Raw genomic sequence first — 57,671 nt, forward strand, 5'->3', positions numbered from 1 at the left:
GGCGAATTCTACAGCGTTACAACTTGCTGTCAACCACCTTTTTCACCGCTGTCGATTCGAACACCAGAACCGAAGCACTTCCACGCTACCCTGAACCTGTAACTCGTTGATCTTCAAGGAGTTTTCGGTTCCGACTGCGCCGGAAGTGGGGCGAATTATAGACACATCCGAAGGGGCGTCAACACTTAATTTCAAATTTATGTCAAAAAACCAAAACATGAGCAAAATCAGCGTGTTCCTTCTGTTTATATAGGGCAGCACTCCTGACGCCCTATATAGAAGGGTCGCTAAAGCACGCCAGCCTCACGCAAGGCCATAACTGTCTCGTCCGACAGCCCCAATAGATGGGTTAGAACCTCCGACGTATGCTCCCCCAACAACGGTGGCGCTCGGCGATACTCCACCGGCGTACCCGACAACCGAATAGGGCTGGCCACCTGAGGCACCGTTCCACCCAAGGCATGGGGCAGCTCAATCCTCAAACCTCGCGCCTCAACCTGTGGGTCGGCAAACACTTGGGCCACATCATTGATGGGGCCACACGGAACACCCGCCCCTTCAAGTGCAGCCACCCACTCAGCCGTTGTCTTGAAGACCGTCGCCTGGCGAATCAGGGGAATCAGCTCAGCCCGATGCGCCACACGCTGCTTGTTGGTGGCGAAGCGCGGATCGTCAGCCCATTGCGCCTGACCAGCAACTTCCGCGAACTTACGGAACTGACTGTCGTTTCCTACGGTAAGAATGAAGTCGCCATCGGCAGTGGGAAAATCCTGGTACGGCACGATGTTCGGATGCGCATTGCCCAGACGGCGAGGTGGTGTGCCCGTTGTCAGGTAATTCATGGCCTGATTCGCCAGGCACGCGACTTGAACATCCAGCAGCGCCATGTCGATATGCTGGCCAACGCCACCCTGATCCCGATGGGCGAGGGCGGCCAGAATGGCTGACGTCGAATACAACCCAGTCAAAATGTCGGTCAGAGCGACCCCGACCTTCACGGGCCCGGCACCGTCCTCGCCCTCAGGCCGACCGGTCAGGCTCATCAATCCACCGAGCCCCTGGATCATGAAGTCATAGCCCGCGCGCTTTGCGTAAGGGCCGGTCTGCCCAAACCCTGTGATCGAGCAATAGATAAGCCGCGGGTTCTCGACTTGCAGCGACGCGTAGTCCAAGCCATACGCCTTGAGCCCACCGACCTTGAAGTTCTCAATGACGATGTCGGACTTTGCCGCCAGCTCACGCACCAGCTTCTGACCTTCCGGCCGTGTGAAGTCGATCGTGACGGACTGCTTGTTCCGATTGGCCGCCAGGTAATAGGCAGCCTCGGACGTGTTATCGCCCCTTGGGTCCTTCAGAAAAGGAGGCCCCCAAGCGCGCGTATCGTCGCCATTGCCAGGGCGCTCGATCTTAATCACGTCGGCACCCAGATCTGCGAGTATCTGGCCCGCCCACGGACCAGCTAAAACGCGAGATAGGTCCAGCACCCGCAAATGCGATAGCGCGCCCATGACTGGCTCCTTAATAGAAAGCCTGAATGCCAGTCTGCGCACGCCCGAGAATCAGCGCATGCACGTCGTGCGTTCCTTCATAGGTGTTCACGACTTCCAGGTTCACCAGATGACGGGCAATACCGAACTCGTCAGAGATCCCATTGCCGCCAAGCATGTCCCGAGCCATGCGTGCGATGTCCAGCGACTTGCCGCAGGAGTTGCGCTTCATGATCGACGTGATTTCCACCGCCGCAGTGCCTTCGTCCTTCATACGTCCCAAACGCAGGCAGCCTTGCAGGGCGAGCGTGATTTCAGTCTGCATGTCGGCGAGTTTTTTCTGGATCAGCTGATTGGCTGCCAGAGGACGCCCGAACTGTTGACGATCCAGCGTGTACTGGCGAGCGGTGTGCCAGCAGAACTCCGCTGCGCCCAGCGCTCCCCAAGAGATGCCATAACGCGCAGAGTTCAGGCAGGTGAACGGGCCTTTCAGACCTCGGACGTCCGGGAAGATGTTTTCTTCCGGGACGAACACGTTATCCATGACGATCTCGCCTGTGATAGACGCCCGCAAACCGACCTTCCCGTGGATAGCCGGAGCGCTCAGGCCTTGCCAGCCTTTTTCGAGCACGAAGCCACGGATATCACCGGCATCGTCTTTGCCCCAAACCACGAACACGTCAGCAATCGGGCTGTTGGTGATCCACATCTTGGTGCCGGTCAGACGATAACCGCCGTCTACCTTGCGGGCACGGGTGATCATCGCACCCGGATCGGAACCATGGTTCGGCTCGGTCAGGCCGAAGCACCCAATCCACTCGCCAGACGCCAGCTTGGGCAGATACTTCTGCTTTTGCGCTTCGGTACCGAATTCGTTGATCGGCACCATCACCAGCGATGACTGCACACTCATCATTGAGCGATAGCCAGAATCCACGCGCTCGACTTCGCGAGCGATCAGGCCGTAGCAGACGTAGTTCAGGCCACTGCCACCGTATTGCTCAGGAATAGTCGCGCCCAACAGGCCGACCTCACCCATTTCCCGAAAGATCGCAGGGTCGGTTTGCTCATGACGAAACGCTTCAAGGACGCGGGGGGCGAGTTTGTCTTGGGCGAACTGCTCGGCGCTGTCGCGAACCATGCGCTCTTCTTCAGTGAGCTGCTGGTCCAGCAACAGGGGATCAATCCAGTTGAAGCTTGCCTTACCGCCCATGACGTTCTCCTCGCTAAATGATGTTCCCGGACATTGCCGGGAAAAGTCGTGAGTTGATGCTAGGCGCGGATAGGCCCATGGGCAAACGACGATTTCGCATAGTCTTGTGCTAATTTCTCACTCCGAGAATGTGCAAAGCGCCATATCTCAGGCCAATGAGTGAGGTTCAGGTACATGCGCCGCAAAATCCCCAGCACTGCCGCACTGGTCAGCTTCGAGGCTGCAGCGCGTCATGAAAGCTTCACCAAGGCTGCGGATGAGCTTTCGCTCACCCAAAGTGCAATTTGCCGACAGATTGGCGGCCTCGAAGAATTCTTGAATGTGGAACTGTTCCGACGCTCCCGAAGGGGCGTGAAGCTGACAGAAGCGGGCCTTTCCTACAGCCGCCGTGTCGCTACCCAACTCGATGCAGTTGAACGGGACACGCTCTCCGTCATGGGCCATCAAGGCGCGAACGTGATTGAACTGGCCGTGGTTCCAACCTTCGGAACTCAATGGCTGCTGCCTCGCCTCAAGGACTTTCAGCAACAGAACCCTGACGTCACGATCAATCTGACCAACCGGACGCGGCCGTTCCTGTTCGCGGACACCGACTTTGATGCCGCCATCTATTTCGGCGATGCCGACTGGTCAGGTACGGAATCTCATCGCTTGATGAGCGAAAACCCCATGCCGGTTTGTAGTCCTGCTTTGCTGGGCAACAAACCCCGACTCAGCGCGCGTGAATTATCGGAAATGCCGTTGCTGCAGCAGACCACCAGGCCCTATGCATGGCGACAGTGGTTCGGCTCGATGGACATGAATGTGGCCCGCGACATGACAGGCGCGCGATACGAGCTATTCTCCATGCTCGCTCAAGCGGCTATGCATGACATGGGAGTCGCGCTGATTCCACCTTTTCTGATCCAGCGAGAACTGGCCGAAAAGCGACTGGTGATTGCCAACCCGCATGCGCTGTCGAGCGTAAAAGCCTATTACCTGATGATTCCGGAGCGAAAAGTCGAATCCGCATCATTGAAAGCCTTTCGGGACTGGCTGGTGCATCAGGCTGAAACCTACGCTCTGCCTTGATTTGCGCCTGATTCTATTCAAATGCTGACTTTGTAGTTAGTAAACCCAAAGCGCTACAGATATCTCGTAATGTCGCATTTAAGAAACACCCCTGTTCTTTATACAAAACACGCTGAAGGCTACGATGTGCGCGGCTTACAGCCTGATTACCCCTCACTTTCATCAGGGGCTTTAAAAAAAGTCAAAATGTCACCGGTATCGCTACAGGCCTTTAAACATATGGCCTGTGGCGTTTTATTGCGTCAAACGGTCACAGGGTGACTTGTAGTTAAGTACACGTCGCGTTACAGAATTCCTTGAAGCCCCCGAATTCCGCCTGCAAAATGCCGCGCCCCCGTCTTGTCTAGCGGGGACGTGGTGATCGCTGCCCCAGACGCGCCATCCGCAGCGCGCTGGCCTATTTTCAAAGATAAAAAGATCACGCAGGAGATTTGACGTGCACATTGGAGTCCCTCTAGAAACCCAGTCCGGTGAAACTCGGGTTGCTGCAACTCCGGAAACCATCAAGAAGCTCATTGGCCAGGGTCATAAGGTCACCGTCCAGTCGGGTGCCGGCATCACCGCCAGCGTCACGGACAGTGCCTATGAAACCGCCGGGGCTTCGATTGGCAGCGCTGCCGATGCCTTCGGCGCCGAGCTGATCCTCAAGGTCGTCGCGCCCAGCGACAGCGAGCTGGCTCTGATCAAGAGCGGGACCGTTGTCATCGGGATGCTCAACCCCTTCAACAACGAGATCATCGCCAAGATGGCCGAGCGCGGGATTACCGCCTTTGCCCTTGAAGCAGCGCCGCGCACCTCGCGCGCGCAAAGCCTCGACGTGCTGTCCTCGCAAGCCAACATTGCCGGTTACAAATCGGTTCTGCTGGCCGCGCATCACTACCCGCGCTTCATGCCGATGCTGATGACCGCTGCCGGTACGGTGAAGGCTGCCCGTGTGTTGATCCTCGGTGCAGGCGTTGCCGGTTTGCAGGCCATCGCCACCGCCAAACGCCTGGGTGCAGTGATCGAGGCCTCTGACGTGCGCCCTGCGGTGAAGGAGCAGATCGAGTCCCTCGGCGCCAAGTTCGTCGACGTGCCTTATGAGACTGACGAAGAGCGCGAAGCCGCGGTCGGCGTGGGCGGTTACGCACGTCCGATGCCTGCCAGCTGGATGCAGCGTCAAGCCGTGGCCGTTCACGAGCGTGCCAAGCAGGCGGACATCGTGATCACTACCGCACTGATTCCCGGTCGCAAGGCGCCGGTGCTGCTAAGCGCAGAAACGGTCTCGCAGATGAAGCCAGGCTCGGTGGTCATCGACCTCGCGGCAGCCCAGGGCGGCAACTGCCCGCTGACCGTGGCGGACCAGGTGGTAATCGAGCACGGCGTGACTATCGTCGGCCACACCAACCTGCCTGCGATGGTTGCGGCTGACGCGTCCGCTCTTTATGCACGCAACCTGCTGGATTTCCTGAAGCTGGTCTTCACCAAGGAAGGCCAGTTCGAGATCAACCTTGAAGACGACATCGTCGCCGCGTGCCTGATGTGCCGCGACGGCCAGATTGTCCGCAAGAACGGCTGAGGATAAAAACAATGGAAGACATGCTGATCTCTCACGGCGTCTACAACCTGATCATCTTCGTGCTGGCGATCTACGTCGGCTACCACGTGGTCTGGAACGTCACCCCTGCGTTGCACACCCCACTGATGGCCGTGACCAACGCCATTTCGGCGATCGTCATCGTGGGCGCCATGCTGGCCGCTGCGTTGACCGTCACCCCACTGGGCAAAACCATGGGCACCCTGGCGGTCGCGCTGGCAGCCGTCAACGTGTTCGGTGGTTTTCTGGTCACCCGCCGGATGCTTGAAATGTTCAAAAAAAAGGCTGCTCCTAATAAGAGCCCAGCCAAAACTGAGGTGCCGAAGCAATGAGCATGAACCTCGTCACCCTGTTGTACCTCGTTTCAGCGATCTGCTTTATTCAGGCGCTTAAAGGACTGTCGCACCCGACCACATCGCGTCGCGGCAACCTGTTCGGCATGCTCGGCATGGGACTGGCGGTGCTGACCACGATCAGCTTGGTGTTCAAACTGGCAGCGCTGTCCACCGACGGCGCTAGCGCAGGCATCGGCTACATCATCGTGGGCTTGCTGGTCGGCGGCACCGCCGGCTCGATCATGGCCAAGCGCGTTGAAATGACCAAGATGCCGGAGCTGGTGGCCTTCATGCATAGCATGATCGGTCTGGCGGCGGTGTTCATTGCCATCGCGGCCGTGGTCGAACCTCAATCCCTGGGCATCGTTGCGCACCTGGGCGAGTCGATCCCGACCGGTAACCGTCTGGAGCTGTTCCTCGGTGCCGCCATCGGCGCGATCACCTTCTCCGGTTCAGTCATCGCCTTTGGCAAGCTGTCGGGCAAGTACAAGTTCCGCCTGTTTCAGGGCGCTCCTGTGCAGTTCGCAGGTCAGCACAAGTTGAACCTGATTCTGGGTCTGGCCACGTTGTTCTTCGGCCTGACATTCATGTTCACCGGCAGCCTGTTCGCCTTCAGCGTCATGCTGATCCTGGCGTTCGTGATTGGGGTGTTGCTGATCATCCCGATTGGCGGCGCCGACATGCCTGTGGTCGTGTCGATGCTCAACAGCTACTCGGGCTGGGCTGCGGCCGGTATCGGCTTCTCGCTGAACAACTCGATGCTGATCATCGCAGGCTCCCTGGTGGGTTCGTCCGGTGCGATCCTGTCCTACATCATGTGCAAGGCCATGAACCGCTCGTTCTTCAACGTGATCGGCGGCGGCTTCGGTGGCGCAGCGGATGCAGGCGCGGCAGATGGCGCGAAAGAAGCACGTCCGGTGAAATCCGGCTCGGCTGACGACGCGACCTTCCTGCTGACCAACGCAGACACCGTGATCATCGTTCCAGGCTACGGTCTGGCGGTGGCACGTGCCCAGCACGCCCTGAAAGAGCTGACCGAGAAGCTGACCCACGCTGGCGTGACCGTGAAGTATGCAATCCACCCGGTGGCCGGTCGGATGCCGGGCCACATGAACGTCCTGCTCGCCGAGGCCGAAGTGCCTTACGACCAGGTGTTCGAGATGGAAGACATCAACTCCGAGTTCGGTCAGGCCGACGTGGTGCTGGTGCTTGGCGCCAACGACGTGGTCAACCCGGCAGCGAAGAACGATCCCAAGTCGCCGATTGCGGGCATGCCGATCCTCGAAGCCTTCAAGGCCAAAACCATCATCGTCAACAAGCGCTCGATGGCCAGCGGCTATGCCGGTCTGGACAACGAACTGTTCTACCTCGACAAAACCATGATGGTGTTCGGTGACGCGAAGAAGGTCATTGAAGACATGGTGAAAGCCGTCGAATAAGGCTCTGTCCTGCGGCTGAACGAACCCTCGACGCGTCTATCGGTCGAGGGTTTTTTACATCTTCTGTAACAGTGTTTTACGCTGAGAGCCGCCGTTTAGAGCCTCCAATACGACCTAAGTCATGGGACGCGCCATACCCAACTCTCTAGACTTTGCTGCTCGCATCCTTGTCTTGAGATAAGAACACCATGCACCGTGAACGTATTCGCCTGCCGTCTTTGATGAGTAAGGTAATGAGCGCGGCCGACGCCGCTTCCCTGATCAAAGACGGCATGACCGTCGGCATGAGCGGCTTTACCCGCGCAGGCGAAGCCAAGGCCGTACCCAAGGCGCTGGCTGAGCGCGCCAAGGTGTCGCCACTGAAAATCAGCCTGATGACCGGCGCCAGCCTGGGCAACGATCTCGACAAGCAGTTGACCGAAGCGGGCGTGCTGTCCCGCCGTATGCCATTTCAAGTCGACAGCACGTTGCGTAAGGCGATCAACGATGGCTCGGTGATGTTCATCGACCAGCACCTCTCGGATACCGTCGAGCAACTGCGCAACCGCCAGATCAAGCCGGTGGACATTGCCGTTATCGAATGCGTGGCGATCACCGAAGAAGGTCATCTGGTGCTGAGCTCGTCCGTGGGCAACTCGGCCAGCTTCGCAATCCTCGCCGAGCAAGTGATCATTGAGATCAACATCGCACAGCCTCTGGCGCTCGAAGGCTTGCACGACATCTATATACCGACTTACCGCCCGACACGCCTGCCGATTCCGGTGCTCAAGGCTGACAGCCGAATTGGCAGCCACGCCGTGAAAATCGACCCGGCGAAGATCGTAGGCATCGTGTTCAGTGATCAGGCTGACTCACCTTCAACTGTACTGCCTGCTGACGAAGAAACTCAGGCCATCGCCGGGCATCTGGTGGAGTTCTTCAAGAACGAAGTGCGCCAGAACCGTCTGACCAATCAATTGATGCCGCTGCAAGCGGGCGTCGGCACCATCGCCAACGCGGTGATGACCGGGCTGATCGACTCGCCGTTCCACGGCATGGCGATGTATTCGGAGGTATTGCAGGACTCCACGTTCGATCTGTTCGAAGCCGGGAAGCTGGATTTCGCTTCGGGCTGCTCAATGACCCTGTCCGAACGCAAGCACAATGCGGTCTACGACAACCTTGAGCAGTACAGACCGAAACTGTTATTGCGCCCTCAGGAAATCTCCAACCACCCCGAGGTCGTTCGGCGCCTCGGGATCATCGGCATCAACACTGCGCTGGAGTTCGACCTGTACGGCAACGTGAACTCCACCCACGTTGGCGGCACACGAATGATGAACGGGATCGGTGGCTCCGGCGACTTTGCCCGCAACGCGCATTTGGCGATCTTCGTTACCAAGTCGATCGCCAAGGGCGGTGCGATTTCCAGCGTGGTGCCGATGGTCAGCCACGTCGATCACACCGAGCACGACGTTGACATTCTGGTCACCGAACAAGGACTCGCCGACCTGCGCGGTCTGGCACCCCGCGAGCGCGCCCGCGTGATCATCGATAACTGCGTGCACCCCGCATACCGCGAGGCGTTGAACGACTACTTCCTCCGTGCTTGCGCCATGGGTGGACACACCCCTCACGTGCTGCGCGATGCACTCAGTTGGCACCTCAACCTCGAAGAAACCGGCCGCATGCTGGCGGTGTGAGAAAACAGTTTGGAATTGGCGATGACCTTTCGTCGCCGCTTCTGGCGGGCTGAACACCATTCTGGCAAAAACTGTACTGCTGTACCGGTTGTTTTCAGGGTCGAAAACACAGATTTCACCATTTCAACGCACAAAATGCCCCATTTCGGTGCTTACCGGTACAGTTGCCCCATATATGAACAAAACAGTGCCCCTTCACAGTTAACTGGAGCAGCACAATACAAGTGAACTGTGTCTGGAGAGAGCAGGGCAACGAGAGGAAGATGGGCACCAATCAAGTCACTATCTAATCCCGCCACAAGCGGAAGGAAGAAGCACCATGGAACGCACCGTAAGTTCCGAACTGTTCTACGAAGAAACCGCAAAATCCGCTCAAGGCTCGCTGCCGCTGCGCATGTTCGCCAACCTGATGCTCTGGCAGCGCCGTCTGTCCAGCCGCCACCAGCTGGCACGTCTGGATGCTCGTCTGCTGGCTGACGCCGGTATCAGCGAATCCCAGCGTTACGAAGAGCTGAGCAAGCCGTTCTGGCGCTAAGTTAGCGTCTGCTGGTCCCAGGCTACGAGCCTCTCACCAGCAACCCGAATTGTTCAAACGAAACCCGTCGCAGGTGACTGCTGACGGGTTTCGTCGTTTCTGGGTCTTGATATCCGGGAAAGGGGGCTATGGCAATTCGACCTGCCAGTAACAGTCCTTCGGATGATACCGCCGTAGAGAAACCTTGCTGCTGAACACGAAAAACCGCGAATAGGTACAGTTTTCAAAATACCGATTCTTACAGGCACAGTGCCACAACTGTGCGGCTTCCAGCGGTGCAGGAGGACCACTCGTTGCGAGCTGGCAAAGAGCCGTTCTGGTCCTCACGATCCCGCATACGCTAGTCTTGCACCACTTTTTATGCCCCATCGCTGTCAGACGGTTTCGCTCGGTCGCCGATGTGGTTTTAGATTCACCCTTCCTTGGAGTTCACACATGTCTCGTCTTCGCCTGCTGAGCGCTGCAGCCCTTTTGATTGCGGCCACTGGCGCTCAGGCGTCCAGCTTCGTGGTCACTACCGATACCCTCGTGCGTGCACTGGACGCTTCGTCCAACGCCACGTCGAAAATTTCGTCGTCTTTCCATGACGACAAAATCGTTTTGGCCGCACGTGACGATGCCGCCAGCTTCGTGGCAAGCAATGGCGATATTCGTGGCGTGCATCTGGAAGGCGCGTTTCAACACATTCGCGAAGTCAGCCCCGGCCTGAACGCCACTGACGCACAACTGGCTCAAGCCATTCTGGCGATCTGATTCAGCCCCGCGACAGCTTTCATACCGCTTGCCCCGACACCTTCACTGGCTCTGGCCGGGGCATTTGCGCTAGCCTTGCGACTCGTTTTCCGAATACCGAAGACTCATGCGTTCATTGTCTCGCCTGTTGTTTGCAGCGACTGTCAGCCTGATGGGTAGCACCCAGGCTCATGCGTTCGACACAACCACACAAAGCTTGATCAAAAGCGGGTACGCCACCAGCCAGGTGACGACCGGGCCTTTCGAGAACAAACTGATACTTGCCGCCCAGGATGATGCAGCAGCGTTCATTGCCACTGATGGCCAACTGCGAGGAGCACAACTGGAGTCGGCATTGATATACCTACGTCAAACCTCTCCAAAACTTCATGCAAGCGACCTTGAACTGGCGCAAGCAATCCTCGTCCAATAGTCACTTTTTGCACCCCCGAATTTTTGGAGACGTTCCATGCGTACCCCGCTGATCGCCGCTGCCCTTGGTTTGCTGCTGCTGACCGATATGGCACAGGCTCAAACCCTCAAGGCCACCAGTAACATTGTTGTCCGCGCCTTGGGCCGCAGTGTCGATTTCACTTCCGACACCACATCCTCCGTTCGCAACTGGAAACTGATCGTCGAAGCTCAAGACGACGCCGCCAGCTACGTCGCCAGCAACGGCAACATCCATGGCGCTCGTCTGGACGCTGCGTTTGTTACGTTGCGCGAGCGTCTGCCTGAAGCCCGCAATGCCTCCGATCAGGACCTCGCCGAGGCCATCCTCGCACTGTGAGGCGTCTGGCCGCCTGGCTGCTGGCGTCGGCGCTTTCGCTGATCTGCCCAAGCGCCTTCGCCGATCTGAGCCTGTCGCTGCACACCGACGGGCTTGATGCCACGCAACAGAAGGCCAGCCAGACGCTGCTCGACGAAGCCATGGCGCACCTGCCGCCAATGTTCATCAGCAAGCTGGACCGCAAGGTCGAAGTCCACTGGACGGATGACATGCCGTCCAATGCCTATGGCCGCGCTGACGGGCCTTACAGACTCGATCTGAATCAACACCTGCTGGCGGGGCTGGCTGACGGCACTGCTGCCACCACCCGGACCAATCGCCCCCACGGCACCGTGCGCGAAGAAATGCTGGCGACTGTGCTACACGAGCTCACCCACATTTATGACCATGCCCAATTGTGGTCACCGGAAGAGCGCAAGCTGATCATCGCCTGCACCCGCCAAGCCAACAGCATGGGCAAAGTCGGCCTGCGCGACAGTTGTCGCGGCCAGACGGATCGGCATTTCACCTTCAGCGACGACCCGCGTCTGCTGGACCTCGCAGGCTGGCCGCAATATGTGGGCCGGCGAGGGGAGCGCGAAGAGCGCAACGGCCAGGTCGCGCGCAGCCCGGACATTTACGAAATCAGCAGCCCGCTTGAATTCGTTGCAGTGAACATGGAGTACTTCCTGCTCGACCCCGCGTATGCCTGCCGTCGGCCTTCGCTGTATGACTACTACAAGAAACTGTTCGACTGGGCGCCTGCGTCCAAGGACGAATGCCCGACGTCTTACCCATACCTCAACGCAGGCAACGACTTCGCCCGTGAACCCCTCGGTAAACTCGACCCCGAACGCGTGTACGAGGTCGACTACCTGCTCGCCGAAGCCAACCAGAATCTGGTGAGTCGCTGGGGCCACAGCATGTTGCGGCTGGTGATCTGCAAACCGGGTCGCCCCCGCGGGCCGGATTGCCGACTGGATCTGGATCAGCATCTGGTGCTGTCGTACCGCGCCTTCGTTAATGACCTGCAGCTGTCCAGTTGGAGCGGCCTGACCGGGGCCTATCCGTCGCGTCTGTTCGTGCTGCCGCTAGGGCAGGTCATCGATGAGTACACCAAGACCGAACTGCGCAGCCTGGCGTCGGTGCCGCTGAAACTCTCCCGCGAGCAAATCAACGGCTTGGTGCAGCACGCTGCCGAAATGCACTGGGCCTACGACGGCAACTATTGGTTCATTTCCAACAACTGTGCGGTTGAAAACCTCAAGTTGCTGCGCAGCGGTACTGACGATCCAAGGCTCGTCGGGTTGGACAGCATTTTGCCTAACGGCTTGCTGGAGGTGCTGAAGGGCAGGGGACTGGCGGACACCAGCGTGCTGGACGATCCGAAGAAGGCCTTGCGGATGGGCTACCGATTCGACTCCTATCGCGACCGCTATCAAGCGATGTTCGACGTGTTGCGCAAGACCACTGACGTGAAGGAAACAACGGTGGAGGATTGGCTAGGCTTGCCCGCGAAAGAACGCCAACCGTATTTCGCCAAGGCGGATTTACGCACCAGCGCGGCGATGTTGCTGCTGGAACAGGCGAGCATGCGTCGGCAGTTGCTGCTCGCGCAGGATGAGGTGAAGCAGCGTTACCTCAGCGCGGTGGAACAGAAGGACAAAGGCGTTTCCAAGGCGACTGGCACGTTGCAGGACATTCTCGCGAACAGCGGCTTCCTCAGTCGCCCGGCTGAATTGCTCGGCAGTGGCGGTTATGGGCTGCCGCAAGAAGGCGAGTGGGGACGTCTGGAAGCGGAAAGCACCCAGCGTCAGCAGCAGTTGCAACGGCTGACGGGTGATCTGGACAAAGAGGTGAGGGCGCTGCTGGAGCCGGACCGAGCGGCCGAGATTGCAGCGACCGAGGAAAACCTCAAGCAGGTCGGCGAGCACCTGCGGGCGCTGCACAAAGCGGCGGGTGGGTTGGAATTGCCGTGATGGTCACGTTGTAACAGCGGGCTTGGCCGCGGCGGGTTCCTCAAAATCGCTGTCGACGGCGAGCCTGACCACCACAAAGGTCGGCGAGCTTATACAGACTCGCCCCGTTCCCCCGGCAAATGCTCATCCAGATGCAGCCAAGGTAGGCGAGTGTCGGTCCAGATATGCCGTTCGGCAGCGGCCAGTTCGGGTTGGTCGAGAGTGGCGATGGTGACGTCCATGGTCCCGGGGCTGTTTCGGGTGAACAGCGCGACCTGTGCCCCACAGTTAATGCAGAAATAACGCACGCACGTTGGACTTGAGTCGTACGCCGCCGGGCTGCCTGCCGTCCACGTGAACACCTCCATCGGCACGGTGATCCAGGTCACCACGATCCCGCCCGACGTCCGCCGACAGATCGAGCAGTGACAATGAGCGATGTCCCGCAAAGGCGCGGCGAGTTGATAGCGCAGGTTCCCGCAATGGCATCCGCCTGTGTGCCTTTCACTCATGTCGCATCTCCCGTTCGTGTTTAACGTCTGACTCTCGCAGGGGCGTTTTACTTCATCTTTTCCTACAGCGATCAGCGGAAAGGCGTCGAAAGCTGGCTGAAAGCTAAGCCCTTTAGCATCCCCCCACCGCCGGCGACAGACCGGCCAAGCCAGGGCAGCACGTTTAAAAGCGGCCCGGCCCATCTACAACAACAATTCGGTGATTCTGATGCTCGCTTTCGCTCCGCAGTACCCCTTGCACGCTCTCCAACGCCACGCGCAGCTCGTCTTGAACTGATCGCTTCATCACGTCCGTTCCCACGTCGCGTCACGTCCGGAGTATTTCTATGTTGACCTTCCTCGGCTTCGCCATGGTCGTTGCCTTCATGTACCTGATCATGAGCAAACGCCTGTCCGCGCTCATTGCCCTGATCATCGTACCTATCGTATTTGCGCTGTTCGGCGGTTTTGCGGCGGGTATCGGCCCGATGATGCTCGCCGGCATTACCAAACTCGCGCCGACCGGCGTGATGCTGATGTTCGCCATTCTCTACTTCGCGCTGATGATCGACTCAGGCCTGTTCGACCCGGCCGTGCGCAAGATCCTCAAGCTCGTCAAAGGTGACCCGGTCAAAGTGTCGGTCGGCACCGCCGTGTTGGCGTTGGTCGTCTCGCTGGACGGCGACGGTGCAACCACCTACATGATCTGCGTTGCAGCGATGCTCCCGCTGTACAGCCGCCTGGGCATGAGCCCGCGCATCATGGCGGGCCTGATCATCCTGGCGGGTGGCGTGATGAACATGACGCCGTGGGGTGGTCCGACCGCTCGCGCCGCCAGCGCTCTGCATGTCGACCCCTCCGATATTTTCGTGCCGATGATTCCGGCCATGCTTGCCGGTGTGATCGCGATTCTGGCGATCGCCTATTTCTACGGCAAACGCGAGCGCGCACGTCTGGGCGAACTGCATCTCCCAGGCGATGAAGTCGATCACAGCGAAATCAGTGTCTCGCAATTTCCCGACGCTCGCCGTCCCAAACTGATCTGGTTCAACGGTGCGTTGACCCTGGCGCTGATGGTCGCGCTGATCATGGGCCTGTTGCCACTGCCGGTGCTGTTCATGATCGCGTTCAGTATTGCGATGATCGTCAACTATCCCTGCCTGCAAGCGCAGAAGGATCGTGTCGCCGCCCATGCGGGTAGCGTGCTGGCAGTGGTCGGGTTGATTTTCGCGGCGGGGATTTTCACCGGTATCCTGACCGGCACCGGTATGGTCGATGCGATGTCCAAAAGTTTGCTGGCGGTGATTCCGGACGCGATGGGGCCGTATCTGGCCGTCATTACCGCCATCGTCAGCATGCCGTTCACCTTTTTCATGTCCAACGATGCGTTTTACTATGGCGTCTTGCCGGTGCTGTCCGAGGCCGCGTCGCATTACGGCATCACCCCGGTGGAAATGGCACGTGCCTCGATCGTCGGCCAACCCGTCCACCTGTTGAGCCCGCTCGTGCCATCGACTTATCTCTTGGTGGCCCTGGCGGGTATCGAATTTGGCGATCACCAGCGCTTTACCCTCAAGTGGGCCGTGCTGGTGTGCGTATGCATAATGGTCGCAGCGCTGCTGATGGGGATATTCCCGGTCTTCAGCAGTCTATAAGGCACATTACTCCCCCGCTGCCGCGCGAGTGACAGCGGGGATCTGACAAGCTCAAAGGAAAACCTAATGGAATGGCTGACCAACCCTGAGATCTGGGTTGCTTTCTTCACCCTGACTGCCCTGGAGATCGTTCTGGGGATCGACAACATCATCATGATCTCGATTCTGGTCAGCCGCATGCCCAAGGCGATGCAACCGCGCACCCGGATTTTCGGCCTCGCGCTGGCGATGGTCACGCGCATCCTGCTGTTGCTGTCGATCACTTGGGTCATGCGCCTGACGGACGACCTGTTCGTGGTGCTCGGCCAAGGCATCTCGGGCCGCGATCTGATCCTGTTCTTCGGTGGCCTGTTCCTGCTGTGGAAAAGCTCGCAAGAGATCTACCACGGCATGGAAGGCGAAGAGGAGGAGATCGACGAGCCGAAAGGCAAGGGCGGCATGTTCCTGTACACCATCATCCAGATCGCCATCATCGACATCGTGTTCTCGCTGGACTCGGTGATCACGGCGGTCGGCATGGTGTCTCATGTGCCGGTCATGGTCGCTGCGATCATCGTCGCCGTGCTGATCATGATGCTGTGCGCAGGGGTCATCAGCGACTTCATCGAGAAGCACCCTTCACTGAAGATGCTGGCGCTGTCGTTCCTGATCGTGGTGGGTACGGTGCTGATCGCCGAGTCGTTCGACGTGCACGTGCCTAAAGGCTATGTGTACTTCGCCATGGCGTTCTCGCTGGCGGTGGAAGCGATCAACATCAAGATGCGCACCTCGATGGCCAAGAAGAAGGCGATGAAAGAGCCGGTGAAACTTCGCAAGGACGTTCCGGGTCAATAACATCCCTGTGGGAGCGAACTCATTCGCGATGCGGACGTACAGCCGATACAAATGTGTCGGATGTCATAACCCATCGCGAATGAAGTCGCTCCTACAGTTTGTTTCGGCGACGACTTGCCAAACGGCTGATTTGTGACAGATTTGTTTCAAGAAATAATCGTCTGTGCCATGCTGGCATTAAGGCTCCAAGCCGACTAAAAGCTTTAGTTGAGTGTGCTGACCACGTCAGATGGGCACGCGCTTTCGCTCGCTACACGCTGCACTTTCAATCTTTTGCCCATGAGTGCCGGCCAGTCTGGCCCGCCGGGCAACCAACAGGGGGCTTTCCGTATGCTGACCCTGCTCGATTTGCTTTCCGCCGTCGCGCTGTTGATCTGGGGCACGCACATCGTTCGGACTGGCATTCTGCGCGTCTATGGCACGCAGCTGCGCCGCGTGCTGAGCCAGAACATGTCCAAACGCCCACTGGCCTTCGTCGCCGGGATTCTCGTCACCGCCTTGGTGCAAAGCAGTAACGCCACCGCCATGCTGGTGACGTCCTTCGTCGGCCAAAGCCTGATGGGGCTGACGCCTGCCTTGGCGATCATGCTCGGCGCCGACGTCGGCACGGCGGTGATGTCGCGAATCCTGACGTTCGACCTGTCGTGGCTCTCGCCGCTGCTGATCTTTCTCGGCGTTATCCTCTTCCTGTCGCGCAAACAGACCCGCGTCGGTCAGCTCGGCCGCGTCGGAATCGGCCTGGGGCTGATCATTCTGGCATTGCAGCTGATCGTCACTGCCGCCGCGCCGATCACCCAAGCGGCTGGTGTGAAAGTGCTGTTCGCCTCGCTGACCGGCGACTTGCTGCTCGACGCCTTGGTTGGCGCGATGTTCGCGCTGATTTCCTACTCCAGCCTCGCCGCTGTCCTGCTGACCGCCACGCTCGCAGGCGCTGAAATCATCGGCTTGCCGGTGGCGATTGGTCTGGTGATTGGCGCCAACATCGGCAGCGGTTTGCTGGCCTTCCTCAGCACCAGCATGCAGAACGTCGCCGGGCGTCAGGTCGCGCTGGGCAGCCTGCTGTACAAGCTGATCGGCCTGCTGCTGATCTTCCCCGTGCTGACACCACTGGTGCACTGGATGGAAACGCTGGACGCCAGCCCGTCGAGCCTGGTCATCAGTTTTCACGTGATTTACAACTCGCTGCGTTGCCTGATCATGCTGCCCACGGTTGGCCCGATGGGGCGACTGTGCGCGTCGCTCCTCCCTCAAGCGGCCGAGGTCAACGGTCAAAACAAGCCTCGTCATCTGGACCTGACCGCGCTGGCAACGCCGAGCCTGGCGCTGGCCAACGCCGTGCGAGAAACCCTGCGCATGGGCGATCTGATCGACAGCATGCTCAATGCGATGCAAGAAGTGCTGCGCGGCAACCAGACAGCGGTCACCCAGGAAGTCCGCCGACTTAACGATGAAGTCGAGGTGCTGTACAACGCCATCAAACTGTACCTGGCGCAAATGCCCCGCGAAGACTTGAGTGATCAGGACAACCGCCGTTGGGCCGAAATCATCGAGCTGGCGATCAACCTCGAACTGGCCAGCGGCCTGATCGAGCGTATGCTGCGCAAGGTGCAGCAGCAGAAGACGTCACAACGCCGGTCGTTTTCCGACGTGGGACTGGAAGAACTCTCCGGCCTGCACGAGCAATTGATGGCTAACCTGCGTCTGGGCTTATCGGTGTTCCTCAGCGGCGACCCGGAAAGTGCTCGTCAATTGCTGCGCGAGAAACGTCGTTTCCGGGCACAGGAGCGACGCCTGGCCCATGCCCATGTCAGCAGACTGCAACGTAAAATCGTGCAGAGTATCGAGACCAGTTCGTTACACCTTGAGCTGATCGCCGACATGAAACGACTCAATTCACTGTTCTGCAGCAGCGCCTATGTCGTCCTCGAAACCTCAGACACTGGCGCCTTGTCCAGCGAAAGCCAGCCAGAGTAATCGCGGTGAACGCCGGGGCCGGTCAGCAGTCTGTTACTCATACCGGCCCGCAAGGAAGCCCGTTTTTATGCGTTGCCTGCTGTTCGCTGTCTTGTTTCTGATATCCCTTCCATCCATGGCGATAGACCGCTTTCAAGTGGAAGGCTATGTGTTGCCGAACGGTTTGCAACTGGTGCTCAAGCCTGCTGAGAAGGGGCATGTGTCGATTCGCTTGGTCGTGGGCATTGGCTTCGATGATTTCCCCTGCGCCGACAAGGAATTGCCGCATTTGCTGGAGCACTTGCTGTTTAGCGGCGTCGACGATTCCGGCGAAGGCGGGCTCGAACAGCAGATGCAGGCACTGGGCGGCGAGTGGAACGCGTTCACCAGCAACACCGACACCACCTTCGTGATCGAGGCGCCCGCGCAAAACCAGCGCAAGGTGCTTGACCTGCTGATCAGTGTGCTGACGCACACGCAGATCACCCAAGCCAATCTGGACACGGTCAAACGCATCGTCGAGCGCGAAGACGGCGGGCATTACTCGCATTTGCAGCGCTGGCTGGACAAGCGCGACCTCGGCCACGGCGCCAGCAGTCAATTGGCGGTGGAGCTGGGCCTCAAATGCGCTGAGCGTCCGGAAGTCGATCACATCACGCTGGATCAGATCGAGTCCATCCACGACAACTGGTATGCGGCCAACAACATGACGCTGATCATCGTCGGTGACCTCGACAAGCTGCTGCCCGCCTATCTGGAGCGCACCTTCGGCCAGCTGAATGCCGTGGACCCGACCGAGCATCCGCCGCTGGCGACCATCACCGAAAAAGCCGACGCGGAGCGCACATTGGTTCGCGGGGCATTGGGCGACGGCGCGAAGCTGCACTTGCTGTTTACCGAGCCGGACCTGGGCGACCAGCATGATGAGACCCTGGACTTGGTGAAGGCCTACCTGGACTGGGCGCTCTACAGCGAACTGCGTCTGAAGCAGGGGTATTCGTATGGCCCATGGGCTGACCGCGAAGCCTTCGGCGATACGGGGTTTCTCAGCCTGAACGCCGATTTGGATCGGGATGACGTCGACGCGGCCGTCAGTGCTGTGCGCGGGATGCTGGAGCGGCTGCGAAAGGATGGCATGGACCCGGCGACGTTTGCCCGGTTGCAGCAGGCGGCGATTGCCAAGGAGGCGTGGGCCGCTCAAGGCAACAGCGCGTTGGCGGACTATTACTGGGGCGCGATCAACGATTACGACGACGGCCACTTCGACGACCCGACCAAACGCCTGCGCGGCGTGAGCCTGGATTTGGCGAACAGGGCCATGCGCCAGCTGTTGGCACAGCCGGGGTATCTGCGCATCGAGGAACCGCTGGTCAGTTATGACGAGTTGTACGAGATCGGCGTCGCATTAGCGGTATTGGCCGCGCTGCTGATCGCGTGGCGCTGGCGGGTGTATAAAAAACGCCCGCTGTGAGGAAGATCGTTTCTGGCCGGACGCCTAGGTGCGTTCGGCAGAATCAAAAGCAGTCAACGCTACGTCTCAGCATTGGTATCCTGCCAAGGATTTTTTTCCTACAGCCGAAGTGATCACCGAAATGCCGGACCTCAACGCTCTGATGCAGAACTCCCTCGTACAGCGTGTGCTGGAGTTCATCAAACGCTATCCGGGCCTGATCGCGCTGTTCGGGTTTTGTTCTGGGGTTGGCAGTTTCATCCTCGTTGATCGCCAGGCACGGCCCGCTAGCTGGATCGCGATCATCCTGCTGATCAGTTGGCTTTGGTTGATGGTGGAAAACAGCGCTGTCAGGCTCATCGCCAAACTCCTCAAACGCGAAATCCCTCAGCCGCTGTTGCGCTACGCCACGCAGATGATCCATCAGGAAAGTCTGTTTTTTGTCCTGCCGTTCTTTTCCATCACCACGACCTGGAATAGCGGCCAGCTCGCGTTCACCGGGTTGCTAGCCGTGGCAGGGCTGATTTCGATCATCGATCCGCTGTATTACAAATGGCTGGCGCCCCGGCGGTGGCTGTTTCTGGCGCTGCACACCCTGACGCTGTTCGCGGCGATGCTCACCGCGCTGCCGATCATCCTGCACCTGACCACCGCCGAGAGTTACAAACTGGCGTTGGCGACCGCCATGCTGCTGTCCATTCCGAGTCTCGCGTCGAGCTTCCCCGTCACCAACTGGAAGCGCGGTGTCGGCCTGGTGATCCTGACGCTGGCCATCGGCGGCGCGGGCTGGTTGCTGCGATCGTGGGTGCCACCGGCGACGCTGTGGATGACCGAAGTGGCCGTGAGCACTCAGTTCGACAACCAGAACCGCACCCCCGGCGAAAGCATTCAGGAAATCGGCGTCAACCAACTGCGCAGCAGCGGCCTTTACGCTTACACCTCGATCAACGCGCCTCGCGGTCTGGACGAGCGGATTTATCACGTTTGGCGCCACAACGGCGAAGAAGTGGACCGAATCGCTCTAGACATTCACGGCGGACGTAAGGAAGGCTATCGGGCGTGGACACACAAACAGAATTTCCCGCCGGACGTGCTCGGCAAATGGCAGGTGAGAGTGCTGACAGAGGATGGCCAGATGATCGGCGTATTGCGCTTCCAGGTGACCGACACCGATCAGCCTGCGGTGACTCGCAAAAAGATCAAACCAGCAGGTTTGAAGCCCAATGCAGATACGTTGGGTTCGTCTGATTCGGATGACGACAAGGGAGATGACGATAAGCCATCATCGAGCTCGCCCGCACCGGCCAAAACCAACTAAGCTCGTGCATGACCCCAACGACCGACCTGGTTACCCACACGCCCAAGGCACCGGGCAGCGCCGTACTGGATACTTCGACTCAACCCACGCAGCTGTGGATAGTCGGGGACTGGACGCTTGCCCACTACCACGATCTGAAGCGGCAGACCGATGCCTTGAGCGACGGTTTCAGTTCTGCGACGCACGTGGACATGAGCCGATTGGGCGCCCTCGACACAGCCGGGGCGTCGCTGCTGGTCGAGTTGCTGGGCGCGCAACGCTTGCGGCTTCTGGCGGTTCAGGCTCCCAATCTTCCAGAGTCCAGCCGCGCCCTGATGCAGACCATCCAGAGCGCCCTTCACGATTATTGCCAGCCACTGAAAGACCCGGAAGTCGCCGTCGGCACCCAACTGTTGGCACGAGTTGGTTCGGCGGTAGAGGTGCTCTGGCGCGACACGCTGCAACTGCTCGGCTTCATCGGGCTGATCCTGCAAACCTTCGTCGCGACGATGTTCCGCCCTCGACGCTGGCGCACCACCTCGGTGATCGCCCACATCGAACAAATCGGCCTGGACGCGGCGCCCATTGTCGCGCTGCTAACGTTCATGGTCGGTGCTGTGGTGGCGTTCCTCGGTGCTACCGTTCTCAAGGCCTTCGGCGCGACGATCTTCACCGTCGATCTCATCGGCTTCTCGTTCCTGCGGGAGTTCGCGGTGCTGCTGACGGCGATTCTGTTGGCAGGCCGCACCGCCAGCGCCTTCACGGCCCAGATCGGCTCGATGAAAGCCAACGAAGAGCTGGACGCCTTACAGACGCTGGGGCTGAGTCCTACGGAAATGCTGGTCTTGCCCCGCGTGCTTGCCTTGCTCATCTCACTGCCAATACTGACCTTTCTGGCGATGATCTGCGGCATCGTCGGCGGTGGTGTGGTGTGCGCGCTCTCGCTGGGGATTTCGCCCGCGATGTTTCTGTCGCTGATGCAGGCGGATATCGGCGTGCAGCATTTTCTGGTGGGGATCGTCAAAGCGCCGATCTTCGCTTTCTTCATTGCCGCGATTGGGTGCCTGGAAGGCTTCAAGGTCGAGGGCAGCGCGGAGTCGGTGGGCGCTCACACGACGTCAAGCGTGGTGCAGTCGATTTTCGTCGTCATCGTGCTGGACGCATTGGCGGCGATGTTCTTCATGGAGATTGGCTGGTGACCCGACGTTGCGTTCAACCCACCGAAGCCGTGATTCAGGTACGCGGCCTGTGCAACCGCTTCGGCCCGCAGGTGGTGCACGAAAACCTCGATCTGGACCTGTATCGCGGGGAAATCCTCGCCGTGGTGGGCGGCTCCGGCAGTGGCAAATCGGTATTGCTGCGCAGCATCGTCGGCTTGCAGCGACCGGCTGAGGGAAATGTCCGAGTATTGGGTCAGGACTTGCTGAATCTCCCGGATAAGGCGCGCTCGCAGGTTGAACGACGTTTCGGCGTGCTGTTTCAGAAAGGCGCGTTGTTTTCTTCGTTGACCATTACTGAGAACGTTGCTCTGCCGCTGATCGAGCATGCGGGGCTGAGCCGTGAAGAAGCCGAACATCTCGCCGGAATTAAAATGGCCCTGTCCGGCTTGCCGTTGTCTGCGGCGCATAAGTACCCGGCGTCGCTGTCCGGCGGGATGATCAAGCGTGCCGCGCTGGCCCGGGCGTTGGCGCTGGACCCGGACATTCTGTTTCTCGATGAACCTACCGCCGGGCTCGATCCGATTGGCGCAGGCGCCTTCGATCAACTGATCCTGACCCTGCGTGATGCGCTGGGCTTGAGCGTGTTCATGGTCACGCACGATCTGGACACTCTCTACACCATCACCGACCGGGTCGCCGTGCTAGCCCAGAAACGGGTGCTGGTGGCCGACAACATCGACAAGGTGTCGGCCTACAAAGACGATTGGATTCACGAATACTTCCACGGCCCGCGCGGCCGCTCGGCCTATGCAGCGGCCACCCACCCACACGAGGTCTCATGATGGAAACCCGCGCCCATCACGTTTTGATCGGCCTGTTCACGGTGATCGTGGTCGCCGCTGCGTTGCTGTTCGGCCTGTGGCTGGCCAAGTCCAGCGTAGACACGGCGTTCAAGGATTATCAGGTGGTGTTTAACGAGGCCGTCACCGGTCTGTCTCGGGGCAGCCCCGTGCAGTACAGCGGGATCAAGGTGGGTGACGTGGTCAATCTGCGGCTGGACCCGCAAGACCCGCGCCGCGTGCTGGCGCAGATTCGCGTCGCCGGAGAAACCCCGATCAAACGCGACACCTTCGCCAAACTGGCCCTCGCCGGGATCACCGGCACGTCGATCATTCAGCTCAGCGGCGGCACGCCCCAGAGCGAACCGCTCAAGGGCGAAGACGGCAATTTGCCGGAAATCATTGCCTCGCCTTCGCCCATCTCGCGGCTGCTCAATGACAGCAACGACCTGCTCACCGGAATCAACACGCTGCTGCACAACGCCAACGAGCTCTTGTCGTCCAAGAACGTTCAGGCGCTGACCAAGACCATGGATCATCTGGAGCAGACCACGGCAGTGATTGCTGACCAGCGCGACGACATTCGTCAGACCCTCAAGCAATTGCTGGCGCTGAGTAAGCAGGCCAGCAGCACGCTGGATCAGACATCCACTGCAATGCGCAACGCCAACATTCTGTTCACGGTCGATGGCAAACAGGCCATCGCCACCGGGCAGGCGGCGATGGTGTCGTTGCAGCAGAGCACCGATACCATCAATCAGTTGATCAAGGCGAATAAAGGGTCGGTGGATGGCGGGCTCCAGGGGCTGGGTGAACTGGGTCCGGCGATTCGCGAGCTGCGTGAAACGCTGGCCTCGCTCAAGACCATTTCCCGCAGCCTGAACGCCAACCCCAGCGGCTACCTGCTCGGTAGCGACAAGAACAAGGAGTTCGAGCCATGAGGCTTGCCCGTCATTCCTTTACCCGGCTGTTGCTCGCGAGTGCGCTGATGTCCTCGGCCTTGTCGATGACGGCCTGTTCGATCCTGCCCAAACAGGAACCATCAGACGTATACCGCTTGCCCACGGCCTCGACCGCCAGCAAGGTTACGGCCCCTGTCGATTGGTCATTGCGCGTGGCGAGACCCAAAGCCAGCGAAACGCTCGACAGTCCACGCATCGCGGTTATTCCCCAGGGCGACGTGATCAGCAGCTATAAAGGCGCGCGCTGGAGCGATCCGGCCCCTGTGCTGCTGCGCAACCGGCTGACTGATGCGTTCTATCGCGACGGCCGCGTGCAATCGATCAGCACTGACGACAGCAACCTGCAGGCGGATTTCGAGCTGGGCGGGGAGTTGCAGGCGTTTCAGAGCGAATACCGGGGCACCGCCGTCGACGTGGTGATTCGTCTGGACGCGCGGCTTGTCGATGATCATCAGCGCATCATCGCCAGCCGCCGCTTCGAGGTGCATCAGCCGGTGACCGACAAGCCCGTCTCAGCCGTGGTAGCGGGCTTCGGGCAGGCCAGCGATGCCCTAACCGCCCAAGTGCTGCAATGGACCGTGGAGCAGGGCCAGCGGCGTTACGCTGCCGAGCCGAAGAACCAATAGCAGACCGCGATGGCCGCGATCACACCGGACAGTTCCGCCAGCAAGGCGCAACCCACGGCGTGACGGGCGCGCTGGATACCGACCGCGCCGAAGTACACGGCCAGCACGTAGAAGGTGGTTTCCGTGCTGCCCTGAATGGTTGCGGCCACCAGCGCCGGGAAGCTGTCCACACCTTGGGTTTTCATGGTCTCGATGAGCATGGCCCGCGCCGCGCTGCCTGAGAACGGCTTGACCAGCGCGGTGGGCAGGGCATCGACGAAACGGGTGTCCAGGCCCATCCACTGGATGGCGTGGCGGATGCCTTCCAGAATCAAGTCCAACGCTCCGGACGCACGCAACACGCCCACTGCACAGAGCATCGCCACCAGATACGGCAGCAGGTTTTTCGCCACGTCGAAGCCTTCTTTTGCGCCCTCGACGAACGTTTCGTACACCTTGACCTTGCGCAGCGCGCCGACCACCAGAAACAGCATGATGATGCCGAACAGCGTGACGTTGCCCAGGATCGACGACAGGCTCGACAGCGCCGTGGCCGACAAACCGGCGAGGATCGCCATGAAACCGCCCAACAGCAGCGCGCCGGGAATCAGATAAGCCAGCACCACCGGGTCCCACAGACGCAGTCGCTGCATGAACGCCACCGAGAGCAGGCCGACGAGGGTCGAAGCGCTGGTGGCCAGCAGGATCGGCAGGAAAACCATGGTCGGATCGAGCGCGCCTTGTTGGGCGCGGTACATGAAGATGGTGACGGGGAGCAGGGTCAGGGAAGAGGCGTTGAGCACCAGAAACAGGATCTGCGCATTGCTGGCGACGGTCTGGCTGGGGTTCAGTTCCTGCAACGAGCGCATGGCCTTGAGCCCGATGGGCGTTGCCGCGTTGTCCAGACCGAGCGCATTGGCCGCAAAGTTGAGGGTGATCAGGCCCAATGCCGGATGGCCGCGAGGGACTTCGGGCATCAGACGATGAAACAGCGGCGCGAGAACTTTACCGAGCCAATCGACGATTCCCGCCTTTTCAGCGATGTTGAGAAAGCCGAGCCAGAGGGTGAGGGTGCCGAACAGCAGAACCATGACCTCGACCGAGAGCTTGGCCATCGCGAAGATGCTTTCGACCATCGCGGCGAAGATCCCGGCGTTCCCTCCCACCAGCCATTGCGCCAGCGCGGAAATGGCCGCGACCACAAAAAAACCAAGCCATAGGCCGTTCAGCATCAGTCAATCCCCTCGCAAGATGCGAGGGATGATAGCGGCGGGGGCGCAAACAACAAACCTCTGGTTGTTTACGGATTCCTCTGGCTGCCGAGATTGCGCTTCTGCAGTGTTATCCGTTACGCGGCGTTATCGGGATTTGAGAAACGCCTGGTGCAGAGCCTTCAACGATTCGAAATGATACGTCGGCGCTTCGGCCGCCAGTTCTTCCCGACTGCCAAACCCATACCCCACCGCCGCCACATCCAGCCCGTTGCGCTTGCCACCGATCAAATCATGCTTGCGGTCGCCGATCATCAAGGTCTGCTTGGGATCGAGCTTTTCCTCGTCCAGCACATGCCGGATCAACTCGACCTTGTCAGTCCTAGTGCCGTCCAGCTCGCTGCCGTAGATCAGCTTGAAGTGCCGGGCGAAGTCAAAATGGCGAGCGATCTCATGGGCGAACACCCACGGCTTGGACGTCGCGATGAACAGCGTGCGGCCTTGATCCGACAGCAGGTCGAGCAGTTCGAACACGCCATCGAACACAAGGTTTTCGTACAGCCCGGTGACCTTGAAGCGCTCGCGGTAGAAGCCCACCGCCTCCCAGGCCTTCGCCTCGTCAAAGTCATAGGCGCGCATGAATTGCTGCAGCAGCGGCGGGCCGATGAAGTGTTCAAGCTGTGTGATGTCGGGTTCGTCGATGCCCAGTTTGCTCAAGGCGAACTGAATCGAGCGGGTAATGCCTTCGCGCGGATCGGTCAGAGTGCCGTCCAGGTCGAACAGAATATTCTGGTAATGCATGTCGTCTCTCAGAAGCGTGAGGTGAATCGCTTGGTGGCGCACGAACCCTGTGGGACCACACAACCCTGTGGGAGCGAATTTATTCGCCAGAGGCCGTTACATCCGATAGATATTTTTTTGGCTGTACCGACGTATCGCGAATGAATTCGCTCCCACAGGTTAATCAGTGTTCAGGGACATTGACGTTGTCAATCAAGGCTTGTCGAAACCCTCAGCCAAATGCTGATCCTTGAGCTTCACATAATTGGTCGCGCTGTAAGGGAAGAAGGCGATTTCCTTTTCCGTCAGCGGGCGAACCTGTTTCACCGGACGGCCCACGTACAGAAAGCCGCTTTCCAGACGCTTGCCTGGCGGCACCAGACTGCCCGCACCGATGATCACCTCATCCTCCACGACAGCACCGTCCATGATGGTCGTGCCCATGCCGATCAGAATGCGGTTACCCACCGTGCAACCATGCAACATCGCCTTGTGGCCAATGGTCACTTCATCGCCGATCAGCAGCGGAAACCCGTCCGGGTTGAACGGCCCGGCGTGGGTGATGTGCAGCACGCTGCCGTCCTGAACGCTGGTACGTGCGCCGATGCGGATGCGGTGCATGTCGCCTCGAACCACCGTCAGCGGCCAGACCGAACTGTCGGCGCCGATTTCGACATCGCCGATGACAACCGCCGAATGATCGACAAAGGCCCGTTCGCCAAGGGCTGGCGTGTGATTCTGGAACGTGCGAATGGCCACGATAGGCTCCTTCTCTGGCATTGATAGCAAGGCTATCCCTGTTAGATAGCTGCGGTCAGCGCCGATTGTAATTAAGATGCTCGGGTGTTTCTTCCAGCCAAGGTGCCAAACCGTGAGCGCGAACAACCCTCTTTTGCAACCCTACGACCTGCCACCTTTCTCGGCGATTCGCGCCGAGCACGTAAAACCTGCCATTGACCAGATTCTCGCCGACAACCGCGCCGCGATTGCCGACATCCTCGCCAAGCAAGGTGCTCAGCCTACATGGGCTGGCCTGGTGCTGGCGATGGACGAGCTGAATGATCGTCTGGGCGCCGCCTGGAGCCCGGTCAGCCACCTCAACGCCGTGCGCAACAGCGCCGAACTCCGCGAAGCCTACGAGTCGTGCCTGCCTGCGTTGAGCGCGTACTCGACCGAAATGGGCCAGAACCGTGAGCTGTTCCAGGCCTTCGAAGCCTTGGCGAACAGCCCGGAAGCTGCTGGTTTCGACGTTGCGCAAAAAACCATTCTGGAACACTCGCTGCGTGATTTCCGCCTGTCGGGCATCGACCTTCCGCCCGAGCAGCAGAAGCGCTATGCCGAAGTGCAGAGCAAGCTGTCGGAGCTGGGCAGCCAGTTCTCTAACCAACTGCTCGACGCGACTCAGGCCTGGACCAAGCACATCACCGATGAAGCCGCTCTCGCCGGGCTGACCGATTCAGCCAAGGCGCAAATGGCCGCTGCCGCTCAGGCCAAAGACCTCGACGGTTACCTGATTACTCTGGAGTTCCCGAGCTACTACGCGGTGATGACCTACGCCCAGAACCGCGCGCTGCGTGAAGAAGTCTACGCCGCGTACTGCACCCGTGCGTCGGACCAAGGGCCGAACGCCGGTAAGAACGATAACGGTCCAGTGATGGAACAGATCCTCGACCTGCGTCAGGAACTGGCCAAACTGTTGGGCTTCGCCAGCTTCTCCGAATTGAGCCTGGCCACCAAGATGGCCGAGTCCAGCGATCAGGTGCTGAGCTTCCTGCGTGATCTGGCCAAGCGCAGCAAGCCGTTCGCCGCGCAGGACCTGCAACAGCTCAAGGCCTATGCCGCCGAGCAAGGCTGCCCGGACCTGCAAAGCTGGGACAGCGGTTTCTACGGCGAGAAGCTACGCGAGCAGCGCTACAGCGTTTCCCAGGAAACCCTGCGCGCTTACTTCCCGATCGACAAAGTGCTGAGCGGCCTGTTCGTCATTGTACAAAAACTGTACGGCATCGAAATCGCCGAGCAGAAAGGTTTCGACACCTGGCACCCGGACGTTCGCCTCTTCGAAATCAAGGAAAACGGTCAGCACGTGGGCCGCTTCTTCTTCGACCTCTACGCCCGCGCCAACAAGCGTGGCGGCGCGTGGATGGACGGCGCCCGTGACCGTCGGCGCACCTCGGCGGGCTCGCTGCAAAGCCCGGTCGCCAATCTGGTGTGCAACTTCACTCCGGCGGATTCGGGTAAACCCGCCCTGCTGACTCACGATGAAGTGACGACCCTGTTCCACGAATTCGGCCATGGCCTGCACCACCTGTTGACCCGCGTCGAACACGCGGGCGCGTCGGGCATCAACGGCGTGGCGTGGGATGCGGTCGAGCTGCCAAGTCAGTTCATGGAAAACTGGTGCTGGGAGCCGGAAGGCCTGGCGTTGATCTCCGGTCATTACGAAACCGGCGAGCCGCTGCCTCAAGATTTGCTGGAGAAAATGCTCGCGGCGAAGAACTTCCAGTCCGGCCTGATGATGGTCCGTCAGCTGGAATTCTCGCTGTTCGACTTCGAACTGCACGCCACCCACGGCGATGGTCGCACCACGCTGCAAGTGCTCGAAGGCGTGCGCGACGAGGTCTCGGTGATGCGTCCACCGGCGTACAACCGCTTCCCTAACAGTTTTGCGCACATTTTCGCGGGCGGTTACGCAGCGGGTTACTACAGCTACAAGTGGGCTGAAGTGCTGTCTGCGGACGCCTTCTCGAAGTTCGAAGAAGACGGCGTGCTCAATGCCGAAACTGGCCGTGCCTTCCGCGAGGCGATTCTGGCCCGTGGCGGATCGCAAGCGCCGATGGTGCTGTTCGTCGACTTCCGCGGACGCGAGCCTTCGATTGACGCACTCTTGCGCCATTCCGGCTTGAGCGAGGACGCGGCAGCATGACCGATACACCGCACGTGATTACAAAAAAACGCTTCATCGCCGGGGCGGTCTGCCCGGCGTGCAGCGAACCTGACAAGTTGATGATGTGGAGCGAAGACGACGTCCCGCACCGCGAATGCGTGAATTGCGGGTACTCCGACACGCTGAACGCACAAGGGCAGTCAATTCCAAAAGAGTTGGGCACGCGGGTCAACAAACCTGCGGTGAAACCGGCGGATCCGAAGGTGCAAGGGGTGCAGTTCTTCCCGAATCCGAAGCTCAAGAAGCCGGTAGATCCTCAGTAGTCTTCTTCTCTGAAGCCGAAGCAGTCCGGCTTGCGGGCGGTAGCGATTTCAAATCGGCCGTCGGCAAGCCGTGCTGATAGGCGGGGCTACAATCGCCAGAGAATCGTCTGAACGCCCACCACATCTGTCTTCTGAAACCAGCCTTTGATCGCACAGCTTGCAAACGCGCTGGTGCTGCATGCGCCGCTGTTGAGCGCAGTTTTCAAAGCATCCACATCGACCTTGTTGATGTAATCGACGCCATGCTTGAGGCTGTCTTCATCCCCAAATCCCCCATGTTCCATCTCGTCTAGCGCGGCTTGCTTGGTCCAACCCTGCACGACAATGCGGTACATCGCGGCCACCAGGCCCGTCCGGTCAAGCCCGTGTTTGCAGTGCATCAGCACTGGCCCCTTTTCTTGCGCCGTTTGAATGGCGCGCAAGCTCTGGATAATGTCCGCGTCGTCGACATGAACGGTCTGCAGCGGAATCTGCACCTGCGCCACCGACGGGTCCGAGAGCCACTTGCTGTCACTTTCCTTGATGAAATCCACCACCGTCGCCACGCCCAGTTGTTTCAAAAGCGGCTGTGCAGCAGCGTCGGGCTGACGGCTCCGATACAGCGTTGGGGTCATTTGATAGAGGTTGTAATGCGTGTCGATCGGCTGGGCCCACTGGCTGGGGCGCGGCGTGGGTGAGGACGCGTCGTCAGCCTGAGCGAGCGCGCAAAAAGAAGTCGCCAACAGCGTGGCAAGCAGCGGAGCGATCAATCGAAGGCGCATTGAGCAGTACCGTTCAAGCGTGCAGGAATGGGAGTGCGGCGAGTGTCTGCGCTACGGGGTCAAGGCGACGTGAGGTAAATGTCAAAACTTCGTTGAGCGCCATTGATCGGCGCCGCGTGATTTTTCCGGCCGCAGCGTAGAGACGCCATGCATTTCGCGATACTGTATGCATAAACAGTAATCGGGAATGCTTGCATGTCCATTCCATTGCCACCCCGCGGCCGCGGTACGGCCACCAACCCTCACAATCGTTTTGCGCCGAACCGCTCGGTGGCCGAAGACGACGGCTGGTATCAGGAAGTGCCCGTGACACAAGGCACGACGGTCACGCTGGAAACCGCCAAAAGCATCATCGCGCGCAATTCGTCTCCTGACATTCCCTTCGACCGGTCGATCAATCCGTATCGCGGTTGCGAGCACGGCTGCATTTATTGCTACGCACGCCCCAGTCACGCGTACTGGGACATGTCGCCGGGGCTGGATTTCGAGACGAAGCTGATCGCCAAGACCAACGCCGCTGCGCTGCTCGAACAGCAGCTGTCGAAGCCCGGCTACAGCGTCGCGCCCATCACCTTGGGCGCCAATACCGATCCGTATCAGCCCATCGAGCGCGAATACAAAATCACCCGCGCCACGCTGGAAGTGCTGCTGCGTTATCGCCATCCCGTAACGATCATCACCAAAGGCTCGCTGATCCTGCGGGATCTGGACCTGCTGTCAGAACTCGCCAAACAGAACCTCGTGTCGGTGTTCATCAGCCTTACGTCGCTGGACGATGAGCTCAAACGCATCCTTGAGCCCCGGGCCGCCGCTCCCAAGGCCAGGCTGCGGGCGATTCGAGTGTTGCGCGATGCCGGGGTGCCGGTCGGGGTGCTGCTGGCGCCGATGATTCCGATGATCAACGACATGGAGCTGGAGAAACTCATGGCCGAAGCCAAGGCTGCCGGCGCATTGAGCGCAAGCTACGTAATGCTGCGGCTGCCGCTGGAAGTCGCGCCGCTGTTTGAGGAGTGGTTGCAGGCCCATTACCCGCAACGGGCCGAACATGTGATGAGTCTGGTTCGGCAGAGCCGTGGAGGCCAGGTGTATGACAGCCGTTTCGGTTCTCGAATGCGCGGAGAAGGGGTATTCGCTGAACTGCTGGCGCAACGCTACAGTATGGCGGTGAAGAAACTGGGGCTGAATCAGCGCGAGAGCTTCAAGCTCGATTGTGAAGCGTTCTGCCCGCCGGGTGGTCAGATGTCGCTGTTGTGACTCGGGTGGCGTCTCATTAGCTGATACAGGCGCGTGTATCGCTATCGCTTTAGATTTTCTAAAGCCAGACCCGCGATCTAGAGCGATGCATTCAGTTTCAATTAAGTTTTTATCGCTAAGGTGTTTCGCAAGTGACCGGCTGGTCGCGCACAGATGGAATTGTCCGTCATGCCAGAAAAAAGTGGGACATCCACGGGAATCACTGGAAACTCCACTTCAATCCGACAGAGAGGATGAGACATGAGCAACAGGGATAAACAACCTCAAGCTTCCACGGCCCCAGCCTCGGCCAAGGCTGAATCCGCTGACGAGGCGCTTCAGCATATCGTCGACGGCTTCAAACATTTTCGTCATGACGTTTTCCCTCAGCAGGAAGAGCTGTTCAAGAAGCTGGCGACCGCCCAGCATCCGCGAGCCATGTTCATCACCTGTGCGGATTCGCGCATCGTTCCCGAACTCATTACGCAAAGCTCCCCGGGCGACCTGTTCGTGACCCGTAACGTCGGTAACGTCGTGCCGCCTTATGGTCCGATGAACGGAGGCGTTTCCACGGCCATCGAATACGCGGTACTGGCGTTGGGCGTGCAACACATCATTGTTTGCGGCCACTCCGATTGCGGCGCAATGCGTGCGGTGCTGAATCCGGACACGCTGGAAAAGATGCCCACGGTCAAAGCCTGGCTGCGCCATGCCGAAGTTGCCAAGACGGTCGTTCAGGACAACTGCAGCTGCACCGGCGAACACGAAACCATGCACGTCCTCACCGAAGAGAACGTCATCGCCCAGTTGCAACATTTGCGCACTCACCCGTCGGTGGCGTCGAAACTGGCGAGCGGCCAACTGTTCATCCACGGTTGGGTCTACGACATCGAGACCAGCGAAATCCGCGCTTACGACGCTGAACAGGACGGCTTTCTGCCGCTGGACGGCGACCAGAAAATCCCGATGGCCACGCTGCCTCGCGGACGTTACTGATCATTGATTGATCACTGGATGAGCGCAGCGCCGCCCCTGTGACGCTGCGCCATCCCTGACGGTTCAACCCTCTATCAAGCCCTTCACGGCCGCGCACTGCGCGTGCTGTCGGCTTTGTCACGTCTGAAGTTTTTGCGGAGAGTCGTCATGGCTAGTACAGATCTGAAATCCTTGTTACCACGGGAGCTGCTGGCTTCCGTGGTGGTGTTTCTGGTGGCCCTGCCGTTGTGCATGGGGATCGCTATCGCGTCTGGCATGCCTCCGGCAAAAGGACTGATCACAGGCATCATCGGCGGCATCGTCGTGGGTTGGTTGGCGGGTTCGCCGTTGCAGGTCAGCGGTCCTGCAGCGGGGCTGGCAGTGTTGGTCTTCGAGTTGGTGCGTGAACATGGGATGGCGATGCTGGGGCCGATTCTGCTGTTAGCGGGTCTGCTGCAATTACTGGCCGGTCGCCTCAAACTGGGCTGCTGGTTTCGCGTGACCGCTCCGGCCGTGGTGTACGGCATGCTCGCGGGGATTGGCGTGCTGATCGTGCTCTCCCAGGCCCATGTGATGTTCGACAGCGGCCCTAAGCCGTCCGGTCTGGACAACCTGATAGCCTTCCCGCAAACCCTCTTCGGCGCCATCGGCCCTGGCAGCGGTATGCAAGCGGGTCTGTTGGGGTTGGGCACCATCGCCGTGATGTGGCTGTGGGAAAAGCGTCGGCCTCACGCACTGCGGTTCGTGCCAGGCGCCTTGCTCGGTGTGGGGATTGCCACGGCGGTGAGCCTGGCGATGGCCCTCGACGTGAAGCGGGTCGAAGTCCCGGCCAACCTCGCAGAGGCCATCGACTGGCTGCGTCCGGCGGACCTGCTGAACCTCACCGATCCGGCGATTCTCATTGCCGCCATTGCCGTCGCTTTCATTGCCAGCGCCGAAACCCTGCTCTCGGCCGCTGCGGTGGATCGCATGCATGACGGTCCGCGCTCTGACTTCGACAAGGAACTCAGCGCCCAAGGCGTCGGCAACATGCTGTGCGGTCTGGTCGGTGCATTGCCGATGACCGGTGTGATCGTGCGCAGCTCGGCCAATGTTCAGGCCGGGGCGAAAACGCGAATGTCGGCAATGTTTCACGGGCTTTGGTTGCTGGCGTTCGTGTTGCTGCTGTCCAGCGTGCTGCAGAGCATTCCGGTGGCGAGCCTCGCGGGTGTGCTGGTTTACACCGGCGTGAAATTGGTGGACCTCAAGGCGCTACGCGGGCTGGGGCGTTATGGGCGTATGCCGATGTTCATTTATGGCGCGACGGCGAGTGCAATCATCCTGACCGACTTGCTGACGGGCGTGCTCATCGGCTTTGGTCTGACGCTGGTGAAACTGGCGCTGAACGCGTCGCGGTTGAAGATCAATCTGGTGGATCTGGAAGCGGAGGGGGAGATGGAACTGCGCTTGAACGGCGCCGCGACGTTCCTGAAGGTCCCAGCGCTGACTCAGGCACTGGGCAACGTTCCGCCCGGCACGACGTTACATGTGCCGCTGAGCAATCTCAGCTACATCGACCATTCCTGCCTGGAGCTGCTGGAGGAATGGGGTCGTGCCAACGCAGCACAGGGTTCGCGCCTGTTGCTGGAGCAGCGCCTGTTGAAACGGAGGGTTGAAGGGCGCATACGCACGTCAATTGGAGGCGCGGCGTTGCATTGATGTGTAGGCAGGCGTCCTCTCTGTAGGAGTGAGCTTGCTCGCGATCAGGCATGTCTGACGCATCTGGGCTGTCAGGCCGGACGCTATCGCGAGCAAGCTCACTCCTACAGGTGTTATGTGAGAGTCTGCCGGCGATTCAATCCTTCGCGCATTCCATCTCAAGCCCCACGCCCAGTTGCCGGGACAGGCTCGGCCAGCGTTTCCACGCGGCGTCGGTGTCGGGGCTGGCGAGTTTGTCGCGATAGGCTTCCACTGACTCCAGCGAAAAGCTGTCTTCGTCCAGCAATTGATCGATGGCGTGGTGGACCACCTCGTCCAGCTGGTTCGCAAACGTTTCACCGATCAACTGATGAGCGATGACGCTGGCCACGGTGGTGTTCACCGGGATCAGCGGTTGGGCGAAATGCACGATGTAGAGGTCGTTCACTTCTTCCACTAGACGATGAGCCAGATAGGCCTCGTCCAACAGACTGTCGAGCCCTTCGTGCCCGTCCATGATGGCGGGCGGTGCGCTGAAGAATTGTTCGGCGATTTTCAGCACGGGTTTGATCTGGCTTTCGATACCGGCCTGCACGGCGACGTCGTTTGCGGCGTCCAGCAAGTCCGGAACTTGATCGATGTAGGCCACGACAAAACGTGCCAAAACACCCCGCGCATCAACGTCAGGAAGGTGAATGGCAGGGTGCAGATGGGGGAGTTGCACTTCGAGTTGGCGCAATAGCTGACCGGTTTGGGTCTCGTGTTCCTGTGCTCGTGTGATCTGCTCGCGCAACGCGGCGGTGTTCATGAATGCTCCATAAGGCAATAAAACCAGGCTGTCATTATAGGGAAGTCATACGTTAGCTGGCTTATGAAAGGCGCTAAGACGTAATTGTCATAACAACTTCACGGTTATGTGCATTGGCTATTAAAACGCCACTTTCTCGGCTTTTCCGGCCAAAAACTTGTTACACGCGTGCTTGTATAGCCCGGTTTTGCGAAAACGCCACCGCGTGCTGAGCGCGACAGCGTGTCTATACTCGGTCTGTGATGCAGTAGCTCCACCGGATTTGCTGGCCTGGCCCCGGTCCACCGCACTTTGATGACCGCTCCCTCGCCCGCTGTGGCAACACAATAAGAAGAACAAAGAGGGAAACCCGCAATGAAGCGACATCCACACGTTTGGATGGCGCTCCTGTTGTGGTCGGTATTCAGTCCGGCGCACGGCGCCTGGACCACGAATATGGCGCCGGGAGCGACCGAGGTCAGTCACGAAGTCTTCGGCCTGCACATGACCATTTTCTGGATATGTGTGGTGATCGGAATCATTGTGTTTGGGGCGATGTTCTGGTCGATGATTTTGCATCGCCGCTCGACCGGTCAGGTGGCCGCCAAATTCCATGAAAGCACCACGGTGGAAATCCTCTGGACCATTGTGCCGCTGCTGATCCTCGTCGTCATGGCGATCCCCGCGACCAAAACCCTGATCCAGATGTACGACAGCACGGAGTCGGGGCTGGACATCCAGATCACCGGCTACCAGTGGAAATGGCATTACAAATATCTGGGTCAGGACGTCGAGTTTTTTAGCAACCTCGCGACACCTCAGGATCAGATTCACAACAAGGAAGCCAAGGGCGAACACTACCTGCTGGAAGTGGATCAGCCGCTGGTGGTGCCGGTCGGGGTGAAAATCCGCTTTTTAGTGACGGCGGCTGACGTCATCCATTCCTGGTGGGTCCCCGCGTTTGCCGTCAAGCGCGATGCCATCCCCGGTTTTGTTAACGAGGCTTGGACCCGGATCGAGAAGCCTGGCATCTATCGCGGCCAATGTTCGGAGCTGTGCGGCAAGGACCACGGCTTCATGCCCATCGTCGTCGAGGCCAAGACCCAGGCTGACTACGACACCTGGCTCGCCGGTCGCAAGGCAGACGCTGCCAAGCTCAAGGAACTGACCAGCAAAGACTGGACGCTGGATGAGCTTGTGGCTCAGGGCGACAAGGTCTACCACACCACCTGCGTGGCCTGTCATCAGGCCGAAGGCCAAGGCCTGCCGCCGATGTTCCCGGCGCTCAAGGGCTCTAAAACGGTCACCGGACCTAAAGAAGAACACCTGGCCACCGTTTTCAACGGTCGGCCGGGCACTGCCATGGCTGCGTTCGGCAAGCAGCTGTCGGAGGTCGATATCGCCGCCGTCGTCACCTACGAACGCAACGCGTGGGGCAACAACAAAGGCGACATGGTCACGCCAAAAGACGTGCTGGCGCTGAAACAGGCGGCTGCGAAATGAACCGTTTGCCAGATGTACGCGTTTTGACCTGTGGGAGCGAATTCATTCGCGAAAGGACCGTACATCCGGCACATCTCTATCGGCCAGACGACCGCATCGCGAATGAATTCGCTCCCACAGGTTTCGATGGCGCTAGACAGCTTCAGGCTTGGCGCGGGATTTACGCAGGAGACAGAACATGAGCGCAGTGATTGACGATCCCCGTCACGACGACCACGCCGGCCATGCCCACGGCCCCGCCAAAGGCCTGATGCGTTGGGTGCTCACCACCAACCACAAGGACATCGGCACGCTGTACCTGTGGTTCAGCTTCTGCATGTTCCTGCTCGGCGGGTCATTCGCCATGGTGATTCGCGCCGAGCTGTTTGAGCCCGGTCTGCAAATCGTCGAACCAGCCTTTTTCAACCAGATGACCACGATGCACGGCTTGGTGATGGTGTTCGGCGCGGTGATGCCCGCGTTCGTCGGGCTGGCAAACTGGATGATCCCTCTGATGATCGGCGCGCCGGACATGGCCCTGCCGCGCATGAACAACTTCAGTTTCTGGCTGTTGCCCGCCGCGTTTCTGCTCTTGGTCTCGACCCTGTTCACCCCCGGCGGCGGGCCAAATTTTGGCTGGACCTTCTATGCCCCGCTCTCCACCACGTACGCTCCCGAAAGCGTCACCTACTTCATCTTCGCCATTCACCTGATGGGCATCAGCTCGATCATGGGCGCGATCAACGTCATCGCCACCATCCTCAACCTGCGCGCCCCCGGCATGACCCTGATGAAAATGCCGCTGTTCGTCTGGACCTGGCTGATCACCGCGTTCCTGCTCATCGCCGTGATGCCGGTGCTGGCCGGGTGCGTGACGATGATGCTGATGGACATCCATTTCCACACCAGCTTTTTCAGCGCCGCAGGCGGCGGCGATCCGGTGCTGTTCCAGCACGTGTTCTGGTTCTTCGGCCACCCCGAGGTGTACATCATGATCCTGCCCGCGTTCGGCGCAGTCAGTTCGATCATTCCGGCGTTTTCGCGCAAGCCGCTGTTCGGCTACACCTCAATGGTTTATGCCACAGCGAGCATTGCGTTCCTGTCGTTCATCGTCTGGGCGCACCACATGTTCGTGGTCGGCATCCCGTTGGTGGGCGAGCTGTTCTTCATGTACGCGACCATGCTGATCGCCGTGCCCACCGGTGTGAAGGTGTTCAACTGGATCAGCACCATGTGGCAGGGCGAGCTGACCTTCGAGACGCCCATGCTGTTCGCCGTAGCCTTCGTGATTCTGTTCACCATCGGCGGCTTTTCCGGACTGATGCTGGCGATTGCGCCCGCCGACTTCCAGTACCAGGACACCTACTTCGTCGTCGCGCATTTTCACTACGTATTGGTGCCGGGGGCGATCTTCGGCATCTTCGCGTCGGCCTACTATTGGCTGCCGAAATGGACCGGCCACATGTACGACGAAACCCTGGGCAAGCTGCATTTCTGGCTGTCCTTCGTTGGCATGAACATGGCGTTCTTCCCGATGCACTTCGTGGGGCTGGCCGGAATGCCCCGTCGGGTGCCGGACTACAACCTGCAATTCGCCAACTTCAACATGGTCTCGTCGATTGGCGCATTCACGTTTGGCGCGACGCAGATTTTCTTCCTCTTCATCGTGATAAAGACCATTCGCGGCGGCCCGCCTGCGCCGGCCAAGCCTTGGGATGGCGCCGATGGCCTTGAGTGGACCGTGCCCTCACCTGCGCCGTATCACACTTTCGTCACGCCGCCGGACGTCGAATGACATGACTTGCGCAGAGCGTCCGAACACGCGACTCGTCATTCGCCTGCTGGTGCTGGTGGCGGCGATGTTCGCGTTCGGCTTCGCCTTGGTGCCGCTCTACGACGTGATGTGCAAAGCGCTGGGCATCAACGGCAAGACCGGCGATCAGTACACCCAAAGTCAGCAGATCGATGCCAGTCGTGAGGTGCGCGTGCAGTTTCTGGCCACCAACTCGGCAGAAATGGTCTGGGGCTTCTATCCCAAGGGCGAGGAGCTGAACGTTCACCCCGGCGCGGTCAACGAGATGCTGTTCGTCGCGCAGAACCCGACCAGCAAGGCGATGACTGCCCAGGCGATCCCAAGCATCGCCCCCAGCACCGCCGCCGTGTATTTCCACAAGACCGAATGCTTCTGTTTCACCCAGCAAATGCTGCAACCGGGCGAGCGAATCGAGATGCCCGTGCGTTTCATCATCGACCGCGACCTGCCCAAGGACGTGAAACACCTGACGCTCGCTTACACGCTGTTCGACATCACCGCGCGCATGCCGCCCATCGTCCGCCCTGTCGCGGCCAATGGCGGTTAGGCCCCACGGCCTGAGGAGATCTGGAAGATGGCAACCCATGAGCATTACTACGTCCCGGCGCAGAGCAAGTGGCCGATCATCGCCACCGTCGGCATGTTCGTCACGATGTACGGATTGGGCACCTGGCTGGTGGACCTGAAAGCGGGCCGCGAAACACACGGTGCGTGGATATTTTGTGTGGGCGCGCTGATGGTGGCCTACATGATGTTCGGCTGGTTCGGCACCGTCGTGCGCGAAGGTCGGGCCGGGTTGTACAGCGGTCAGATGGACCGCTCGTTCCGCTGGGGCATGAGCTGGTTCATCTTTTCGGAAGTCATGTTCTTCGTGGCGTTCTTCGGCGCGCTATTTTACGTGCGCCACGTCAGCTTGCCTGCCTTGGGTGGCGAGGGCACAAAGGCCATCGCCCACATGCTCTGGCCGGAATTTCAGAACACTTGGCCATTGCTGCATACGCCCGATCCGAAGCTGTTTCCGCCGCCCAAAGAGGTCATCGACCCTTGGCACCTGCCGTTGATCAACACCGTATTGCTCGTCAGTTCGAGCGTCACCGTGACCATTGCCCACCATGCGCTTAAGAGCGGCCATCGCGCTGCGTTGAAACTGTGGTTGGGGCTGACGATTCTTCTGGGTCTGTCTTTTCTTGCGCTACAGGCCATTGAGTATCACGAGGCCTACACCGAGCTTGGGCTGACATTGGGTTCAGGCATCTACGGCGCGACGTTCTTCATGCTCACCGGATTCCACGGCGCCCACGTCACCATCGGCACGATCATTCTGTTTGTGATGCTGATGCGGGTCATGCGCGGGCATTTCGATGCCGAGCATCAATTCGGTTTCGAGGCGGCGAGTTGGTATTGGCACTTTGTGGACGTGGTGTGGGTGGGGTTGTTTGTTTTTGTGTATGTGTTGTGAACATCGAATTGCCGGCTGCGAGGCCCCGTCTGTAGGAGTGAGCTTGCTCGCGATTGCAGTGTGTCAGCTGACATCTATGTATCTGATCTACCGCAATCGCGAGCAAGCTCACTCCTACAGGGGCCGTGCGGGCTACCAAGGCGGATGCCACACCAACTGCCCGCTGAAATACCCATAGGCAATCAACGCCAGGGTAATCGCGGCACAGCCCACGCGGACGGTCAGGGCTTTGAGCAGGCGAGTGGATGACGCGTCGTCCTTGACCAGAAAAAACAGGCCGCTGAACAGACTCACCACAGTGGCCAGAAGCATGAAGACAATCGCGGCTTTGAGCATCGGGTGACTCCGGGGAGCGAACGCTATGCAAAGGAGTATAGGTGTCGCGCAACAGCTGACGCAGGAGGCGTGATGAGACGCTTTCGGCCCGGTATCGCCCCCACGCTGGTTGTTTTTGTGTTGCTGCCGGTGCTGATTTCGCTGGGCGTCTGGCAACTGGGGCGTGGGGAAGAGAAGCGCGTGATGCTCGCCCACTACGCCGAACGTCGTGCGGCCCCGCCCATGTCGGCGGAGTTGCTGCCGAACACGCCTGACCCAGCCTATCGCCGGGTCCAGTTGCGCGGCAGCTTTGATGCCGAACACAGCCTGATCCTCGACAACAGCACCCGAGAGGGAAAGGTCGGGGTCGAGCTGATCCAGCCGTTCCATGATCAAGGGAGCGGGCTGTGGCTGATGGTCAATCGGGGCTGGCTGCCGTGGCCGGATCGGCGCACCCCGCCGACGTTCGACACACCCACTCAGCCGCTGAACCTCGACGCCTGGGTCTACGTTGCCCCCGGCGCAACGTTTCAGTTGCACCCGGATGCGCAGAGCGATGTATGGCCGAAGCTGGTGACGGCCATCGATCCGGCGAAGGCCTGGCCCGAGCTGAACCGTGAAGGGTTTGCCCATGAGCTGCGACTTGAGGCCGGTCCTGCCGCGTACCGCACCGACTGGCCCGTTGTCGCCATGGGGCCGGAGAAACACCTGGGCTACGCGGTGCAGTGGTTCGCCATGGCCACGGCGCTGACCGGGCTCTACCTGTACCTGAGTTTCAGGCCGCCCAGCCCGACAAAACCCAATAAAAAGAAGGAGGCCGCTCATGGGAACGGCGATGAATCCAGCCAGCACGTCTGAAGCTCGTCCTCGGAAAAGTCGGCGGCGCGGGCGCGTGCAGTTGATCCTGGTGTTTCTCGTGGCGATTGGTCCGATGGTGCTCGCAACCGCCATGTACAAGCTCAAGTTCTGGGTGCCCGAGAGTCGCAGCTACCATGGCGAGCTGATCGGCAATGGCGAAAGCCGCATTGAGCTGGGCGTGCAGACGGACGAAAAGCGCTGGCAGCTCCTGGTGACAGCGCCTCGGGAATGCGACGCCGATTGCCAGCAATTGGTGTACCTGGCGCGGCAGGTGCAGATCGGCTTGGGGCGCGATGCGTCTCGCGCCAGCCACGCGCTCACCACGGCACAACCGATCACCGGTGAATACGACGCCAAACTCGCTCGCGAATACCCTCAATTACAGCGCTACCCCCTCGACCTCAAGCGCTACCAACGGATGGCCCCGGGCATCGAACTGCCGCAGCTGTGGATCGTCGATCCCCACGGCAATCTGGTGTTGCGTTACGGGGCGGAGGTCAACGGCAAGGACCTGCTCAACGACCTGCGCCAACTGCTGAAACTGTCGAACATCGGATAAAGGGGAGGCCATGATGACCAAGCCCGGATTTCGTCTCGCCCTCTGCGCAACGCTTTTGGCGCTCATGGTCGTGCTGCTCGGCGCCTACACCCGTCTGACCCATGCCGGGTTGGGCTGTCCGGATTGGCCCGGCTGTTACGGCTTCATCAGCGTGCCCAAGACCGAAGCGCAACTCGCCCATGCCGAGCTGCACTACCCGGATTCGCCCGTGATCGAACACAAGGGCCGAAACGAGATGGTGCATCGTTATTTCGCCGGTGGGTTGGGGCTGCTGATCATGATTCTCGGCGTACAGGCCTGGCATCGACGCCACATGGCCGATCAACCGGTTGCCTTGCCGTTGCTGCTGGTGGGCGTGGTGTTCGCCCAAGCGGCCTTCGGCATGTGGACCGTCACGCTCAAGCTCTGGCCGCAGGTAGTCACGGCGCATTTGCTGGGCGGGCTGACGACCCTGAGCCTGCTGTTTCTGCTGACCCTGCGTTTGAGCGGGCGATTCAAACCGATGCCACAGTTGCACCCACGCGTGCGACATCTGGCGGCCGTCGGTTTGGCATTGGTGGTGATACAAGTCGCGCTGGGCGGTTGGGTCAGCGCCAACTACGCCGCCATGGCGTGTACAGATCTGCCGACCTGTCAGGGCCAGTGGTGGCCCGACGCGGACTTCGCCAATGGCTTTCATCTGACCCAACACATCGGCCCTAATTACCTGGGCGGAAAACTCGACAGTGAAGCGCGCACGGCGATTCATCTGACCCACCGTGTCGGCGCGGTGCTGGTGAGCCTTTCGTTGCTGTCGTTGGCGTGGCGACTGAATCGGGCAGGGTTCGGTGGGATGGCGAAGCTGTTGGTGATCGCGCTGGGTACGCAGGTTACGCTGGGGTTGTGCAATGTGATCTTTCATCTGCCGCTTGAATTGGCTGTGGCGCACAACGCTGGAGCGGCGGGACTGGTGCTGACGCTGTGCCTGATCAATTACCGCATCCGGGTCCCGTTCGCCGTGACTTCCAGGCGGGTGTCGAGCTTCTGGCAGCACGCCCATGTGCGCCTTCACCTCGGGCCGCATCGCTGAGATGTGAATCCCAGGGCGCGATTCACTTTCTGCCCAGGCCAAGGGTGTTGTACCGTGGCAGCCCGGCCGCATGCCGTGATCGACACGTTGGAGCTTTTCCCGTGGTGGGTCGCGCTGCTTGACGATCACTTTTCGATGTTGAACTCATGACCCGAACCCAAAAAACCGTCTTCATCCTTGTGGCCATCGTCGCGTTGGTGCTGGGCCTGACCGTCAACCGCGTATTGTCCGGCAGCGGTCAGGGCGACCAGACCGCGCTGATCGACGCCGGGGTGATCCTGTTGCCGCAAAGCCGTAACGTACCGGACCTGAAACTCATCGATCAGGACGGCCAGCCGGTGTCGCTGGATTCATTGAAGGACAAGTGGACACTGCTGTTTTTCGGTTACACCTTCTGCCCGGACATTTGCCCCACCGCACTCGCCCAACTGCGCCAGATTAAGAGTGACCTGCCAAAAGAAGCGGTGGATAAATTGCGCGTGGTGTTTGTCAGCGTCGACCCCAATCGGGACACGCCGCAGCAGTTGAAGACGTATCTGGGGTATTTCGACAAGCAGTTCCTCGGCCTGACCGCGCCGGTGGATACCATTCAGAAACTCGCCAATGCCATGAGCATTCCGTTCATTCCGGCCGATACCAGCAAGCCGAATTACACAGTCGATCACAGCGGCAATCTGGCCCTGCTCGGCCCGGACGGCACTCAACGCGGCTTCATCCGCGCACCGATCAACAACCAGAAACTGGTCGCGCAGTTGCCGGGGTTGGTTGAGAGGAAGTGACTGACGAGTCTGTAGTAGCACGGTTTGCCGGCGGTGGCGTCATCGAAACCGCTACCGCCGGCATGCCGGACTGCTACAGGGTGTATGTTCGCGGTCGGCGCTCACATTCGGGATATCTTTATCGGATGTATTGCCGCCTCGCGAATGAATTCGCTCCCACAGTTAGTCCGTGTAAAGCCCGATAATTCGCGGTGGTACGGGCTCCTGCGGGAACAAATCCGGGATTAGAACGCCGGAACCACAGCGCCTTTGTACTTCTCAAGAATGAAGGCTTTGGTCTCGGGGCTGTGCAGCGCGGCGACCAGTTTCTGGATCGCTGGCGCGTCCTTGTTATCTTCGCGGGTTACCAGAATGTTGGCGTACGGCGATTCCTGACCCTCGATGATCAGCGCGTCCTTGGTCGGATCGAGCTTGGCGGTCAGTGCGTAGTTGGTGTTGATCAGCGCCAGGTCAACCTGAGTCAGCACACGCGGCAGGGTCGCCGCTTCCAGCTCGCGGAACTTCAGGGCTTTCGGGTTCTGCAGCACATCGCTCGGCTTGGCGGTGATGCTGGTCGGGTCTTTCAGGGTGATCAGACCGGCTTTCACGAGCAGCAGGAACGCACGGCCTTCATTGGTGGCATCGTTCGGCAGTGCCACGGTCGCGCCATCTGGCAGGTCGGCCAGGTTCTTGATCTTGTCCGAGTACGCGCCAAACGGCTCGACGTGCACCTTGGCCACGCTTACCAGGTGCGTGCCCTTGCCCTTGTTGAACTCATCCAGATACGGCTGGTGCTGGAAGAAGTTGGCGTCCATGCGCTTCTGATCGACCTGCACGTTTGGCTGGATGTAGTCGTTGAAGACCTTCACATTCAACGTCACGCCTTCTTTGGCCAGCGCCGGTTTCACGAACTCCAGAATCTCGGCGTGAGGCACGGCGGTGGCCGCGACGGTCAGGGTTTCATCGGCGTGGGCGGACAGTGCAGCCACAGCAGCGAATACGGCCAACAGCTTCTTCATGTGTATCGACTCCTTGAAATGCACGCCGGGCGGCGCGCATGTGCCGGTCCGTGCAGGACCGGCGAATACGGTTAACGGTGTGAAAAGTGCGCAACCAGACGGTCGCCGACGGTTTGCAGGATCTGCACCAGCACCAGCAGCAATACGACCGTCACGAACATCACATCGTTCTGGAAGCGCTGGTAACCGTAGCGAATCGCCAGGTCGCCCAAGCCGCCCGCACCCACTGCACCCGCCATGGCCGTGAACGACACCAGCGCAATGGCGGTGACCGTGATGGCCGCCAGAATGCCCGGACGTGCTTCCGGGAGCAGCGCCTTGACGATGATCTGCCGCGTCGTGGCACCCATCGCTTGCGTCGCTTCAATGATCCCGCGATCCACCTCGCGCAGCGCGGTTTCTACCAGACGGGCGAAGAACGGCGTCGCACCTGCGATCAGAGGTGGCAAGGTCCCGAGAATCCCCAGCGAAGTGCCGGTGATGATTTCGGTCAACGGCATCATCACGATCAACAGAATGATGAAAGGCAGCGCCCGCAACATGTTCACGATCAGCCCAATGGTGGCGTAGACCGGCTTGTTTTCGAGCAGTTGGCGCGGGGAAGTGAGGAACATCAGCACGCCGAGGGGCAGGCCCAGCAGCACGGTGAATGCCAGGGAAATGCCGAGCATGATCAGGGTGTCGCCGGTCGCGACCCAGATTTCGTACCAGTCGACGTTGGAAAACAGAGCGGCCAGAGTTTCCATCAGCGCAGGACCTCCATGTGAACGTCAGCCGCCGTGAAGCGGGCGAACGCGGCGTCCATATCGCCGCCAGTGATGGCCAGCGTCAGTTGCCCATAGGGAGTGTCCTTGATGCGGTCGATACGACCGGCCAGGATGCTGTAGTCCACACCCGTCTCCCGGGCGACAGTGCCTAACAGCGGCGCGTAGGTCGCGTCGCCCTGGAACGTCAGACGCACAATGCGGCCTTGAACGTGGGCGAAGTCGGAGTTCTGGTCGTTTTCGTCGACCTGCTCGTCTTCCTGCACGAAACGGCGCGTGGTCGGGTGCTTGGGGTGCAAGAACACATCGGCCACAGCGCCTTGCTCGACGATCACGCCCGCGTCCATCACCGCCACCTGATCACAGACGCGACGAATCACGTCCATCTCATGGGTGATCAGCACGATCGTCAGTTTCAGCTCGCGGTTAATCTCAGCCAGCAGTTGCAGCACCGAGGCGGTGGTTTGCGGGTCGAGGGCGCTGGTGGCCTCGTCGCACAGCAGGATTTTCGGCTTGGTCGCCAACGCACGGGCAATGCCGACGCGCTGTTTCTGACCACCCGACAGCTGCGCCGGGTACTTTTTCGCGTGGTCGGACAGGCCAACTCGCGCCAGCAATTCGGCCACGCGCTGGTCGATCTGCGCCCGGGACATGTCCCCGGCCAGCGTCAGCGGCATGGCGACGTTGTCGGCCACGGTCTTGGACGACAGCAGGTTGAAGTGCTGGAAGATCATCCCGACCTGACGGCGAAAGCCTCGCAAGCCGTCTGCGTCCAGTGCAGTGACGTCGACGTCATCGACGCGGATCGTGCCGCCGCTTGGGGCCTCCAGGCGGTTGATCAGGCGCAGCATCGTACTTTTGCCCGCGCCGGAATGGCCGATGAGGCCAAAGACTTGGCCGTTTTCGATTCGCAGGCTGGTGGGATGCAGCGCTGGGATTTCCCTGTCGGCAACCCGATAGGTTTTATGGACGTTTTGAAACTCGATCACGTAGCGAACCTTGTGGGGGCGCGTTGGAAATTCAGCGTGAGAACAGTCTCGAACGCTACTGGGCGATACGCGAAATGGCGCGGTCTATCGCCTCGGCTGGATAAACCGGGCGCGCATTTTAGCCTGTCGGGCCGGGGTTGGGCCGAGAATTCTTAGCATTTATTTGGTGGGTCACCTGCCGAACGGTCATATCGCGCGGATCGGTCAGATGATGCAACGGTAGACCAAAGGTCCGAAAAAACACGGAACGGCCCTTTTTATCATCAGTCACTAAGTAAGCGCCGGGATTTCCCCCTGTCTTTTGTCAGGAAATTTCCTGCTTACCAAGCTCACACCGCCTTTCCCCACGGAAGAACGAGAAAAGAGCTGCCTGAACCGAGGAGTTTTTGACTGATGGCTACGAAAAAAACGACACCTGTAAGCAGCACCCCCAAAAGCGAAATGGCAGGCACCGACACTCTGGATCGGGGCAACACCAACGAAAAGCTCGACAGCCTCGAACAGTTTCGCTCCGATGCCACGGGCCAGGCCCTGCGCACCAATCAGGGCGTGAAGGTCTCCGATAACCAGAACACGCTCAAGGTCGGCAATCGCGGCCCGTCGCTGCTCGAAGACTTCATCATGCGTGAAAAAATCACGCACTTTGACCACGAGCGCATTCCGGAGCGCATCGTCCACGCTCGCGGCACGGCGGCTCATGGCTATTTCCAGAGCTATGAAAACCATTCGAAGCTGAGCAAGGCCGAATTCCTGCGTGATCCGGGGAAAAAGACGCCTGTCTTCGTGCGCTTTTCCACCGTTCAAGGACCACGCGGTTCGGGCGATACCGTGCGTGATGTGCGCGGTTTCGCCGTGAAGTTCTACACCGGCGAAGGCAACTACGACTTGGTCGGCAACAACATGCCGGTATTTTTCATTCAGGACGCGATCAAGTTTCCTGACTTCGTGCACGCCGTAAAACCCGAACCGCACAACGAGATTCCTACAGGCGGCTCGGCACACGACACCTTCTGGGACTTCGTTTCGCTCGTGCCGGAGTCGGCGCACATGGTGATCTGGGCCATGTCCGACCGTGCGATCCCGAAAAGCCTGCGCACCATGCAGGGTTTCGGCATTCATACCTTCCGCATGATTAATACCGAGGGCAAATCCTCGTTCGTGAAATTCCACTGGAAACCCAAGTACGGCACCTGTTCGCTGTTGTGGGATGAAGCGCAAAAGCTTGCCGGTAAAGACACCGATTTCCACCGTCGCGACCTGTGGGAATCCATCGAATCGGGCGACTATCCCGAGTGGGAACTGGGTGTGCAGATCGTTCCCGAAGAGGATGAACACAAGTTCGACTTCGACCTGCTGGACCCAACCAAGATCATCCCTGAAGAGATGGTGCCTGTAACGCCGTTGGGCAAAATGGTGCTCAACCGCAACCCGGACAATTATTTTGCCGAAACCGAGCAGGTCGCATTCTGCCCCGGCCATGTGGTGCCGGGCATCGACTTTTCCAACGACCCACTGCTGCAAGGTCGTCTGTTTTCCTACACCGATACGCAGATCAGCCGACTCGGTGGACCGAACTTTCACGAGATCCCGATCAACCGTCCGGTCTCGCCGAATCACAGTGGTCAGCGTGACGCGCAACACCGCATGACCATCGACAAGGGCCGCGCTGCTTACGAGCCGAATTCCATTGATGGCGGCTGGCCGAAAGAAACACCGGCAGGCCCGGAAGATGGCGGCTTCGAGACCTACCAGGAGCGCGTCGAAGCGCACAAGGTCCGCGAGCGCAGCCCGTCATTTGCCGATCACTTCTCCCAAGCCACGCTGTTTTTCAACAGCATGAGCGAGCACGAGAAAGAGCACATCATCGCGGCGTACAGCTTCGAACTGGGCAAGGTCGAGCGCGAACATATTCGTGCGCGTCAGGTGAATGAGATTCTGGCGAATATCGACATGACGCTGGCGAGTCGCGTGGCTGCCAATCTGGGTCTGCCCGCGCCGAAAGGCCCGACCGTCAAAGCTCAGAAAACGGGCAAACCGACAGTGGATAAATCCCCGCTGCTGAGTCAGACGAATCTGCTGTCGGGCGACATCGCCTCGCGCAAAGTGGCGATCATCGTCGCGGACGGCGTGGACAACAAAGCCGTCGCAGCGATGAAAGCGGCGCTTGAAGCCGAAGCGGCGCATGCCAAGATCCTTGGCCCAACCTCGGCGCCAGTCAAAACGGCGGGCGGCAAAACGTTGGCGGTGGATGCGTCGATCGAAGGGCTGCCTTCGATTGCCTTCGATGCTGTGTTCATTCCGGGCGGCGCAGCGTCGATCAAGGCGTTGAGCGGCAACGGGGTGGCGCTGCATTACGTGCTGGAGGCGTACAAACACCTCAAGGCCATTTCCTACGCAGGGGAAGCGAAAGAGCTGATTGACCTGCTGCGTCTTGAAGCGGATGCGGGGCTGTTGGCGGTTTCGGACAGCAAGTCGTTCGACGCCTTCTTCGATGCGATCAAACAGCATCGGGTCTGGGCGCGTGAGCCGAAGGCAAAGGCGATTCCAGCGTGAGTTGAGATTGCGAGGATGCGGAGTGCTTCTGTGGGAGCGAATGAATTCGCTCCCACAGTGAAGTCATAAACCGGTCTTGCGAATAAAAAAGGCGTTGCCTGCGAGGGCAACGCCTTTCTTTTGATCCTCTCGCTTGGTCAAAAAGCGATCAGAGCTTCGCAGGTTTCAAAATGATCTGCGCAGGCTGGGTCTTCTCGATCTCACGCTGGATCTGCAATTCGAAATCCGGGTTGATCTTCGCCACGCGCTTGGTCAACAGCGATGCCAGCCATGGGTAATCATCGGTTCGAGGCACCTGGACCGTCACGTCACAGTTGAACGCAGTCACATCGGCGGCGATGTCGTTAAGTTGGCGACGCAGCTGCTTCGAATCGGTGATTTTCAGCGCAATGGTCGTGCTTTCAACGGTCGGGTCGATGATTTTGGCGCTGCGTTTGGCTTCGGCAGCACGCAGCTCAGCTTCGGCTTTCTCCAGCTCGGCTTTGCGCGCATTGGCGATGGCGCCGTTGACGCCGCTGGTCAGCGCCGGGGCCTTCGGCATCAGCGCGCGGGCGCGGCTCAGGGCGGTGGCGGCAGCGTTGACATCGCCTTTCTGCAAGACGATCTGGCTGCGGCTCAGATAAGCCTCGGCCAATTGACGTTGATACTGCTCAAGACGCGGATCATCGGCATTCTTGCTTTGCAGAGCGGCGAGCTGATCTTCAGCGGTGGCCAATTCGCTGCTGGCGATGTTCTGTTCCAACTGTTGATAGGCGTCGGGCGCCGCGACGGGCGCGGGCTGCTCGACAGGCTTGCTCTGACAAGCGGCCAACAGAATGGAAAATGCAGCAAGCAGCAGATAACGGGATGCGAACGGCTTCATTCCTGCGATTCTCTATTTGCGCAAAAAACGAGCAAGTCTACACATAAGTGACTTGCACCGAAAATAACAGATCACCATCGGCGGCGCTGAACCGAATCATTGCACATTGCCGCCATTCAATGATTGCGGAGTATGACTCGACTTTCGGAACAAGGTTCTACCGCTTGGGCAAAAGGAAGCTGAGCAGGAACAGCGCAGCGGCGCAAACCACGATCGAGGGGCCTGCGGGGGTATCCTTGAACCACGACAGCGCCAGTCCGCCGCAGACTGCCAGAACACCGATCACGCTGGCACCGAGGGCCATTTGCTCCGGTGAGCGGGCGTGACGTTGTGCCGCAGCAGCGGGGATGATCAGCAGCGAGGTGATCAGCAACACACCGACGATTTTCATCGCCACAGCGATCACCACGGCAATCAACAACATCAGCGTCATGCGCAGCGCGGCGACAGGCAGGCCCTCGACGGTCGCCAGTTCTTCATGCACAGTAATCGCCAGCAGTGGGCGCCACAGCGCGCAAATCAACACCAGCACGGCCGCGCTACCGCCGAGAATCCAGGCCAGGTCGGTGGGGCTGATCGCCAGCAGATCGCCAAACAAATAGCCCATCAAGTCGATGCGGACTTCGCGCATGAAACTCAGCACCACAAGCCCAAGAGATAGCGTACTAGGCGCGAGAATCCCCAGCAGGGTGTCAGAGGCTAGGGGCTGACGCTGTTGCAGCGTGACCAGCAGAATCGCGAGCAGCAGGCAGCCCACGGTCACAGCGATGGTCGGGCTGATGTCCAGCAGAAACCCCAGCGCGACGCCGAGCAGGGCGGCGTGGGACAGGGTATCGCCGAAATAGGCCATGCGCCGCCAGACCACAAACGAACCCAAGGGGCCTGCAACTACGGCCAGCGCGAGGCCTGCGAGCAAGGCGTAGAGAAGAAAATCAGCCATGCTTGCAGCTGTCCTCGTGGTCATGGTTGTGGGCGTGTGGATGGGTGTGATCGTGTGCGGGCTCGGCGGGCTGGCAGACTTCGCCGTGCAGGTCGTGAGCGTGGTCGTGATGGTGGTGATAAATCGCCAGGCTCGGCGCGTTCTGGCCGAACAGCTCAACGAACGCCGGATCGTTGCTGACTTGCTCGGGATGGCCGGAGCAGCAGACATGGCGATTGAGGCAGACCACCTGATCGGTCGTGCTCATCACCAGGTGCAGATCGTGGGACACCATCAGCACGCCGCATTTGTGACGATTGCGCAATTGCGTGATCAGCGCATACAGCTCAGCCTGTCCGGCCACATCCACGCCCTGCACGGGTTCATCGAGGACCAGCAGTTCGGGCTCACGCAGCAACGCACGGGCCAGCAGGACCCGCTGCATCTCGCCGCCGGAAATGCCCTGCAACGGGCTGTCGATGACTTTTTCGGCGCCGACTTCCACCAACGCGGCGAGTGCGGTGCTGCGATCAACCCCCGGCACCAGACGCAGAAAACGCAGAACCGAGAGCGGCAGCGTCGCATCCACGTGCAATTTTTGCGGCATGTAGCCCACACGCAGCTTTGGCTTGCGCCAGACATCGCCCGCGTCCGGCTTGAGCAATCCGAGGACGGCGCGCACCAGCGTGGTTTTGCCCGCGCCGTTGGGGCCGATCAGGGTCACAATCTCGCCGGAGCTGACGCTCAATTGAATGTTGTCGAGCACGTTCTGGCCCGAGCGGGTGACGCTGACGCCTTGGAGACGGATCAGTGCGTCGCTCATCAAGCGGCCTTGCAGCCAGCACACACCCCAACGATTTCGACGGTCTGGGTTTCAACATCGAAGCCGACTTCGTTGGCGGCGCTGACGATGGCTGAGCTGATGGCGCCGTGCTGCAATTCGATGGCGGCGTGGCAGGCGCGACAGATCAGGAACTGGCCCTGATGCGCGTGCGTCGGATGGTTGCAGCCCGCGAAGGCGTTGAGCGATGCGATGCGATGCACCAAGCCGTTTTCCAGCAGGAAATCCAGCGCACGGTAAACCGTCGGCGGCGCGGCACGACGGCCGTCTTCCTCGCTCAGGACGGCCAGGATGTCGTACGCGCCCAATGGCTTATGGCTTTGCCAGACCAGTTCCAGCACGCGACGACGCAAAGCGGTCAGGCGCAGGCCTTTGCCGGTGCAGAGCGCATCGGCTTCAGTGAGGGCGCTGTGCACGCAGTGAGAATGATCGTGGGGGCGACTGGCCAGCGGTGTTTTAGACATGGGCGGCGACGGCTTTTGTGAGAGACGTTATTATGTTACCCGTTCCTGCCCCCATGAGTGGTCATCGTGTCCCGACTTTTTTTACTTTTTGTCGTTTTTATCACCGGTTTTTCCGCCATTGCCCCCGCCCAGGCCGACGTTCGAGTGCTGACCAGCATCAAGCCGCTACAGCTGATTGCAGCAGCGGTGCAGGACGGAATCGCTGTACCGGAAGTGTTGCTGCCACCGGGGGCTTCGCCACATAACTACGCGCTGCGCCCTTCCGACGTACGGCGCGTGCAAGAGGTCGATCTGCTCTATTGGATCGGCCCTGACATGGAGACTTTCCTGCCTCGCGTGCTGGCGGGCCGCACCAAAGCGTCGGTGCCGGTTCAGTCGTTGCCAGGCATGCACCTGCGGACGTTCACCGCCAGTGCCGAGCATCACGATGATGATGGCGATGACGACGAGCACGATCATGATCACCGCCCTGGCAGCGTCGATGCGCACCTGTGGCTCTCGACCGTCAATGCGCGGGTGATCGCCGCGAAGATGGCCGCCGACTTGAGTCAGATCGATCCCACCAACGCCGCTCGCTATGACAGCAACGTCAAAGCTTTTGACGCGCAGATGGACGCACTGGACGCGAAGATCAAACAGCGCGTGGCGGGCATCTCCGACAAGAAATATTTCGTGTTCCATGAGGCGTTCGATTATTTCGAAGAGGCTTATGGCTTGAAGCATGCCGGTGTGTTTGCGGTCAGCCACGAAGTCCAACCCGGCGCCCAGCACGTCGCGGCCATGCGTGCGCGGCTGGCCGAATACGGCAAGACCTGCGTGTTCAGCGAACCGCCCCTGCGTCCGAAACTGGCCGACACCCTCAGCGCCGGATTACCGGTGAAATTGGCAGAATTGGATGGTTTGGGCGGTTACACGCCAGCGACAGCCCACGGATATGAGCAGTTGTTGAGCAAGCTGGCGGATGATCTGGTGGGGTGTCTGGAGAGCCTTTAGCGCCTGATGAACCTGATGCGCGTTCCGACAATGAAACGCGATTCCCCTGTGGGCGAATTCATTCGCGAGAGGCCGGTACATTCGCAACAAATGTGTCGGCTGGGAGATGGCATCGCGAATGAATTCGCTCCCACAGGTGATCGGAGTTTGCAGGTCAGTTGTTACAGGGCAAACGGCAGCGGAATGTGCGTTACCTGACGCTGTTCCAGACGCTTGCGGAATTCGCCGGGGTCATGGATCAGCACGTCCTGCCCGGCAAAGCTCTCGGCCGCGATCAAACGGGACAGCCAGAACCGCACGCAACCCACGCGCAACATCGTCGACCACAGTTCAGCCTCAGCCGCTGTGAACGGGCGCAGTGCCGCATAAGCGCCCAGCAAGGCACGGGCTCGTGGCGCATCGATCTTGCCGTCCTCGAACGAACACCAGTCATTCACTGCAATCGCCACGTCGTACAGCATCGGCGCCGAACAGGCGTTGTAAAAGTCGATCACGCCGGTCAGGTGTGTGCCTTCGAACAGCGTGTTGTCGCGGAACAGGTCGGCGTGCACGTTGGCCCGTGGCAGGGCCATGATCTTCGCCTGTTCGCGGGCGATTTCTTCCACTGACGCTTTCAGTAGCGCTCCTTCGGCTTCATTCAGGTGCGAGATGAAGTTGCCACCCTCTTTCAGCATCCAGTCCAGGCCGCGATCGGTGCGGCGCTCGATGGTCTTCTCGCGGGTCGCCAGGTGCATGTGCGCCAACAGTTCGCCGATCTGCACGCAATGCTGGGTGTTTGGATTGGTCGGATGCTTGCCTGACAGGCGCGGTTGCAGCAGCGCCGGTTTGCCTTTCAGCTCACGCAATGCCTGGCCGTCAGTGGTACGCAGCGCGTACGGGACCGGCAGGTTGGCGTCATGCAGCACGTCCAGCAGTTCGATGAAAAACGGCATCTCCTGCACCGGGCCGCGCTCGACCAACGTCAGCACGAACTCGCCCTGTTCCATGCTGATGAAGAAGTTGGTGTTTTCACTTCCGGCGGCAATGCCCTGGAAATCACGCAGTTGGCCGAGCCCGTACGGGGCGAGAAAAGCTTCCAGCTCGGGCCGAGCCAGGGGGGTAAAAACGGACATATGAACACTGCCAGCAAAAAGTGAATGTAGGGCGTTACCAGCTGAATAATACCCATTGGGGAATCAGCATGTCCGGTTGATCCGAACGAATGAATTGACCGCTCGTGCCGTCGGCGCGCACCAGATAATACGGCTTGCCGTGTTTCGGCGTAATTTTCACCGCGTAGACGAAGCCGTTTGCCTTGTATTCCTGAACGAAATTGTCGCCATCTTTCTGGATCGTGACGTCAGGTTCAGCCGACGGAGCCTCGTCTTCGGCCGCCACCGCGATCAGCGGACAGGCAACCAGGAGAGCGACCAGTAACAAGCGAATTTGTGTACGCATGATAACCTTGCTCCTTTGTCGTCAACGGTCCTCGCATTCTAGCGCCGACCCCGCCGAAAAGGTTGATCCCTCACATGAGTCAAGCGCCTCTCGTCCTGGTGGACGGTTCTTCTTACCTGTACCGCGCCTTCCATGCGCTGCCGCCACTCACCACGTCCAAAGGCCTGCCCACCGGTGCAGTCAAGGGCGTGCTGAACATGCTCAAGAGCCTGCGCAAACAGTATCCAGACAGCCCGTTTGCCGTGGTTTTCGACGCCAAGGGCGGCACGTTCCGTGACGAGATGTTTGCCGAATACAAGGCCAATCGTCCAAGCATGCCCGACGACATGCGCGTGCAAATCGACTTCCTGCACAACTGCGTGCGTGGCTTGGGCTATCCATTGCTGTGCGTCGAAGGCGTCGAAGCTGACGACGTGATTGGCACGCTCGCGCGCAGCAGTGCGGCGGCTGATCGTCCGGTGATCATCTCCACCGGCGACAAGGACATGGCGCAGCTGGTGGACGGGCACATTACGCTGGTCAACACCATGACCGGTAGCGTGCTGGACGTGGCTGGCGTGAAGGAGAAATTTGGCGTCGGTCCTGAGCACATCATCGACTATCTGGCCTTGATGGGCGACAAAGTCGACAACATTCCCGGCGTTCCCGGCGTAGGCGAAAAGACCGCTGCTGGTCTGCTGGTGGGTATCAACGGCGGCCTCAAAGAGCTTTACGAGAATCTCGACAAGGTGCCGACGCTGGCGATTCGCGGCGCGAAGTCTTTGCCTGCCAAACTTGAAGAGCACAAGGAGATGGCCTTTCTGTCCTATCAACTGGCGACCATCAAGATCGATGTGCCGCTGGACATCGAACTGGATGCCCTGCACTGCGGCGAGCCGGATCGAGAGGCGCTGCTGGCGCTGTATACCGAGCTGGAGTTCAAGAGCTGGATCAATGACCTGCAACGGGACGCCAAGCAGGAAGGCACCGAAATCGCTACACCTGAAGAGCCTGCCCCGGTCATCGAAGCCAAATACGAACTGATTCTGGAACAGACCCAGTTCGACGACTGGCTGAAAAAGCTCAAGGCCGCCAAGCTGTTTGCCTTTGTCGTGCAGAGCAACGGCACCGACGCCCAGCGCGCACAGATCGTCGGCCTGTCGTTCGCCATCAAAACCCACGAAGCCTGCTACATCCCGCTGACCCACTCCTACATGGGCGTGCCGCAGCAACTGGATCGCGATGCGGTGCTCAACGCCGTCAAGCCGATGCTCGAAGACGCGAGCAAGGTCAAAGTCGGTCAGCACGCCAAATTCGCGATTAACCTGCTGGCAAACTGCGCCATTGGTGGCGATCAGGCCCAAGGCATCCATGTGCAGGGCGTGAAATTCGACACCATGCTCGAATCCTACGTGCTGGACTCGACCGCCACCCGCCACGACCGCGACAGCCTGGTCGCGAAATACCTGGACCACACGCCGGTCAATTTCCAGGACATCGCGGGCAAAGGCGTCAAACAGCTGAGTTTCGACCAGATTGCCTTGGAGCAGGCAGGCATCTACGCCGCTGAAGAAGTGGACCTGACCCTGCGCCTGCACGAAGTCTTGCAAGAAAAGCTGGCGAAGACGCCAACGCTGGCCCCGGTGTTGAACGACATCGAGATGCCGCTGATGCCGGTGCTGGCGCGCATCGAGCGTCAGGGCGCGTATGTCGATGCCAAACTGCTGGGGATTCAGAGCGTCGAGCTCGGCAACAAGATGACCGAGCTGGAGCGTGAGGCGTTTGCCATCGCGGGCGAAGAATTCAACCTCGGCTCGCCAAAGCAACTGGGGGTGATTCTTTACGAAAAACTCGGCATGCCGATCATCAGCAAGACCGCCACCGGCCAGCCTTCGACGGCGGAAGCGGTGTTGGCAGAACTGGCCGAGCAGGAATTCCCGCTGCCCAAGGTGCTGATGCAGTACCGCTCGATGAGCAAGTTGAAAAGCACCTACACCGACCGCCTGCCGGAGCAGATCAACCCGCGCACCGGCCGCGTTCACACTTCTTATCATCAGGCCGTGGCGGTGACCGGGCGTCTGTCGTCCAGCGATCCGAACCTGCAAAACATCCCGATCCGCACTGCCGAAGGCCGCCGGATTCGTCAGGCGTTCGTCGCGCCCAAAGGCTACAAGCTGCTGGCGGCGGACTATTCGCAGATTGAGCTGCGAATCATGGCGCACCTGGCGAAAGACGAAGGCCTGTTGCACGCCTTCCGCAACGATCTGGACGTGCACCGCGCCACGGCCGGTGAAGTGTTTGGCGTTGAACTGGCCGATGTCACCAACGACATGCGCCGCAGTGCCAAGGCGATCAACTTCGGCCTGATCTACGGCATGAGCGCATTTGGTCTGGCCAAGCAGATAGGCGTGGATCGTAAGCAATCTCAGGCGTACGTCGACCGTTACTTCGCGCGCTATCCGGGCGTGCTCGATTACATGGAGCGCACTCGTACCCAGGCCGCCGAGCAAGGCTTCGTCGAGACTATCTTCGGCCGTCGCCTGTACCTGCCGGACATCAACGCGAAAAACCAGGCCCTGCGCAAAGGCGCCGAACGCATGGCGATCAACGCACCTATGCAAGGCACGGCGGCGGACATCATCAAACGCGCCATGGTCGCTGTGAATGGCTGGCTGGAGTCGTCAGAGCTGGATGCACGGGTCATCCTGCAGGTTCACGACGAATTGGTGCTGGAAGTGCGCGAGGAGCTGGTCGAGCAGATCAGCCAGGACATCCGCGTGCACATGAGCGGCGCCGCAGAGCTGGACGTGCCTTTGCTGGTGGAAGTGGGTGTTGGCAACAACTGGGATGAGGCGCATTGAGCCAAACCTGAAGACATCTGTTGTAGGAGCGCGCTTGCCCGCGATGGCGTTCGTCCAGCCCCAATAGGTTGAATGACACAGCCCAATCGCGGGCAAGCGCGCTCCTACAGGTCACCAATTCCCAACGGCCAACAGAAAATTTCCGCGGTTTTTGAACTTCTTCGTCCATACCCCGGTCAGAGGTTGCGAATGGCTGACGTAGCCATTCATGCTCCTATGTTGTGTTAAGTGTTGGCAGATATCCGGACTTTTCCCTAAAGGTCTGGACTTAGACCCCGAACTTCCCCTCCCCATATGAAGTCCGGGGTTTTTTTTGCCTGCGATTCAGGCCGCAGGTGCTTTGTCTTCCAGCTCCATCCAGTCGGCGAGGACGGTGTACGCCTCTTCCAGCCCCATGCGTTTGGGGGCCGAAAACAGCTGAATGGTCACAGCGTCGCCCCAACCTTTGCGGATCTCCGACTGCACTTTGAGCAGCGTGTTCTTCGCCGCGCCGAAAGTCAGCTTGTCGGCCTTGGTCAGCAGAATGTGCATCGGCATGCCGCTGGCGATGGCCCAGTCGAGCATCAACAGGTCGAAATCCGTCATCGGGTGGCGGATGTCCATCATCAGGATCAGACCTTTCAAGCTTTCCCGGCTGCCCAGATACGCTTCCAGGTGACGTTGCCAGTGTTGCTTGAGCGGAATCGGCACCTTTGCGTAACCGTAACCCGGCAGGTCGACCAGGCGGCGATCGTCGTCCAGACTGAAGAAGTTCAGCAGTTGCGTACGACCGGGCGTTTTCGAGGTGCGGGCCAGGCTGGCGTGGGTCAGGGTGTTCAGCGCGCTGGATTTACCGGCGTTGGAGCGACCGGCGAAGGCCACTTCGAAACCTTCGTCATCGGGGCATTGGTCGACTTTGGCGGCGCTGAGCATGAACTTGGCTTGTTGGCACAGGCCGAGGATCGGGTTCTTGAGTTGCATGGGATATCCGGTGAGGCGTTGCGGCGAGGGTGCGGCAACGTGT

54 protein-coding genes are annotated in these 57,671 nt (G+C 59.7%); 35 read left to right on the forward strand and 19 right to left on the reverse strand.

Annotation, left to right across the window (positions count from 1 at the left end):
• Positions 1–287: 287 nt before the first annotated feature.
• Both GVN17_RS03350 and GVN17_RS03355 read right to left on the reverse strand, forming a co-directional pair.
• Entirely contained in the window at positions 288–1,508 is a 1,221-nt protein-coding gene (locus tag GVN17_RS03350) for a CaiB/BaiF CoA-transferase family protein (protein ID WP_166593826.1), read from the reverse strand.
• A gap of 10 nt (positions 1,509–1,518) precedes the next feature.
• A complete protein-coding gene (locus GVN17_RS03355) occupies positions 1,519–2,700 on the reverse strand; it encodes an acyl-CoA dehydrogenase (RefSeq protein ID WP_166593827.1) in 1,182 nt (393 codons plus the stop codon).
• 174 nt (positions 2,701–2,874) lie between these two features.
• Between GVN17_RS03355 and GVN17_RS03360 the strand changes: the two genes are divergently transcribed.
• The 10 genes from GVN17_RS03360 (at position 2,875) to GVN17_RS03405 (ending at position 12,818) form a co-directional block, all read left to right on the forward strand.
• Positions 2,875–3,771: a LysR family transcriptional regulator gene (locus GVN17_RS03360; RefSeq protein ID WP_166593828.1), complete on the forward strand. Its 897-nt coding sequence runs from the start codon at positions 2,875–2,877 to the stop codon at positions 3,769–3,771.
• Positions 3,772–4,207: 436 nt separating this feature from the next.
• Entirely contained in the window at positions 4,208–5,329 is a 1,122-nt protein-coding gene (locus tag GVN17_RS03365; RefSeq protein WP_166593829.1) for a Re/Si-specific NAD(P)(+) transhydrogenase subunit alpha, read from the forward strand.
• Between the two features lie 11 nt (positions 5,330–5,340).
• Positions 5,341–5,679 carry an NAD(P) transhydrogenase subunit alpha gene (locus GVN17_RS03370; protein WP_166593830.1) on the forward strand — a complete coding sequence of 113 codons (339 nt, stop codon included), beginning with the start codon at positions 5,341–5,343 and terminating at the stop codon, positions 5,677–5,679.
• Entirely contained in the window at positions 5,676–7,121 is a 1,446-nt protein-coding gene (locus GVN17_RS03375; protein WP_166593831.1) for an NAD(P)(+) transhydrogenase (Re/Si-specific) subunit beta, read from the forward strand. The genes GVN17_RS03370 and GVN17_RS03375 overlap by 4 nt, the downstream gene beginning before the upstream one ends.
• Positions 7,122–7,309: 188 nt before the next feature.
• Positions 7,310–8,803, forward strand: coding sequence for an acetyl-CoA hydrolase/transferase family protein (locus GVN17_RS03380; protein ID WP_166593832.1), 1,494 nt, complete (start codon positions 7,310–7,312; stop codon positions 8,801–8,803).
• Positions 8,804–9,122: 319 nt separating this feature from the next.
• Complete coding sequence (locus GVN17_RS03385; RefSeq protein WP_166593833.1) at positions 9,123–9,338, forward strand: DUF1127 domain-containing protein; 216 nt, start codon at positions 9,123–9,125, stop codon at positions 9,336–9,338.
• Positions 9,339–9,773: 435 nt separating this feature from the next.
• Positions 9,774–10,091, forward strand: a complete 318-nt coding sequence (locus GVN17_RS03390) for a DUF2388 domain-containing protein (RefSeq protein WP_166593834.1) — start codon at positions 9,774–9,776, stop codon at positions 10,089–10,091.
• 106 nt (positions 10,092–10,197) lie between these two features.
• The gene (locus GVN17_RS03395) at positions 10,198–10,503 is read left to right on the forward strand and encodes a DUF2388 domain-containing protein (RefSeq protein ID WP_166593835.1); all 306 of its coding nucleotides are present in this window, start codon (positions 10,198–10,200) and stop codon (positions 10,501–10,503) included.
• Between the two features lie 36 nt (positions 10,504–10,539).
• Positions 10,540–10,860 carry a DUF2388 domain-containing protein gene (locus tag GVN17_RS03400; protein ID WP_166593836.1) on the forward strand — a complete coding sequence of 107 codons (321 nt, stop codon included), beginning with the start codon at positions 10,540–10,542 and terminating at the stop codon, positions 10,858–10,860.
• On the forward strand, positions 10,857–12,818 hold the full coding sequence (locus GVN17_RS03405) for a DUF4105 domain-containing protein (RefSeq protein ID WP_166593837.1): 1,962 nt from the start codon (positions 10,857–10,859) through the stop codon (positions 12,816–12,818). Before GVN17_RS03400 ends, GVN17_RS03405 begins: the two co-directional genes overlap by 4 nt.
• 89 nt (positions 12,819–12,907) lie before the next feature.
• Here GVN17_RS03405 and GVN17_RS03410 read toward each other — a convergent pair whose 3' ends face one another.
• Entirely contained in the window at positions 12,908–13,309 is a 402-nt protein-coding gene (locus GVN17_RS03410) for a GFA family protein (RefSeq protein ID WP_166593838.1), read from the reverse strand.
• Between the two features lie 326 nt (positions 13,310–13,635).
• On the opposite strand from GVN17_RS03410, the gene GVN17_RS03415 reads away from it, so the two are divergent.
• The 9 genes from GVN17_RS03415 (at position 13,636) to GVN17_RS03455 (ending at position 24,064) form a co-directional block, all read left to right on the forward strand.
• A complete protein-coding gene (locus tag GVN17_RS03415) occupies positions 13,636–14,943 on the forward strand; it encodes a CitMHS family transporter (RefSeq protein WP_166593839.1) in 1,308 nt (435 codons plus the stop codon).
• A gap of 66 nt (positions 14,944–15,009) precedes the next feature.
• Positions 15,010–15,777, forward strand: coding sequence for a TerC family protein (locus GVN17_RS03420; protein ID WP_166593840.1), 768 nt, complete (start codon positions 15,010–15,012; stop codon positions 15,775–15,777).
• A gap of 330 nt (positions 15,778–16,107) precedes the next feature.
• On the forward strand, positions 16,108–17,751 hold the full coding sequence (locus GVN17_RS03425) for a Na/Pi cotransporter family protein (RefSeq protein WP_166593841.1): 1,644 nt from the start codon (positions 16,108–16,110) through the stop codon (positions 17,749–17,751).
• 67 nt (positions 17,752–17,818) lie between these two features.
• Entirely contained in the window at positions 17,819–19,201 is a 1,383-nt protein-coding gene (locus tag GVN17_RS03430; protein WP_166593842.1) for a pitrilysin family protein, read from the forward strand.
• A 142-nt stretch (positions 19,202–19,343) separates the two neighbouring features.
• Positions 19,344–20,498: a DUF5924 family protein gene (locus GVN17_RS03435; RefSeq protein WP_256665086.1), complete on the forward strand. Its 1,155-nt coding sequence runs from the start codon at positions 19,344–19,346 to the stop codon at positions 20,496–20,498.
• Positions 20,499–20,506: 8 nt separating this feature from the next.
• Positions 20,507–21,676 (forward strand): ABC transporter permease, encoded by a 1,170-nt coding sequence (locus tag GVN17_RS03440; protein ID WP_166593843.1) that lies wholly within the window; start codon positions 20,507–20,509, stop codon positions 21,674–21,676.
• Positions 21,673–22,479 (forward strand): ATP-binding cassette domain-containing protein, encoded by an 807-nt coding sequence (locus tag GVN17_RS03445; RefSeq protein WP_166593844.1) that lies wholly within the window; start codon positions 21,673–21,675, stop codon positions 22,477–22,479. The genes GVN17_RS03440 and GVN17_RS03445 overlap by 4 nt, the downstream gene beginning before the upstream one ends.
• Positions 22,479–23,417: an MlaD family protein gene (locus GVN17_RS03450; protein ID WP_166594267.1), complete on the forward strand. Its 939-nt coding sequence runs from the start codon at positions 22,479–22,481 to the stop codon at positions 23,415–23,417. Before GVN17_RS03445 ends, GVN17_RS03450 begins: the two co-directional genes overlap by 1 nt.
• Positions 23,414–24,064, forward strand: coding sequence for an ABC-type transport auxiliary lipoprotein family protein (locus GVN17_RS03455; protein WP_166593845.1), 651 nt, complete (start codon positions 23,414–23,416; stop codon positions 24,062–24,064). The genes GVN17_RS03450 and GVN17_RS03455 overlap by 4 nt, the downstream gene beginning before the upstream one ends.
• Here GVN17_RS03455 and GVN17_RS03460 read toward each other — a convergent pair.
• The 3 genes from GVN17_RS03460 to GVN17_RS03470 form a co-directional block, all read right to left on the reverse strand.
• Entirely contained in the window at positions 24,037–25,275 is a 1,239-nt protein-coding gene (locus tag GVN17_RS03460) for a nucleoside recognition domain-containing protein (RefSeq protein ID WP_166593846.1), read from the reverse strand. The two genes, GVN17_RS03455 and GVN17_RS03460, sit on opposite strands and share 28 nt — an antisense overlap.
• A 126-nt stretch (positions 25,276–25,401) precedes the next feature.
• Positions 25,402–26,055, reverse strand: a complete 654-nt coding sequence (locus GVN17_RS03465) for an HAD family hydrolase (protein WP_166593847.1) — start codon at positions 26,053–26,055, stop codon at positions 25,402–25,404.
• Positions 26,056–26,247: 192 nt separating this feature from the next.
• Positions 26,248–26,793, reverse strand: coding sequence for a gamma carbonic anhydrase family protein (locus GVN17_RS03470; protein ID WP_166593848.1), 546 nt, complete (start codon positions 26,791–26,793; stop codon positions 26,248–26,250).
• Between the two features lie 76 nt (positions 26,794–26,869).
• Between GVN17_RS03470 and prlC the strand changes: the two genes are divergently transcribed.
• Complete coding sequence (prlC, locus tag GVN17_RS03475; RefSeq protein ID WP_166593849.1) at positions 26,870–28,957, forward strand: oligopeptidase A; 2,088 nt, start codon at positions 26,870–26,872, stop codon at positions 28,955–28,957.
• On the forward strand, positions 28,954–29,241 hold the full coding sequence (locus tag GVN17_RS03480) for a YheV family putative zinc ribbon protein (protein WP_166593850.1): 288 nt from the start codon (positions 28,954–28,956) through the stop codon (positions 29,239–29,241). The genes prlC and GVN17_RS03480 overlap by 4 nt, the downstream gene beginning before the upstream one ends.
• An 86-nt stretch (positions 29,242–29,327) precedes the next feature.
• On the opposite strand, the gene GVN17_RS03485 is transcribed toward GVN17_RS03480, so the two are convergent.
• Positions 29,328–30,002, reverse strand: a complete 675-nt coding sequence (locus GVN17_RS03485; protein WP_166593851.1) for a dual specificity protein phosphatase family protein — start codon at positions 30,000–30,002, stop codon at positions 29,328–29,330.
• A 195-nt stretch (positions 30,003–30,197) separates the two neighbouring features.
• On the opposite strand from GVN17_RS03485, the gene GVN17_RS03490 reads away from it, so the two are divergent.
• From GVN17_RS03490 to GVN17_RS03500, 3 genes are all read left to right on the forward strand, one after another.
• Positions 30,198–31,256, forward strand: a complete 1,059-nt coding sequence (locus GVN17_RS03490; RefSeq protein WP_166593852.1) for a PA0069 family radical SAM protein — start codon at positions 30,198–30,200, stop codon at positions 31,254–31,256.
• Positions 31,257–31,496: 240 nt separating this feature from the next.
• Entirely contained in the window at positions 31,497–32,231 is a 735-nt protein-coding gene (locus GVN17_RS03495) for a carbonic anhydrase (RefSeq protein ID WP_166593853.1), read from the forward strand.
• A gap of 147 nt (positions 32,232–32,378) precedes the next feature.
• A complete protein-coding gene (locus GVN17_RS03500) occupies positions 32,379–33,908 on the forward strand; it encodes a SulP family inorganic anion transporter (RefSeq protein WP_166593854.1) in 1,530 nt (509 codons plus the stop codon).
• Between the two features lie 136 nt (positions 33,909–34,044).
• Here GVN17_RS03500 and GVN17_RS03505 read toward each other — a convergent pair whose 3' ends face one another.
• Entirely contained in the window at positions 34,045–34,695 is a 651-nt protein-coding gene (locus GVN17_RS03505) for a hypothetical protein (protein WP_166593855.1), read from the reverse strand.
• A 354-nt stretch (positions 34,696–35,049) separates the two neighbouring features.
• On the opposite strand from GVN17_RS03505, the gene coxB reads away from it, so the two are divergent.
• From coxB to GVN17_RS03525, 4 genes are all read left to right on the forward strand, one after another.
• Positions 35,050–36,177 (forward strand): cytochrome c oxidase subunit II, encoded by a 1,128-nt coding sequence (coxB, locus tag GVN17_RS03510; protein WP_166593856.1) that lies wholly within the window; start codon positions 35,050–35,052, stop codon positions 36,175–36,177.
• 178 nt (positions 36,178–36,355) lie between these two features.
• The gene (gene ctaD / locus GVN17_RS03515) at positions 36,356–37,951 is read left to right on the forward strand and encodes a cytochrome c oxidase subunit I (protein ID WP_166593857.1); all 1,596 of its coding nucleotides are present in this window, start codon (positions 36,356–36,358) and stop codon (positions 37,949–37,951) included.
• A gap of 1 nt (position 37,952) precedes the next feature.
• Positions 37,953–38,516, forward strand: a complete 564-nt coding sequence (locus GVN17_RS03520) for a cytochrome c oxidase assembly protein (RefSeq protein ID WP_166593858.1) — start codon at positions 37,953–37,955, stop codon at positions 38,514–38,516.
• A 27-nt stretch (positions 38,517–38,543) separates the two neighbouring features.
• A complete protein-coding gene (locus GVN17_RS03525; protein WP_166593859.1) occupies positions 38,544–39,428 on the forward strand; it encodes a cytochrome c oxidase subunit 3 in 885 nt (294 codons plus the stop codon).
• A 132-nt stretch (positions 39,429–39,560) separates the two neighbouring features.
• On the opposite strand, the gene GVN17_RS03530 is transcribed toward GVN17_RS03525, so the two are convergent.
• A complete protein-coding gene (locus tag GVN17_RS03530; protein ID WP_166593860.1) occupies positions 39,561–39,764 on the reverse strand; it encodes a twin transmembrane helix small protein in 204 nt (67 codons plus the stop codon).
• 72 nt (positions 39,765–39,836) lie between these two features.
• Between GVN17_RS03530 and GVN17_RS03535 the strand changes: the two genes are divergently transcribed.
• The 4 genes from GVN17_RS03535 to GVN17_RS03550 all read left to right on the forward strand — a co-directional run bounded on the left by GVN17_RS03535 (position 39,837) and on the right by GVN17_RS03550 (position 43,008).
• Positions 39,837–40,601, forward strand: coding sequence for an SURF1 family protein (locus GVN17_RS03535; RefSeq protein ID WP_166593861.1), 765 nt, complete (start codon positions 39,837–39,839; stop codon positions 40,599–40,601).
• Positions 40,567–41,160 (forward strand): hypothetical protein, encoded by a 594-nt coding sequence (locus GVN17_RS03540; RefSeq protein ID WP_166593862.1) that lies wholly within the window; start codon positions 40,567–40,569, stop codon positions 41,158–41,160. Before GVN17_RS03535 ends, GVN17_RS03540 begins: the two co-directional genes overlap by 35 nt.
• A gap of 13 nt (positions 41,161–41,173) precedes the next feature.
• On the forward strand, positions 41,174–42,229 hold the full coding sequence (locus GVN17_RS03545; RefSeq protein WP_166594268.1) for a heme A synthase: 1,056 nt from the start codon (positions 41,174–41,176) through the stop codon (positions 42,227–42,229).
• A gap of 146 nt (positions 42,230–42,375) precedes the next feature.
• Positions 42,376–43,008, forward strand: a complete 633-nt coding sequence (locus GVN17_RS03550) for an SCO family protein (protein ID WP_166593863.1) — start codon at positions 42,376–42,378, stop codon at positions 43,006–43,008.
• A 224-nt stretch (positions 43,009–43,232) separates the two neighbouring features.
• Here GVN17_RS03550 and GVN17_RS03555 read toward each other — a convergent pair whose 3' ends face one another.
• The 3 genes from GVN17_RS03555 to GVN17_RS03565 form a co-directional block, all read right to left on the reverse strand.
• Positions 43,233–44,006, reverse strand: coding sequence for a MetQ/NlpA family ABC transporter substrate-binding protein (locus GVN17_RS03555; protein WP_166593864.1), 774 nt, complete (start codon positions 44,004–44,006; stop codon positions 43,233–43,235).
• Positions 44,007–44,077: 71 nt separating this feature from the next.
• Positions 44,078–44,752, reverse strand: a complete 675-nt coding sequence (locus GVN17_RS03560) for a methionine ABC transporter permease (protein ID WP_166593865.1) — start codon at positions 44,750–44,752, stop codon at positions 44,078–44,080.
• Positions 44,752–45,759, reverse strand: coding sequence for a methionine ABC transporter ATP-binding protein (locus GVN17_RS03565; protein ID WP_166593866.1), 1,008 nt, complete (start codon positions 45,757–45,759; stop codon positions 44,752–44,754). The genes GVN17_RS03560 and GVN17_RS03565 overlap by 1 nt, the downstream gene beginning before the upstream one ends.
• Before the next feature lie 393 nt (positions 45,760–46,152).
• Here GVN17_RS03565 and katE point away from each other — a divergent pair, with 393 nt between their 5' ends.
• Positions 46,153–48,312 (forward strand): catalase HPII, encoded by a 2,160-nt coding sequence (gene katE / locus GVN17_RS03570; protein ID WP_166593867.1) that lies wholly within the window; start codon positions 46,153–46,155, stop codon positions 48,310–48,312.
• A gap of 148 nt (positions 48,313–48,460) precedes the next feature.
• Here katE and GVN17_RS03575 read toward each other — a convergent pair whose 3' ends face one another.
• The 4 genes from GVN17_RS03575 to GVN17_RS29575 all read right to left on the reverse strand — a co-directional run bounded on the left by GVN17_RS03575 (position 48,461) and on the right by GVN17_RS29575 (position 51,398).
• A complete protein-coding gene (locus GVN17_RS03575) occupies positions 48,461–49,174 on the reverse strand; it encodes a PA5502 family lipoprotein (protein ID WP_166593868.1) in 714 nt (237 codons plus the stop codon).
• Positions 49,175–49,331: 157 nt separating this feature from the next.
• Positions 49,332–50,114: a zinc ABC transporter permease subunit ZnuB gene (znuB, locus tag GVN17_RS03580; RefSeq protein ID WP_166593869.1), complete on the reverse strand. Its 783-nt coding sequence runs from the start codon at positions 50,112–50,114 to the stop codon at positions 49,332–49,334.
• A complete protein-coding gene (gene znuC, locus GVN17_RS03585) occupies positions 50,107–50,916 on the reverse strand; it encodes a zinc ABC transporter ATP-binding protein ZnuC (protein ID WP_166593870.1) in 810 nt (269 codons plus the stop codon). The genes znuB and znuC overlap by 8 nt, the downstream gene beginning before the upstream one ends.
• Positions 50,916–51,398, reverse strand: a complete 483-nt coding sequence (locus tag GVN17_RS29575; protein ID WP_166593871.1) for a Fur family transcriptional regulator — start codon at positions 51,396–51,398, stop codon at positions 50,916–50,918. Before GVN17_RS29575 ends, znuC begins: the two co-directional genes overlap by 1 nt.
• A 66-nt stretch (positions 51,399–51,464) precedes the next feature.
• Here GVN17_RS29575 and znuA point away from each other — a divergent pair, with 66 nt between their 5' ends.
• A complete protein-coding gene (znuA, locus tag GVN17_RS03595) occupies positions 51,465–52,391 on the forward strand; it encodes a zinc ABC transporter substrate-binding protein ZnuA (protein ID WP_166593872.1) in 927 nt (308 codons plus the stop codon).
• A gap of 161 nt (positions 52,392–52,552) precedes the next feature.
• On the opposite strand, the gene GVN17_RS03600 is transcribed toward znuA, so the two are convergent.
• Entirely contained in the window at positions 52,553–53,503 is a 951-nt protein-coding gene (locus GVN17_RS03600; RefSeq protein ID WP_166593873.1) for a homoserine kinase, read from the reverse strand.
• A gap of 34 nt (positions 53,504–53,537) precedes the next feature.
• Entirely contained in the window at positions 53,538–53,828 is a 291-nt protein-coding gene (locus GVN17_RS03605) for a DUF2782 domain-containing protein (protein ID WP_166593874.1), read from the reverse strand.
• 74 nt (positions 53,829–53,902) lie between these two features.
• On the opposite strand from GVN17_RS03605, the gene polA reads away from it, so the two are divergent.
• Positions 53,903–56,668, forward strand: a complete 2,766-nt coding sequence (gene polA, locus GVN17_RS03610; RefSeq protein WP_166593875.1) for a DNA polymerase I — start codon at positions 53,903–53,905, stop codon at positions 56,666–56,668.
• A 324-nt stretch (positions 56,669–56,992) separates the two neighbouring features.
• On the opposite strand, the gene yihA is transcribed toward polA, so the two are convergent.
• Entirely contained in the window at positions 56,993–57,628 is a 636-nt protein-coding gene (yihA, locus tag GVN17_RS03615) for a ribosome biogenesis GTP-binding protein YihA/YsxC (RefSeq protein WP_062386430.1), read from the reverse strand.
• Positions 57,629–57,671: the final 43 nt, after the last annotated feature.

Source organism: Pseudomonas sp. SLFW, from assembly GCF_009905615.1.
GTDB classification, from domain to species: domain Bacteria; phylum Pseudomonadota; class Gammaproteobacteria; order Pseudomonadales; family Pseudomonadaceae; genus Aquipseudomonas; species Aquipseudomonas bambusae.

Coding starts and splice junctions, on each gene's coding strand:
- GVN17_RS03350 (WP_166593826.1), bottom strand. CDS start 1,508: ATGGGCGCGCTATCGCATTTGCGGGTGCTGGACCTATCTCGCGTTTTA.
- GVN17_RS03355 (WP_166593827.1), bottom strand. CDS start 2,700: ATGGGCGGTAAGGCAAGCTTCAACTGGATTGATCCCCTGTTGCTGGAC.
- GVN17_RS03360 (WP_166593828.1), top strand. CDS start 2,875: ATGCGCCGCAAAATCCCCAGCACTGCCGCACTGGTCAGCTTCGAGGCT.
- GVN17_RS03370 (WP_166593830.1), top strand. CDS start 5,341: ATGGAAGACATGCTGATCTCTCACGGCGTCTACAACCTGATCATCTTC.
- GVN17_RS03375 (WP_166593831.1), top strand. CDS start 5,676: ATGAGCATGAACCTCGTCACCCTGTTGTACCTCGTTTCAGCGATCTGC.
- GVN17_RS03380 (WP_166593832.1), top strand. CDS start 7,310: ATGCACCGTGAACGTATTCGCCTGCCGTCTTTGATGAGTAAGGTAATG.
- GVN17_RS03385 (WP_166593833.1), top strand. CDS start 9,123: ATGGAACGCACCGTAAGTTCCGAACTGTTCTACGAAGAAACCGCAAAA.
- GVN17_RS03390 (WP_166593834.1), top strand. CDS start 9,774: ATGTCTCGTCTTCGCCTGCTGAGCGCTGCAGCCCTTTTGATTGCGGCC.
- GVN17_RS03395 (WP_166593835.1), top strand. CDS start 10,198: ATGCGTTCATTGTCTCGCCTGTTGTTTGCAGCGACTGTCAGCCTGATG.
- GVN17_RS03400 (WP_166593836.1), top strand. CDS start 10,540: ATGCGTACCCCGCTGATCGCCGCTGCCCTTGGTTTGCTGCTGCTGACC.
- GVN17_RS03410 (WP_166593838.1), bottom strand. CDS start 13,309: ATGAGTGAAAGGCACACAGGCGGATGCCATTGCGGGAACCTGCGCTAT.
- GVN17_RS03415 (WP_166593839.1), top strand. CDS start 13,636: ATGTTGACCTTCCTCGGCTTCGCCATGGTCGTTGCCTTCATGTACCTG.
- GVN17_RS03420 (WP_166593840.1), top strand. CDS start 15,010: ATGGAATGGCTGACCAACCCTGAGATCTGGGTTGCTTTCTTCACCCTG.
- GVN17_RS03425 (WP_166593841.1), top strand. CDS start 16,108: ATGCTGACCCTGCTCGATTTGCTTTCCGCCGTCGCGCTGTTGATCTGG.
- GVN17_RS03430 (WP_166593842.1), top strand. CDS start 17,819: ATGCGTTGCCTGCTGTTCGCTGTCTTGTTTCTGATATCCCTTCCATCC.
- GVN17_RS03435 (WP_256665086.1), top strand. CDS start 19,344: ATGCAGAACTCCCTCGTACAGCGTGTGCTGGAGTTCATCAAACGCTAT.
- GVN17_RS03440 (WP_166593843.1), top strand. CDS start 20,507: ATGACCCCAACGACCGACCTGGTTACCCACACGCCCAAGGCACCGGGC.
- GVN17_RS03450 (WP_166594267.1), top strand. CDS start 22,479: ATGGAAACCCGCGCCCATCACGTTTTGATCGGCCTGTTCACGGTGATC.
- GVN17_RS03455 (WP_166593845.1), top strand. CDS start 23,414: ATGAGGCTTGCCCGTCATTCCTTTACCCGGCTGTTGCTCGCGAGTGCG.
- GVN17_RS03460 (WP_166593846.1), bottom strand. CDS start 25,275: ATGCTGAACGGCCTATGGCTTGGTTTTTTTGTGGTCGCGGCCATTTCC.
- GVN17_RS03465 (WP_166593847.1), bottom strand. CDS start 26,055: ATGCATTACCAGAATATTCTGTTCGACCTGGACGGCACTCTGACCGAT.
- prlC (WP_166593849.1), top strand. CDS start 26,870: ATGCTCGGGTGTTTCTTCCAGCCAAGGTGCCAAACCGTGAGCGCGAAC.
- GVN17_RS03480 (WP_166593850.1), top strand. CDS start 28,954: ATGACCGATACACCGCACGTGATTACAAAAAAACGCTTCATCGCCGGG.
- GVN17_RS03485 (WP_166593851.1), bottom strand. CDS start 30,002: ATGCGCCTTCGATTGATCGCTCCGCTGCTTGCCACGCTGTTGGCGACT.
- GVN17_RS03490 (WP_166593852.1), top strand. CDS start 30,198: ATGTCCATTCCATTGCCACCCCGCGGCCGCGGTACGGCCACCAACCCT.
- GVN17_RS03495 (WP_166593853.1), top strand. CDS start 31,497: ATGAGCAACAGGGATAAACAACCTCAAGCTTCCACGGCCCCAGCCTCG.
- GVN17_RS03500 (WP_166593854.1), top strand. CDS start 32,379: ATGGCTAGTACAGATCTGAAATCCTTGTTACCACGGGAGCTGCTGGCT.
- GVN17_RS03505 (WP_166593855.1), bottom strand. CDS start 34,695: ATGAACACCGCCGCGTTGCGCGAGCAGATCACACGAGCACAGGAACAC.
- coxB (WP_166593856.1), top strand. CDS start 35,050: ATGAAGCGACATCCACACGTTTGGATGGCGCTCCTGTTGTGGTCGGTA.
- ctaD (WP_166593857.1), top strand. CDS start 36,356: ATGAGCGCAGTGATTGACGATCCCCGTCACGACGACCACGCCGGCCAT.
- GVN17_RS03520 (WP_166593858.1), top strand. CDS start 37,953: ATGACTTGCGCAGAGCGTCCGAACACGCGACTCGTCATTCGCCTGCTG.
- GVN17_RS03525 (WP_166593859.1), top strand. CDS start 38,544: ATGGCAACCCATGAGCATTACTACGTCCCGGCGCAGAGCAAGTGGCCG.
- GVN17_RS03530 (WP_166593860.1), bottom strand. CDS start 39,764: ATGCTCAAAGCCGCGATTGTCTTCATGCTTCTGGCCACTGTGGTGAGT.
- GVN17_RS03535 (WP_166593861.1), top strand. CDS start 39,837: ATGAGACGCTTTCGGCCCGGTATCGCCCCCACGCTGGTTGTTTTTGTG.
- GVN17_RS03540 (WP_166593862.1), top strand. CDS start 40,567: ATGGGAACGGCGATGAATCCAGCCAGCACGTCTGAAGCTCGTCCTCGG.
- GVN17_RS03545 (WP_166594268.1), top strand. CDS start 41,174: ATGACCAAGCCCGGATTTCGTCTCGCCCTCTGCGCAACGCTTTTGGCG.
- GVN17_RS03550 (WP_166593863.1), top strand. CDS start 42,376: ATGACCCGAACCCAAAAAACCGTCTTCATCCTTGTGGCCATCGTCGCG.
- GVN17_RS03555 (WP_166593864.1), bottom strand. CDS start 44,006: ATGAAGAAGCTGTTGGCCGTATTCGCTGCTGTGGCTGCACTGTCCGCC.
- GVN17_RS03560 (WP_166593865.1), bottom strand. CDS start 44,752: ATGGAAACTCTGGCCGCTCTGTTTTCCAACGTCGACTGGTACGAAATC.
- katE (WP_166593867.1), top strand. CDS start 46,153: ATGGCTACGAAAAAAACGACACCTGTAAGCAGCACCCCCAAAAGCGAA.
- GVN17_RS03575 (WP_166593868.1), bottom strand. CDS start 49,174: ATGAAGCCGTTCGCATCCCGTTATCTGCTGCTTGCTGCATTTTCCATT.
- znuB (WP_166593869.1), bottom strand. CDS start 50,114: ATGGCTGATTTTCTTCTCTACGCCTTGCTCGCAGGCCTCGCGCTGGCC.
- znuC (WP_166593870.1), bottom strand. CDS start 50,916: ATGAGCGACGCACTGATCCGTCTCCAAGGCGTCAGCGTCACCCGCTCG.
- GVN17_RS29575 (WP_166593871.1), bottom strand. CDS start 51,398: ATGTCTAAAACACCGCTGGCCAGTCGCCCCCACGATCATTCTCACTGC.
- GVN17_RS03600 (WP_166593873.1), bottom strand. CDS start 53,503: ATGTCCGTTTTTACCCCCCTGGCTCGGCCCGAGCTGGAAGCTTTTCTC.
- GVN17_RS03605 (WP_166593874.1), bottom strand. CDS start 53,828: ATGCGTACACAAATTCGCTTGTTACTGGTCGCTCTCCTGGTTGCCTGT.
- polA (WP_166593875.1), top strand. CDS start 53,903: ATGAGTCAAGCGCCTCTCGTCCTGGTGGACGGTTCTTCTTACCTGTAC.
- yihA (WP_062386430.1), bottom strand. CDS start 57,628: ATGCAACTCAAGAACCCGATCCTCGGCCTGTGCCAACAAGCCAAGTTC.